Here is a 55,734-nt window from a genome sequence, read left to right on the forward strand (position 1 = left end):
GTGGTGGAAACAGGGGTCGTCATCAACAGCGCGATCAGCATCTGCGGCGCGGTACTGTCACGGAAATACACGCCATCGTGTTCGCCGTCATTGCCCCGCTCGCGGACCAACGCGGGGTCTAGCATCGAAATGGCACGATCATATCGATTGGTATCAAGCACGACGACGTCCATGGCAACGGCGTTTTCGTCGTAAGGGTTGGTCGGCTCGAGGCGCAGCTCGACCGCGTCGCCAGGCGCACAGGGCATGCACTCCATACGCCGGTTGATCTTACTCTAGTCCTCGTTCGGGAAGTCGATGCCGACTATGGAGGTGGTCAGGTCTTTCATGGTGGTGATGTAACGTTTTGCCCGGCGTGTCGTAAGGTCTATCCCATCCAAGCCTACCGACGACTCGACGGTAACGGAGTTGAAATGAACGATCCTAGAACATGGTTTCAGCCAAAGGTTGTTGGCATAGGATGGACGCCGCGAACGTGGGAGGGTTGGGCGCTCATTGCGGCCGTGATTGCTTTTGGAGCACTCGTCGGAAGACTGGACCCTTAAAGCAGCTCATTGCCCTGTGCAGATAGTTTGCCCGGCTCGGCCGCTGACGCATAGCCTTGCTCGATGATGAGTGATCGAGAAGTGTGGCTGAAGGCGTGGGCGGTCATCGAGACACATGGCCCGCGAGAATCCGCGCCCGTCGTTGCTATGCTGCTCGATATAATGGGTGATGATCCAGACTACTACGATTGGGCGCGCGTCGCTGCAGCTGTCGATGCGATCAACGAAGGGCCGTTGCAGTAGTGTGGCGTAACGAACGCCTAGGATTAGTTATAAGGTAGGCGGGCTGTTTAAAACTGCGCACACTGCTTTGTGAAAAGCATAGACCCCTTGGTCTTGCTCCTCGGGCCTGCAGCGATGAGATGCCACTTAGAAATATGACGCGGTCGCGAACGGAAAAAATGCCCGGCTCGGAAAGCCGGGCATTTTTTAACTTCAGCCGTTGTAAGGTTCACCATTGTCCTAGTCACCGACTTCTTTACACCCTGCGGGATGTGTCGATGACGAGAATGGTTATTCCTAGGATGATGACAATATTACCCGCGAATGGGCTTGCCGATTGGCCAGTAGCGCATTTGAACCCCCAAAGTTAAAAGTGCTCGTCTTTCGACAAGGGGATTTATGCATTAGAACTGTTTAGTAATTACAACTTCATGCGGTTAAAGTCGATTAACTGCAAATTTTTGCTGCCGATGCTGCCCGCGCGTTGCTGACTTCGGTATATGCGCCCGATCGACGCAGCTGCCGCACAATGCCGTTGAATGAGGCCGTCACACTCTGCCTCCGACCGATTTGGTTATCCCGCTGCGCGCCCTCCCAAGCATCACGACGGACCAGCGCTCGGGGCAGTGATGCCAGGCACAGCGCAGGGCTAGGCGGACCGCTGGCGTGTCTACGCGACCGTTAGCTGTCTCGCTGAGCGTGGCTCGGAGGCAAGGACCACCAGGCCTGTGCATCGGATGCTGCTGAGATCCAGAGAACGTCGCTATGCCCTTAAGATAAATCGCATAATCAATCTATAATATGATACGTTAGACCATTCAGGCACCTGTGGCTTGACGATAGGAGATGGATGGTCGTCGTACTGGATACTGAGTGCTTTACCGCGACGCCCTGGAAAAGCTGCGTTCGGCTTGAAGGAGCAGGAATCACGCTGACCCTTTCCCCCGCAGCGGCCATCAAACTCGCGGATTCGCTTATAGACGCGAGCGCTGTGGCTCTAGGGCAGGTGGAGATGAAAGAAGCTGGGCTGCGACTTAAGCCTGACTGATTGTGATCACACTTGAAAAATTCACCGTATGAACTGATTGTTTGAACCCCGCGCTTTAGCTTTGCACTGGTTGTATATAGTGCGAAGGTGTGCGTTGCGAAATACTAGAACCGGTAAACCACAACAGGTGCCGCGCCTCTGAAGTAGACTTGTGTAAGGTCCCGCTTTCTATTACGCTTTGACGAAGACGCTTATCGTTAGTTCATTATATTCGTGTTGATTGTCGTTAGGATACTGTAGACTTCTTGATCGACTTTGCTTCGTACATGATCTTATCCGCAATTCGGATGGCCTGCTCAAAGTCGCTTCCTGTGGCAGCGCCCAAGCTACACGTTGCACGCCACTGTGAGGTTTCCAGCGCAGCTATCAACGCCTGATGGATGCTGCGAGACTTTCGTTCACCCGCGGCCTCGTCTCGAACTGTTAAGCAAAACGCAAATTCATCACCTCCAAGGCGTGCAGTGATATCGTAAGGCCGAACGGACGCGCTGAGTGCATGGGCGACGATACGCAGCACCTCATCGCCTGCGGCATGTCCATACTGGTCGTTTACCGCCTTAAATCCATCCAAGTCTATCACGCCACACAATAGGATCCTGCGATCTCGAGCAGCCGAAGACTCCTGTCGCTTGCCCTCACGTTGAAAGGACCTTCGGTTGCCCAGCCCCGTGAGTGGATCCATCAACGCGTTCCTGCTCTCGTGGTCAAACGCTCGACGGAAGGCACTCACGAGGAGGATTATAAAGATCACTCCGAGGACAAGCATCGAGGCATTCCAAACAGCCGCTGCGGCAGTAATAGAGGTTGCCCTAGCTGACAGTTGATCGGCGAAGCCATTTAAATGTAGCGTTGTGACGATTGCCGAGGTGCCGGCTATGAGGCCAGCGATCCGTCCGAAGCACCAAGTCGTTAGACATAGTGGAACAAGGTAAGCTGAGTTCAACGAGTAGAGCGGGCCCGTCACCGCATCGAGGACAAAAAGCCCCGCCCAGATCGGCGCGATCCATGCGAGAGCGGACATAGGGCTTAAGCGTGCAGACTTTCGCATTACGCTTTCTAACAGCGTTGTTTCCGCGCTGCGGCGAGCCTTTAATGGAAAACTATCAAATCTAGCTGCTTTCCGTCGAGCCATGCGCGCGCCCATGTCAGCGGGTATTTTCCGTTCAGCGCCGGTCGCTCGATCCGTCATTGGGAATGTCCGAGTGCATCGACCTTCTGATCGAGTTGGAGGTAGCGACGGTTAAAGCCTGCTACGCTTTTGAGCAGGTCCCAGGCAGGAGACGAAATCAGGTGGCGGTCTTGCTCGAGAAGGCCATCCTTTATCAGACCCTTGATCGTTCTGTTGACGTGAACCGCTGTCAATCCGACAGCATCGCCAATCTGTTGCTGCGTCAAAGGCAACCTAAATGGCTGATTCTCTGCTAGCCGGCATGGATCGAGCCTACACGCAAGCTCGCAGAACAGATGCGCTATCCGCGCTCGGGCATTACGGCGTCCGATATTCACAATCCACTCGCGAGAAATTGACGCTTCGATCAGAGCGCTTGCCATTATCGCATTTGAAATGATCGGGCGCTCGCAGGTCAAGTTGCGGATTAACGTCTCGTCTACTGCGGCTACCATACAGTGCGCTGTCGCCTGCACGCTGCAATCATTATACGCGAATTGCATATGCTGGATGTTGATTATATCGCCCGGCAGTCGAAAGCCGACAATCTGGCGAAATCCATCACTCGTAACTTTATATGCAATAGCAAAACCTGAGACAAGAACCTCGAATTCCGTACACGTTGCGTCGTGCTTTATTATATGTCTACCGGGATTATATGAATATAACGAAAACGGGAGCGCAACTATGGCCGCACGATCATCGTCCGCTAAGGCTGAGTTTAAAGCAAACTTCTCAAGCATCGGCGAAAGTGGGCCACTAAAGGTCTGCAAAAAACTGTCCCAACAGAATGCGTGCAAGACGACGCGCACCTAAATTCGACGTCTTAATTTCGCGTCTCGTTGTACCTAGCACGTACTAACGGTCTATGAACGCAGTAAATGTGCCTCATAACGACACCATATCCTATAGGTAATTTCAGGCCGCGACGCAGGCCTCGAAGCGTCATTCTGAGGCCCTGTCATGGAGACGCTGCTTAACATCGTCACGACGACTGGGCGCTCCGCTGCTGTGCTGGACGCTATGCAGAACGTGTCTTGGCTCGCGGGGCGTGATGCCTTGCCTGGCGTGGGCAACCGCGCATAGTCCTAGGATATGACTACACCGTCAGTGCATCCCGATGTCATCAAGTTCCGCGATGACCGTAGTTCGCTACAGGCATACGAGCGAACCGATAAGAATGACGGCGATCCGATAGCGGACGCGCTGACGATCGAGATTAGGCGGCGTAAGCTCGGGCTATGATGAGCACTCGAGAAGTTTGGCTTAAGGCGATGACGATCGTCGAAGCACGCAGACTATTTGTATCAGAGCCGATGGTCGATACCTTGCTGCACATCGTGGGCCCCGACGCCGAGATCGGCGATTGGGCGCGTGTTGCTGCCGCTGTCGACACGATCAAGAACGGGCGGATGCATTAACCCGACCCGCGGAATGATCGTTCATATAACGCTGCTGTGACAAGTGTGTCATAACGAGAACTTGCCAGGGGCGGTGGGCCTTTGCAATGCGCCACGGGACGCGGTTAAATCCAGACATAACCAGATCTTAGCGACCCTGACGGACGATAGCCCCATGAACACCTATCGCCGCTCGATGGCCAATGCCGGCAACAATCCGCTTGATCGGCGGTGCTCAAACCGAACGGCTATGAATCATCCGGCCGTAGTTATAACGTCTCTCGGAGATAAGCATTCGGCAATCATTCAAAACGTGTCTACCCTGGGCTTCAAGATTCGCTCAGAATACGGGGTCACTGTCGGACGGTTTCTCTCAATCGATATACCGGGGCTCGCCACGTACTCGGGTTGGGTAGCTTGGTCTTATCGCGATCAATTCGGGCTTGACGTGGCCAACGCCATTCCGGAGCCAGTTATCAAACACATCATCGCGATGGCCGTACAGGCAGGCGAAGGTCCAGCCCCAGGCTTTACCTGATGATCGAACGGGCGTCGCCGCAGCGATGAATGCGACCGCCTCTAATCGGTGGCGTCAGAGCCCAAGGTGTATCCGCATAAAACGGGCGAACCGAGTAGAGACACCATAGCCAACCGAGGTCGCCAGGATAATAGCGATTGGGAGGCCCCAAACGATCGCGAGTACGCCATACAGAATCATCATGCGAGAATGATGGCAGAAATACTGATCGCGACTAGTTACAATTTCATTTTAGGGGGCGAGGGCGTCGCGAAACCAAACCAATGCCTACTACATCGTAACGTCGTGCGCGGGTTAGTGTCGGGAAGCCTGCAGGCAGCACAACCGCACTAGTTCGCAACCGGCGCCTTAATCGTCCAGTCGTTGAACCGACCGAAGCGCTCTACCTGCCCGCAGACAAGTCGCTGCGCCTTCGGTGAAACGCCCGGCTCTTTCGAACCGGGCGCCCTGATCACTTAATCGGCTTGTCGACGATCCAATAACGCATTTCCGGTCCCCTTCTGGGCTGATAGAAAACGCCGACCCTCTCGGCGTAACCAACGTTAAATGGTTAATATTTCATTAATACTAATTGCTAGCAGTGTATTGACGACCTTACGACGATCCGGTGTCCTCAAGAGGCAGGGTGAGTTGTTTACAAAAGCATTGTTCGTGCGTTTGCGCTGCGGCAGATGCCGGCCACGTTCGGTGCGGGAGTGCGGCAAGCGCCCGGAGACGGCGCGGCCTGGGCGGCTGCACAGTGGCCCGGCCGGCGCGTCAACAGTCGGATCAATGAACCTGACCGAAGCGCGCTACCTGCCCGGGGACGAGGCGCTGCTAGGGTCAGGACTCATTGGTCATAGCCAGAAGATGACGGTGGCCGCGAGCGCGACGGCAGAGAAGAAGACGGTTGGGCAGCGGTCGTAGCGAGTGGCGACGCGACGCCAATCCTTCAGACGGCCGAACATGATCTCGATGCGGCTGCGGCGCCGGTAGCGGCGCTTGTCGTATCTGACCGGCTCGTTGCGCGATCTGCGGCCCGGGATGCAGGGCTGGATGCCCTTGGCTTCCAGGGCGTCCCTGAACCAATCGGCGTCATAACCACGGTCGCCAAGCAGCCACTGCGCTTTCGGCAGATCGTCGAGCAAGGCTGCCGCGCCGGTGTAGTCGCTGACCTGCCCGGCGGTCATGAAGAAGCTCAACGGCCGCCCATCCGCATCGCTGACGGCATGCAGTTTGGTGTTCATGCCGCCTTTCGTGCGGCCGATCAGGCGGCCGAGATCCCCTTTTTTACCCGCAGACTTGATGCCGTGCGGTGTGCCTTCAGGTAGGTCGCGTCGATCATGACCGTTTTCGGTACGGCTTGCGCTGCCGCGAGCCCCTCCATCATGCGCAAGAAGACTCCCCTCTCGCCCCACCGCTTCCAGCGATTGTAGAGCGTCTTGTGCGGCCCATAGTCCTTCGGCGCATCACACCAGCGTAGCCCGTTGCGATTGACGAAAACGATGCCGCTGAGCACCCGCCGATCATCGACCCGAGGCTTGCCATGGCTCTTGGGAAAGAACGGTTGCAGACGCGCCATCTGCTCATCCGTCAGCCAGTACAGGTCGCTCATCCACGCTCTCCTCACGGAGCCTGAATCAGATCGCGCCTCTCACATCAATGGGTCCTGACCCTAGACTATTAGCGCCCCGACAGCCGTTCTACATAGCTCGAGACTAAGACGGGATTTGTTCAGGCTGACGCGCCAGCGACGGTCGATTTCGCCGTCTGAGTTCTTAACAAGATAATTTGCCGTTATGCATTGACCCGGACCGTGCCGCGAGAGCAACGACCGCCAGCAACTCGCATGAAGGACGCCCCCTTGACCGCCCAAATCGACGTGCTCATGTCAACCTATAATGCCGGCCGGTTCCTGCCCGAGACCCTGGCTAGCATTCAAGCACAGACGATCCGGGACATCCGGATCATCATCGTCGATGACGGCTCGACTGACAATTCACCGGAACTGCTCGCACAAGCCGCGCGACAGGATCCGCGCATCCACGTCATCACGCAGGCCAATGGTGGGATCGTCGCGGCACTCAATGCGGGGCTTGCGGCCTGCACCGCCCCTTTTATCGCCCGGCATGATGCCGACGACCTGTCGAACCCAGACCGGTTAGAGCGGCAGATCCGCTATCTCGAGGCAAACCCCGACTGTGTTGCGGTCGCGGGCGCGGCACGGCAAATCGACGCGGACGGGCGCTGGCTCGGCACGCTGACGCGGCTTCGCGATCTCGCGCGCGCTGATCCGTTCAGCATCCCTGCAACCGAGCCCTACCTGCTTCAGCCGATGTTGATGGTGCGTGCCGAAAGCTTTCACGCGGCCGGTGGCTATCGCCCTCTACTGATCGCGGAGGATTCTGATCTGTATTGGCGGCTTCAGGGCTTCGGTCGGCTGCACAATCTTACCGAACCGCTGGGCAGTTACCGAATGCATGACGGCAGCATTACGAGCCAGTCGGTCGTTGCCGGGCGCCGGGGGGCCTTGTGCGCGCAGCTCGTCGCAATCTCGGCGCAGCGTCGCACGCGAACCGTGCCGGATCTGGTGTTCGATCTCGCGCTGTACGACGCAATCAAGCAGGCGACGACGATGACGGACCTCTACACGGTGGGATGCGCGCAGCTATCCGCGGCGGAGCAGGACTGGCTTGCAGTTGCACTGTCCGCAAAACTCGTCGAGCTGTGCTTTTACAGACCGTTCGAGCCATCGGTCGAGGATTGCCGCTTTATCCGTGATGCACTGAACGCGCATGGCGACATCATGACGCCGGACAACCGCATAGCGCTGCAGGAATTGATAATTGGAACCGCCGTGCGCCTCGCCATCAAGGGGCTGATTGCAGAGGCGCTGGTGCTGGCGCCGGCGAAGCGCCTGCCGACCGTGATGGCACGAATCCTGTTCCGCGTCGCGCTCCCGAGCACGCTGCGGACCCGGGTTAAGACGCTCGTCGGGCGGTGACCCGGGACGATAGGCTGGCTAGGCGGACCGGCGTCGAGCCGCTAGGCCGCGCAGCTCGGTGATGATCGGGTGACGGTAGTAGAGAAGCGCGAGCGCCCAGAGCAGACCACCGGCCACGACCGACATCGCGACTTGCACGAACGGGGTCCGGGCATCCCATCCGTGCCACACCATCAGCAGGAGCGGCGGGCAGATCGCTGCGATGGTGACCACCGCGCTGCGTCTATAGATAGGGAGAAAGTCTCCGTCGTGGCTTCCTGTCATTCTCTTGATGTGCGGCAGATAGAGGAATACGGCGAACATGCCTTCGGCGACGCGGCCCACCATTGCGCCGGTGAGGCTGAACAGTGCGCCGGTCACGAACAGCGCAACCCCAACAGTCGCCCGGATAATTTCGAACCGTGCCTGTTTCGAGGTCTCCTTCGCGACCACAAAGAGCTCCCACGCCATCGTAACCGAAACCCACAGGATTCCGTTGAAGCACAGCACCGCCAGCGGAAGCGCAAGCGCGGTCCACTTCGCGCCGTAGAGGATGTAAACCATTGGTCCCGCCAGAACGGCCATGCCGGCGAAGGCCGGCCATAGAATCGCGGTCATGAATTCGAGCACCCGAAGGTAGCGTAACCGCAACGGTGCGCCGTCGCGTGCGATCTGGGCAAAGTCGGCGATTAGAACCCGCGCGAGAACGGTATGCACGTTATCCGACAGGATGCTGAAAAGGTTGTTCGCGCGGGAATAGAGACCGAGGGCCGACAGCCCGCTAAGATTGCCCAGCGCAAAATTCGATACTTGGTTTTGCATCTGTACGACGCCATTGATCATCAGCATCCGTGAGCCGAACTTGTAGATGTCGCGCCAGTGACGGGTGCCCAGGCGGAACTGGACGTGGCGCGGGGCGACGAGGCAGGTCGCAACTGAACCCATGACGGCCGTTATGACGCTGCCATAGGCGAGGCTCATGTAACTAAAGCCCGCGATCGCGAATAGGACTGTGCAGATCGTCCCCGTCAGAGAACTTATCAGGCGGATCGTTGAGATCGATTTAAAGTTTCCCTCTCGCTGGAGCAGTCCGGTTGGGACCAGCGACAGAGCATTGATCAGCGGCGTCCAGGCGATCCAGAACAGCACCGTCTGAACCCCGGGATCTTTGAACAGCGCCTGGCCTAGCAGGCCGAATGTGACAATGATCGCGCTGATAGCGATAGACAGCAGAATGTTGACACTAAAGACCGACGACAGGACATCGCGATCCACGACGTCGGCACGGATCAGATAGTTGCCAAGGCCAAGCGACTGAAACGCGGTGATCATGCCGACCGTTGCCAGCGCAATCGCGAACACGCCAAGCTCGTACGGGGTCAGGATCCGCGCCAGCACGACCGAGCTGCCAAACTGTATGACGAGCATCCCCGTCTGACCGATTGCCGCCCACAGGAATGAACGGCGAATGGAGCCGGGCGCCTGCCCCTTGTGATCAGATGCGACGTCCATAATTCAAGGCCCTTAAGCAAGCCCTATCCGGCAGCGAATAGGGCCCGGTATCCATGGTTTGGGGGGTGCCGACGCCCTGAAAGCCCATCAGGCTTGAAGCTCGGCTATATCGGTAGTGATTGATCGGCGCTCTGCCGGCGGCTCTACGCGTAATCGATGGTCGCAGGCTCGCAAGAATTCAAGTGCGGCGACCATCGGGGCAGGCCGCGCGGTCGCCAGATAGGCGGTTGCGCAAACGCGGTGGGGACATTCATGGTTAGGCCGGACAGATACGAGATGGGATCAAGCCCTTCGGTGCTGACAAACATTGGGATCACTGGACTGACCGAGGGCCACGCGTCCCAATAGCTTCGTTCCGGCACCGCCGCCAAGAAAAACGTCCGGCATCACCGCGTTGGCGGAAGTTTTTGATCTATTGCTGTCACCCTGGCGGAATCAGCCGGGGCGGCGTGCAGGCGTGCCGGTTGCTCTTGCTCTTGTCCTCATTCGGGACGTCGATGCCAACGATGGAGGCGGTCAGTCCGTTCACGAAGATAGTTTGCCCGAATCGATTGGCCACGCCTAGGTTGGAGATATGTCCGAGCCCCTGATTGCTTCACCCCTCCTAGCCGAACTGCAGCGGCTTCTGGCTGCGCAGGATGTGATCGCGCTCATGCCGACCCCGGGGATCGACACGTCGGTCGGATCGATGTGGGCGGACCCAATGTCGGCAGTCGCGATCGTCGACATGCAGCAGCAGATTGTCGAGCTGGTCGGCGGTGCAACGGATGAGGACCTGATCAAGGCCTATAGGGAAACCGACGGCGAACGAGAATGCCTGGATGCTGAAGCACTGCTCGCTGAGATCGAGCGACGTAACCTCGACAAGTGACCGTACGCAAGATCGTCGCGGATAAGACGAAGGACGTCGCCGTGTTCGAGCATGACCTCGGACCTGACGTGATCGTCCAGGTCCGCAGCGAGCGTGGCCGCGTACTGGAGATGCGAGCCGACGTGCTTCCCGACCGGGTGGTGGTCCACTTCAAGGACGGCACGACGGAGCCACTGAGCGTGGTCATAATTGGCTGATGGCGCGCGCTTGGCCGATGGAAGATCGAGAGATCTGGATACAGGCTGGCGTGATCCTTGCCGAACACGGCGAACATACCCCAGATTATATCGTCGATCAGATGGTCGCTGCTATCGGCGACCCTGTCGCCGTAAAGGATTGGCACCGTATCGCCGCTGCAGTCGACGTTATCAAAGGCACTTACGGACCTACTGCGAATTGCTGATCTCGGAATATGCGCCGGATCGGCGCAACTGGCGCACTATCCCGTTGAATGAGGCCGTCACGCTCTGGCTGCGGCCGATCTCGTTATCTTGCTACGCACCTTCCGAGAACATGACGAGTGGCCAGCGCTCCGGGCAGTGATGCCAGAGGCATCGCAGGGCTAAGCGCACCGCTGGCGTGTCGACGCGGCCATTAGCGGTATCGCTGAGGGTGCCCCTCAGAACCTGGACCGCCAGATCAACTGTGATTCGCGTTTGGCGATGCATTCGCCTATGGAACGTATAGGGAACAAAGTTGCAAGGATTTGATATGACGGGACGGTGCCGGCTCTGCACTAGCAACGATGAAGATGCGATTATAGAGCACGTCGCGGCGTACATGTGGGAGAGCCGCATGGAGCGGGTCGAGGACCGGACACCGTGGGGACAGGCTGGCGCTACCTGGCAAACGGCGTTTCGTGAGATGGCTGTCGCTGCCCGACAGGCACTCACGCTACCGGAACGATCGGAGCTCGATCACGCAATCTGACCGACGTAAGTCATCCCTGCCGAAGCTCAATCAGGGGCCGTTAAATACTTTTTAACCAAAACAATGTGAAAATTTGCTCTCGGCCGGAGTCCCGTCGATCGACATGTTTCTCCTGCAATTCGGTTCGAGGGACCTAATGCGGATTGTTATTTACATTAGCAGAGCCAAACACAGATTCACGGCGCGAGACTTGGCCGACCTTCGTGACCTTGCTGCCGCCAGAAACCGTTCTCTAAATATCACCGGTCTTCTACTATTTGACGGCACCCGCTTTGTACAGGCGTTGGAGGGAGACGCTGCCGCTGTGCAGCTCGTAATGGACCGGATTGCCAACGATTCACGTCATGACAATATCAGCTACTTCAAACCGATCGAGACGGATCATCGCCAATTTAATTGGTGGTCAACGGAATATCGAGACGAAAACGACCTTTGTGACGGAGGGGGGTTCCTCGATCGCGTGATGAAACACGTTGCCGACGTTAAATGTGACTCGATAAAGGCGGCTTTTATTGGATTTGCCGCCCTGTCGCTCCGTCGACGTTTAACAACTTAAAATCGAACCATGCGGTCCCTCGGTATCCGGACCATAGATCTGATCTGTGGCTGTGGACGGCATAAGGAGGTCGACGTCGACGCCTACCCGGGGACCGAGGTTGGCGCCAGCGACGCGGGACAGTTCCATGGTGGGGAGGGTGAGCAACATCTACGTAACCGCCTGCTGCTTAACGCTGGGCGTAGTGCTATGAACTTCCACTACAGCAAGGAAACGCAATGCTCTCTTGGCTTTTTCATGCACCGCGGCGAGCGGTGGAATGGTGGTTCCGTGAAAGCCCCGAAGCGGTGCGCGCGAAATCGACCCACCCCGCCGGCGGTAGATGCCACAACTGCGGAGCAGACTGCGACAGCGACCAGAAGGCGTGCGAGGATTGCTTCGGAAAAAGCGTCTGGTGAGGCCAGCGATGACCCGGTTCTTCCGGTGCGGGGAGTGCGGCAAGCGCCCGAAGACGGCGCGGCCTGGGCGGCTGCATCGCGGCGCGGCCGGCTCGACGACGACGATCCGATCAATTAACCTGCCCGAAGAGCGCTACCTTCCCGGGGATGAGGCACTAAGAAATTATTTGCGCAACCTGCATCACTCGTCACACATGGCAAATGTCTGTAAAGGCACGCGAATTTTGATGGAGCGAGGGCGTCGTGCCGATCTGGGCATTACTAGTGAGGGTGTATTTTTGGCCCGCAAGGTGGCTCAGCAGAGCGATGTTGAATAGTCGAACCGCCACGCTGTCACATCAATGCCGATGCGGTAATGCCAAGGATGCGGGCGAACTGCTTTGTGATGAGTGTAAAGCTTGGTGAACTTGGCGGATGGATAGGCCATTCCGACGAAAATGCGGGGCTTCCGGAAAAACAGTGCGATTGGCGGCAGAAACAGGCGGGCCTCGGCAGCTTTACCGGAGCCCGAACGGACGGCAATTCGATCACTGAACCCGACTGAAAAGCGCTACCCCCCAGGGGACGAGGCGTTGCTGGATTATTAGGGCCGACTAAATGCTGCGACGTTCGCGGGCAGCCCGCCCGCGGCTTCCAGCATAGCTGCGGCATCCCCGATCCGCTTGGTCAGCAGCAACCAGCCGGGGTCGGACGGTGCGCGGATCAGCTCGAACAGGTCAGCGCGCCACGCCGCGTCGATTAAATAATTGCGTCATCTGGCGGGCGTGATGTTTGCGCGCCGAATATGCGTATTCGCGGGTCGGCTAGGCCGAAGTCACATCACCGCGACAGGTGCGGGCATCTTGCGTGCTAGAAATTTCGTCGCGGCGCCTCGGATGATATTTTGGAGCGGCATCTCTAGGAAACGATAGGAGATCATTGCGGCCGCCAAGGCGCTCGCGAAGGCGATGACCATTTGTCCCGGCCACGATATGCCCGCAGCGTCAGCAACCCGGCGAGCAGAGTCCATAACGGGCTCATGCAGCAGGTATAGCGAAAAGCTAATCGCCCCGAGTTGCCGAACTGCCCAGTTGCCGAAAACGAAACGTGCAAATACGGTGTCGATAGAGAACGACAAGATCGAACATCCTACTACCAGCGCAATAGGAATATGCCCGTAAACCGCGCCGTCGTGCTGCCAGCTTTCCGAAAGCATCTCACGAAAATTCACTGGCGATAGTAGCAGGAAAACCACGGCCAATGTCGACGCGATTTGAACGAAGGACACCACAGCCTGACTCACGGCCCCTTCGACCATGCGCCGCCTAATAAGTGCGACAGCAATCCCAGTCAGGAAAATATGCAAATGGCTAAAAACCGTTATGCCTGGGAACACCGGCCGGGCCAAAAATATCAGAGCGGAAATGAACAGAACGGCGGGCAGGTATTTCACTGCTTTGCCGCTCGCAACCAGCCCCCATATTCCCACGAAGACAAAGTAGAACTGAAACTCTGGCGGGATAGACCAAAAGACATGCGAGCTACCGACAAATAGCAATTGCTTAACGGTCGCCATTGCCGACATGTAGTAAATGAAATCAGGGCCCGAGAACTGGGAGATGAAAAACGCTGCTATGACGACGATATAGTAGATCGGCACAACGCGAGCGATACGGGCGATAAGGTATCGCACGATCGCAGGCCTATCCATTGGTTTCCACAGGTAAAGATGGCCCATCAGAAAGCCACTAAGAACGAAAAATAAGAGAACCCCAGCGGGTCCTGAAAACTGTGGAGTCGTATCGGTCAAACCGACCCGTGCAAGATGGGATAGGACAACCAGGACTGCTGCGCAGCCGCGAATTCCATCAAGGGCGGGTATGTGTTTGCCAATCATGACGGAATGCCTGCCTCAGGCGAAAACCCGTGTCGAGTGAAGTATTTTTACAATTTCCTGACTTGGGACGATCTGCCGCCAAAGAGCTATAGCCGTGCAGCGGCAGTCTCAAGTTTTTAGTTTAAGGTTAACACACTTTTCTTTCGTTTATTTGCAGCATGTTAACTGTGTACCGATGAAAAACACCAGCATGATGGCCGGGAGGTGTAGGTGCTATCTGGTTGCAGGCCCGCCACCCTTTCGGCGTAGGCGGGGACCTAAAGTCCCAGAGGGGAAACGCCCGGCCCTTTCGAACCGGGCGCCTCAGTCACATCGCGTCGTAATAGCCCGCGTGCAGCTTCGCCAGGGTGGCGTTGAACGTGCCGCTATTGGCGTCAGCATCCTTCGCACGATCGCGGCCGTACTCGGTCTTACCCTTGGCGGAGAGCTTCTTATAGCGTGCGTTCTCGGTCTTGCTCATGGTGCTTCTTCCTACTGTGATGGTTCAAGTCGACAATGGTATAGAGGCCCGCGAAGCAGTCGGCTCCGAGGATCCCTATAAGCCTCCCGATGACTTGATTATCGGGGGATGCGTGAAACGAGAGGGTCGGCCTGCCGCTGCGGCGCCATAGCTTCCGGAATTTCGACAGAAGCGGGGCGAGCAGACGGGGTTGCTCGACGGATAGGAAGTTGATGTACCAGCCGCTCTCAGCGGCGTCCCACGCGATCTGCGCGACGGGCGTTGGCCCCTGCCATGCTATCAGGCAGGAGCCGGACTGGCGAAACTCGGCGCACCCGGTCATGGGCATCACCTCCTTTCATGCTGGACTATCGGCGACCCGTCAGCCGCTCGACATAACCCGAGGTGGGAGCCGTGAAGCGCGCGGCCTTGGGCGGGTCGATCTTGAAGATGTAGCTCTCGGGCCAGATGCGGCCGCCACCCCACCAGGTAATGCCGAGCAGGACGTCGCTGTTCGCGCGTAGGGCCGCGGTCGCCTCGGCACCGACGGCTATGCACGAGGCCTTCATGCCGTAGTGCGATGCGAACGCGCTCTCGGTGATGTAGGCCTTCAGACCACGCCGGCGCAGCTGCTCTGCGAACTCGACGAAGCCGCTGGTATTATCGACGCACTCGTTGCTCGTGCCGCTTGAACCCCTGTCGAAATAGCGGTGCCCGTTGATGAACGTGAGCCCCAGCGGATCCTTTAGGCCACCCCCGCGGACGATCGCGCAGCCCGCGCTCTCGCATGCCTTCTTCGGCCCCTCTTTCTTGTCGAAGCGGAAGGTCGCCGACCATTGCGGATATTCGAGCAGGATCGGGTGACGGATTCCGTTCGCGCGCAGGCCAGCGATGATCAGGTTGCTGTCACGCAGCCACTGGTCCCAGTCGTTCATCAGCACCGGGTCGTTGAAGCCTTTCGGCTCATTGACCAGGTCGAGCATCACCGAGCCGTCGTCGGGGAAGTTGCGCGCGAAGCTGGTCCAGAACGCGATCGACTTGGATGGCGCGTCCCAGCGATAGGTGTGGTTGTCAAGGATAACCGGCACTGCCTTGCTGCGCGCATAGGCCACGTGGACCTTGAGCTCGGCGATGCGCGCCGGGGTCATCCGGTCATCCTTGAACGGGTAGCGGATCAGGCCGAAACCGTGCTTCTCGATGTAGCCGCGCCAGTCTTCCGCCGATGGGCGGACCGCGTCGCCGCCGCTGGCCTCAGCGCCCGACAGGTTTGCGCCGAACAGCGGGTCGGCGTGTGCAGTCTGTGTCGGAGGCGTTGCTGGCCGAGCGGGTGCTGCGGCGGCCGCAACTGCCACCGGTGCCGCAGGTGCCGCGCAAGGTCGCGCGTCGACCGGGGCATAGACCCAACCCTTGCCCTGAACGTTCTCGACGAACCGGAGCCGGGTGGCGCCGATCGTCTCAAACCAGTTGCCGGCCGCGTTCGAGCGGTTGCGATCGTTCCAGCCCAGCCAGCCCTTTTCGCGCGAGCCATCGCGCAGCAGCTCGCGGCCCATCTGCTTCTTGAGGACGAGGGTGTCGCCCGCGCAGACCTTATACTGCGCGGGCGGGTTAGCACCGGTGACGGTGTGCACGGTCTGCGCTGCCGCCGGAGCGACAAGCAGCACAAGGGCGGCGCTGACGAGGTTGCGGATCATGCCTTGGTGATCGCATCGAGGTCGAACGTGCCATTCGCTACGACCAACTGCTGCGAAAGCGTATTGGCTTGATGCGTGCCGTCAGTCGTAAGATTGCCGGTGGTCGCTACACCAAACTGCGGAGACGGCGAAAGCCACCGCCCCGTGTTGTCGCCGTCCTCATACCACTTCGCCACTTCAATGAAGCGCGGAAGCGATCGAACCCAGTTGTTCAGAGTAACGCGATGAACGTCATTGGCGGGGACATTCTGTGTTGCGTATGAGCCATATGTACCGCTGACATTGCCGACGCCAACTGTCGAGTTCCATACGCGCGTCGGGTCGGGGAACATTGCCATAACCGTTTGCCGGTCAGCGATCATCTGATCGCCAGTGCGCGCGCCCGAATTTTTATCGTTGATGCCCCACTGAATGATGTGGTTTCTCGCATAACGCTTCGCGATTTCTAGGCGCTTGACACCGTTGCCCGCTACAAAATCCTGCATCTGGGAGCCTGAAATGGCGAGGTGGAGGATGCCGGTCAGCGGAGCACCGCTCTTGACCAAGATGGGGTAAATTTCACCGCCGCCCGGGTTCACGCCAAGGATGTTAGCGCCCCATGCCTTGCTGTCGCCGAAGATCGCCACAGTTCGGGGATTGGTGGTTGCATCGACGTCTTGCACGATAGCGATCGGAGCCCAGTACTGATTGCTGAACGTCTGTGCGATCGTGCCGCTCATCGTCTTGTCTGCGAGGGTGTCGTCGCCAAGCTCGGTGTTGCCTGCCACCGGGCCAGCTGCATAATTTGAAATAAGAATGCCGCCGGCACACTGCCGATAAATACGAACGTAATAGGCCGTTCCCTGCGGAATATTCAGGCCAATAGGATCGCTTTCGGTGCCTGCGTCGCCTGAGGCTTGGTTCAGGACCGTACCGCCGCTGAACGTGATTTGTGTAAACGTGCCCGATGGGTGTTCGATCGAGGCGGTTACAACAGCAGCACCTATGCCTTGATCGATCCCACCGCCACCTTGGTTGGTGTAGAAATTGGGAACGACGATCCGCCATTTGCCGGACACAAGGGCACTTGAGGAAGACGGCTCATAATGGCGGATATTCTGCCGGGTGTAGGCAGCGTTCATCCCGTTTGCCACAAAGGTGCGACGACCGACTTGAACCTTGCCCACAGCTGCAGCCGTATCGTCATTGCTGATCGTACCGGTTGACGTCACGGTGTTCAGGCCGGTCGCAACCACAGTGAGGGTGAACGTGTCGTCGGGCTCGACTGCCGTATCGCCCGCAACCAGCGCCGAAATGGTCTTGCTCGTCTCGCCGCCTGCGAACGTGCCGCTGCCGGCTGGGAACGCACCGCCGAAGTCTGCAGCATCGGCCGGGTTCGCGCCGCTTCCCGCCATGGACCAAGTGAACGGATAGGCAGCCGTGCTTCCGTCGCGGTTAAGCGTGAGGGTCCAGGAGAACAGGGTGGTTCCGCTGTTGCCTTCGGCCTTCGCTACTGCGGACGAGAGCGAGAGGGCCGGTGACGGAGCAGGAGCTGCGGCGGACACCGGGCGTGTCAGAACGGACGACGAAGCGGTGCCGCCCGAGCCTGTCGCGAACTCCTGATACGTCAGCGTGCCAGCGGAAGCGGGGGCTGCGGTCAGCCCGGTGCTGATGGTTGAACCGTTGAGCGCCCAGGCACGGGACGTGATCGTGCCGTTGGACACGGCGCCTGGCGTTGCGGTGTAGGTCGTATTCCCCGCCGTGCCAGTCGAAGGACTGACCGTCGGCTGCGAGGTGAAGGCTGGTGCTGCCGCCGCTGCGGTCGCGACGGTCACCTGCTGCACCGTGGACTGCGTGGTGCCACCCGATCCGGTTGCCGTCTCCTGATAGGTCAGGGTGCCAGACGATGCCGGGGCCGCGGTGATGCCGGTACTGATCACCGTTCCGTTGATGGTCCACGACCGCGCCGTGATCGACCCATTACTGACGTTGCCCGCGGTCGCCGTGAAGGTCGTGGTGCCTGCGGTGCCGGTGTTCGGGCTGATGCTCGGCTGCGAAGTGAAGGACGGCGCCGGCGTCGGGGTGACGGTCGCCGCGGTTACTGCCGCCACTTGAACCGTCGACGTCGTCGTACCGCCCGGGCCTGATGCCGTCTCTTGATAGGCGAGCGTACCAGACGACGCGGGCAGGGCTGTCACGCCGCTGCTGATGGCGGTACCGTTCAGCAGCCAGACACGGGACACTACAGAGCCGTTGCTGACGGTGCCCGGCGTCGCGGCGTACAGCGTTGAGCCTGCAGTGCCGCTGGTCGGAGTGATGCTAGGCTGCGTCGTGAATGCAGGCGCAGGAGTTACGACCGGTACCCCCGCCGCCTCAAGCGCTGCAATACGCTTGAGTAGCGAGTTAACCGTGTCGCGCCAGTCACGCGCGGACGTGTTGTTTGGGATATTCGTCAGCACGGCCATGCGTGGACACTCCTATTCAGGAAAGCGGGTTGGGCATTAATCAGGGAGGCGACGTGTCAGTGCGGCCAAGCGTCGACAGCGAGGCCGCGGCGCGCGTCACAGAGCGCGAGGTCGGCGCGCCCATCGCGCAGCGAGCCCTCGGCGTCCGCGCTGTTGGCGCTACCGTCCGGCTGCCGGCGCATCGGCGTTGCCGTGCAGGGCTTCTTCGCCTCGGCCGGTACTGGGGGGATCACCGGCGAATAGCTCAGCGTCGAGCGCGTCGATGCCGCGCACGCGGTCAGCAGGAAGGCAGGCAGCACGGCCAGCAGCAGTTTGCGCATAGGTCCTCACGGTGTCAGTGGATCGAAGGATGATGGGTTCGCGATTCGCGAGGCGGTCGGCGAAGGTCGTGAGCGCCGTGGTTTGCTGGACGGCGAACCGCGTTTCCTCCGCGGCGCTCAGCTGCTCGGCCTTCGCGATCTCCGCGCTCCACGCCGCCCGCTCGGCCTTCAGAGTTGCCGTGCGATCGGCGAGCGTCTCGCGGGTGAAGTGCAGCGCGGCGAGCAGACCGAGCATTGGTAGGGCCCACCGGAAACGTCGCAGCAGGGCAAAGCCCGCCGCCCAAGTCATGCTTCGTTCGACGAAAAGGGCACGCCCGCGATCGTCTTCATTTTCACAGCGCCACCGATAACGGGCACGCCGGCAGGCCAGCGCGAGGCGGTCAGACGCGACTTTGCAATGCGCGTGACCGAGACCGCATTGCCCTGATTTCCACCGAGCACATGATATGCGGACTCGTCTTCGCCGACATAAAAGCCGACATGCCCCCCGCCTGGACGATCGAAGACGAGGACCGCGCCGGGAGCGAGCCGGTCGGGCCGCAGTCGGCTACCCCAAGTCGCCCAGCTCTTCGCTCGCGCCGCGATCTTGACCGGCTCCACGCCGACGGCGACGAGGCATGCTGCGACGAAGCCGCCGCACCACGGCATCTCGTCGTCTTTCCAGATCACGCCGTTCCATTTGCGCGCCGAGTTGAGAAACGCGATCAGGGCATTGTTGTGCGTGCGACCGACTATTTCGTGGGTGCCAAGAAGCGACCGGGCATGGCAAAGCCACGCCGGCTCTAATGCCGTCGTCATGCTTAATTCCTTACAATGGTGAGGCGTTTTCGACTTTGGCGCTGTTCAGATTGCGCCAGAGGGTTCTTCAAAGCTCCGGCCGGCCCGCCTCGCGCTTTTCCCCTTGTCGCTGAGGCGGGCCGTTAACAAAATATTAACTGCAATTAGGCATTTTGCAGACGAGGCTTTGCCTCCCCGTGAAGGGTTCCCTGCTCGTCACGATGCCGCCCCAGCTACGACGGGCAGGGAGAACGGCCTGATATGGCTGTCCGCCACTTCAGGCCTCTTACATCCACTGATGCTTATTTTCTTTGATGTGAGGCGATCAGTCGAGGTGATCGTTCGTGCAGCGCCAGGGTCCACACCCACCGTGCCCTGGCCGGCCCGTCCTTGGCTGACCCTGGGGGCGGGCCGTTATCCCTGCTTGTCGAGTTCGCGCAGGGTGGCGGTCATGTCCGCCGGTATTACCGGCTTGCCCGGGAGAGCGGCGTCGAGCGCATCGATCGCGTTCTGCCCGCGACGCTTGAAGAAGGTGATGATGCCGGTGCCGATGGCGCCCAGCGCGCCGCCCGTGCCAAGCGCAGCGAATAGATCGACCTGTTGCTCCGCGATCCAGACTGCGGTGACCAACATCGCGATCCCGGTGATGATCATATCGAGCAGCCAGCGCTTTGGACCCGGCGTGTCGAGCGTGATGAACAGCCGGATCATGAGGCAGGCGAGAAGCCCGACGATCATCGAACCGGCCGGGAAGCTGTATCCCATGAATGACCAGATGACCGGTACCGATACGCCCGGTACCGCTGCGATAGCCCCCTCCCGCATTACCGCAGCCCGACGGCAGCGGTTGCCATCAGAAGGCTCACGACGAGGATGGCGATCGGCCGGCGTAGCTGCGGCCACCGTGACCACATATCGACGGGCAGGGGAGCCTTGCGCAGCTGGAACTCGAGCATCGGCTCGGCGAGGATATGCAGGGCCATCCACAGAAAGCCGCAGCCAACCGAGACGGGATCAAGCCATCGCTTGAGCTCGGCGACCCGCTCAATGGTATGGGCGTCGCCTGAGCTCCATGACCAGAGGCTGATCGCCTCTGCGCCGCCCCGGCTGGCGACCGCGCACCCGGCGAGGAAGATGACGAACCGATAGATCGAGACCGGATCGGTTGGATGATCGAACGCGCGCGCGGCCCATATCCGCCGCGCCTGCTTCCCGGCCATCATCAACCCGAGACACATGGCCGCGGTCATGACGAACAGGTTCCACGCCAGCAGGCCTGGGTTGTTCGCGAGGGAGGGAGGCGCCAGTGCGGCCGTCGACCGCATCGCCTCGCCAATGTAGTTGCTCGTGGCTGTCACGCTCATGCGTCATCCCTTCCCGCGACCGGGACGGCCGCGTTGCTCGCGTTCTTCATGGTAGGATCCCTCAGGGTTTGGGCGCGCAGCCCAGGAAGGCGGTTTCGACATTGCGCCGGCAGTGTTCTGGCGCCGCGCCGATGAGGACGAAGAGGCGGTCGATGATCGCTTCGAGGATAAGCCCCCAGCGATGCCCCTTGATTGCAGCGCGGCCGACGCGACTGGAAATCGTCTCGTCAGCCGAAGGGGTTGGCCCGCCCGCGACAACATAGATCGGCACGGCGATCAGGATGTAGACGAGTTGATCAACCGCAACGAGCAGCTGGCGCAGCCCGAGCCAGAAGCGCTCAGCCATTGAGGACGGACCAATCGACCTTGCCGGCAGCAACGATGGCGCCGAGGTTCGCAGCGCGGCCTACCGCGACCTTGGCTCCCATGCGCAGCCCCTCGATCGCGGCACCAATTGCCACCCATGCGTCGGCAAGATGGATGACCTCGGCCGCGAGGTCGGCGATCGTCACTCCGCGCGCGGCCGCCTCGGCAGACAGGAACGGCGTGGTGGTGTCGTTGTCGAGGGACCATGCGCGCGCTTCGGCTTCCTTGCGCTGATACGTCATGGCCTGCCCGGCGCCTGGCGTTAGAATGCGCTGGCGGATGAGTTCGGCTTCGGCGTCGATCTTTACGGCGCTTGCTTCACGTAGAGCGTCGAGATCGAGGGTGGGCGCACGCACGACTTGTGCCGGCACCATGACCATGCCCATGCCTTCAGAGAATTGCTGCTGCGCGGCAGATCCCACTGACCCGCCGCCACGCCAAAGCTCCTCGCCTGACGCAAGGTCATAGATGATCCAATGTTCCATGATGAACCTCCGGGACTAGCGCTTGAACTCAGTCACCGCGATTGCGGCACTGGTATAGGTCCACGTCGTGTTTGTGGTGGTGACGAAGAAGCGAAGGAAAAACTGCACGGCTGTCCCCGCCGGAAATTGGATGATCTGGAAGAAGCCGACAGGAACCGCTGTATTTGATGGCGAGAATGCCACTTCGCGGGAGAGAGCCAGCTCAGTTCCGTTGTATGCCGCAAATAGCTGCGCTCGCATGTTGCCGGAGCCAGCAGTCCGAGTGCCGTCGGCCTGTACGTCGACCTTCATCGTGCCGCCGGTGCTGGTGATATAAACCCGCCCAGTTTCACCCGTGTCTTCAGGGCTTACGCCGCCGCTCATGCCGGCGATCGCGACTGTGTTGGTGATATTGTTCGGCGCGACCTTGCTCGTGGTGATCGTACCATCGACGAAAAGATTGCCGGCAATCCGGCCGTTGCCGACGAGCTCCCATGCACCCCCGTATTGGTCGGCAAACAGGCTGAGCTGGGCATATCCATTGCCGGCATCGGCGTTTAGCCTGACATAGGCTCGCGCCTTGCCCGCAAGGTCAACCAGCGTGCCGGCTTGCTGCTGCACCGTGGCAGCTGTGCCGTTGTAATCGCTGCGCAGGTTCGTCACGCTCTGCGTCACGGCGCCAATCTTGGGATCGACGACCGCCGTCACTCGCTCGTCGATCTTTGCCGTCAGATCGCCACCGGAACCGGACACCTGCGCTTCGAGGTTGCTGACACGCCGCGCCGTGGCGAACCTGCCGTCGGTGACCGCGGTTTCGACGGTCGAAAGCCGGCCGCTGGCTTCGTTAAGCGATGCCGTAATCGTGTCGCTGCGCTGTCCTAGCGCCGTGTCTCGATCGACCGATGTACGCTCGACCCGACCGATCTCGGCGCGCACTGCGCTGTCGGTGGCCACTAGGCTGGCCCCGACACTGTCGACCCGGATGCCGAGCGCGCGATCACCCTCACTAATTGCGCTGACCGTTTGATCGACGCGAGCGTTTGTCGTGGCGTCCCGGCTGACATAGTCGGCGGTAACCGTATCGATCCGCCGCCCGATCGCGCTGTCGGCGTCGGTCAGAGTTGTGATGCTCGTTGCAACGCGAGCAGCCGTGGCGGTCTGTACCGCCCGCGCGCTACCTGCCGACCAATCATTCCACGCATTTTGTCCCTGACGAGCGCCACCGATGTACGGTCGCCAGAACCAAGCGTAGCTGTCGCCCTGACCCTCATAGGTATCATTCTTCCGCATTAGCAACCGCGCTGCCACTGCACGCAAAGGCGCCTGAACAGCGATCACGCCTGACCGCTTGAACAGGTTTGGATCGTTTGCGAACCTCTCGGTGGAGGTATTGCGGTTGCCGTTGACGAACTCGAAAATGACACCGTCCGATCCGACCCAGCCGAGAAAAGCTTGGGTGTCAGCACGGTGTGAGGCGAACATGGCAGAGAATTGAACGAACGATCCGCCGACGATCGCTACCGGATCGGATATCCAATCAGCATACGCGTCGGCACCGCCAGCCCGCCCCGCCTGATAGATCGAAAGTACGTTCTCGCCGACTGGATGGTACGAAGGGCCAGCGGCGTTTACGCCGTAATTTGGCCGAGGCATGCCCAGGTTTTCGCCCCACCCGTCTGTGGTGACGAAGTCGGTGTTGCTGATCAGGTTTCCGCCACCGGGGGCGAAGCTGCTCTGCACCTCTGAGATGCGCTGCCCGATCGCTTGGTCGGCATCCGCAAAGGCGCGCGCCGTGTCGGTGATCCGGGTGTTGGTGGCTGTATTAACAGACCGGTAGTCAGCGGTGACCGTGTCGATCCGCTCACCAAGGGCCTTGTCCGCAGCGGATAAGGCGGTGACCTGAGTCGTAATGCGCGTGTTGGTTGCGCTGTCGCGGCCAGTATAATCGGTCACGACGATTTCGATGCTCTGCCCAAGCGCGGTGTCGCGGGCTGACGATGCCAGCTCGACGCGGCTGATCTCGGTGCGGGCAGCAGCGTCGTTGGTGATCACGTCCGCCACGATGGAATCGACACGCTTGCCGATAGCCTCGTCAGCAGCGGACAGCGCAGAGACTGAGTCTGTGATCCGCGTGCTGGTCGCCGAGTCTGCTTCTTTGAATTCTGTGGTGACGGTGTCAATCCGCTCACCCAACGCCCTGTCAGCAGCGGACAAGGCGGTGATCGTGGTCGTAATCCGCGTGTTGGTGGTGCTGTCCCGGCTGGTATAATCGGTGATGACGCTTTCGATGGTCCGCGCGATTGCACGGACATCGTCGGTGCGGACTAGCCGCTCCGTCTCGATCAGCGCGCGGACCTCACCGTCGTTCTTGTTGGTGACGACGGTCAGGCTGTCGATGCGGCGTTCGAGCAGCTCGTCCTTGCCCTGCGCCCGGTTCGCTTCGGCGTTGAGGTCGGTCATTGCCGCATCGATCCGGGTATTTGCCCGGCTGACAGCCAGATCGGCCGCGACGCGTGCCGCTCCGAGTTTGCTATCGGCGCTCGCCAATGACCCATCGAGAGCGATCCCGGCGGAGAGCAGCTTGGCATTCAGGTCGGCGAGCGCCGCATCTGCCTTCGCCCCGGCTGTCTTGATCAGGGCATTGGCCGCCGCGACCGCGCTGTTGATCGCGGGGATCGTGATGTTCTCGAGAATATCCGAGCGCTGCTTTACCGAGGCCGCGTCAGCAATGACCTGCGTCGCCGGCACCCCAGCAACGGCGCCAGTGTCCTTCGACGTGTTCTCACCGGTGTTGTCAGCGTTCTCGGTCGGCTTCGTGCCGCTGACATTCTCCCAAGGGATCGTTAGTGGTGCCGGGGTCTTCGCTTCGCTGAAGCCCTCAATTGAAAGCGTCAGCTTGCTCAGCGTCTCGCCAACCTCGACGCTGAAGTCCTTGAAGAAGCCGTAGACGATAAGGCTGTCGACACCGGCGTCGCCGAGCCACAGCGACGGCACCGCGCGAACGGCTGCGATCCGCCCAACGACCTGGTCGACCGCATCGGTCCGGATCAGCGCCTTGCCCGCCATCCGCTTCGCCCAGGCGCGCGGGACGATCATGGTCTCGCCGAACTCGTCCGTCTCGCGCCGGCTATAGTCGGTGATGCCCGACGTCGCCGAACCCTCGGTGATGCCGAGCGGCCGCAATATGCCGAGCAGCAAGGTGCCGACGAATACGGTGCCATCGCCACCGCGGCTGTCCTGCCACTCGGTGGTGTCGCTCACGGCCTCGGCATCGGCCCAGCTTGGCGGTTCCGCCGTGGCGGTGCCAGCAACCGTGTCCTGCCAAGTTACCGAATCGTCCCACGCGAACCCATCGTCCCAGACCACGCGCGTCGCGGCCTTGCCGAACGGTGTCAGCGTTACCGTGATGCTGGCCCCGGCCGCCAGCGACAGATCGAGGAACAGCGCAGCGCCGGATCCGCCCGTCGGCGCAACGGTGCGGTCATATCCGGGCGCCTGGACGCGGACGGTCGCAGCGTTGCAATCGAGGATCGCAAGGCCAGACGCCGCGGGGCCGGGGCGCAGCGTAACCACGATCGGTGCTTCGTCGGTGGTGACGGATCCGAGCGCCTGATCAAACATCGCCCAGCGGTTCGTCGGTCCGACGTCGAGCCATGCCCCCGTCGTCGTCGCCGGGTCATGGCCGACGTTCCGCTCTAGCAGGCTTTCCCAGACGCGGTGCGTCGAACGCCGGATGACGCGCTGCCCCAAGGCGTAGCCGCCAGCTGCCGTCCATTCGATGGCGTCATCCTCGGCGACGCTGCTCGACGTCAGGACGGCGTCTGTGATCGCGATCGGCTGTAGCAGCTGAAGGCTGGATGCCTGACCAACTGGGGCCGGATCAGAGCCGTCGTCCGTAAACGCCCCTTCGCCGGTCATCCCCTCGACCGTCAGCGTGCAATAGCTGAGCGGCGCGGTCGCGTGATCGACCTCGAATTCCTTGTAGAACCCGCGGACGGATAGGCTGCCGAAGCGATCGTCGGCGATCCACGTCGCCGAGGTAGCACGAAGCTCCGCGAGCTGGCGCTGGATAGTGTCGACGTCGTCGAATGGTACGGCGAGACGCACGGTCATGCGACGCGCGAAACCGCGCTGCACAACAGTGGTGACCCCGAACTCGTCGGTAACCCGGCGACTGTAGTCGATGACGCCGATCGTCGGCGCCGTCTCGACGGTTCCGAGCTCAATTGCGCCTGCGGCGGTGACGACCTTCATCGGGCGGCGCTCGCACTGCCGACGCTGATGGCCTGGCCAGCGTGGTCGGCCGTGATCTCGTCCAGCCTCTGGTTGGTCCCCCGCGTGTTACGCGCGATCTCAGCCTGAGTGGAATTGCTGTCTCGGCGAAGCCCCGCCAGCTCTTCCCGAAGCGCTGCGATCTCGCCTGCGAAATCATCGTTGGCCGGGGCCGGTGCCTTGCCGGTAACGGCGTCCGCGGCCGTGATCATCGTGTCGATCGAAGTGGCGGCGCTGCCCGACGCGGCGGTGCCGCCCGCCAGCGCGCTAACGACGCCATAGGCAGCCTGACGGCTGGCGTCATTCATCGCCTGCACGCGGTCGAGCTCCTGTCGGCTGGTCATCTGCTCGGCGGTCGGCGCGGTGGTGCCGTTGCCGAGCGCGCTGATCACGCCATAGGTCGCCTCGAGGCTGGCGGCGGTCATGGCGCGCACGCGTTCCAGTTCCTGCCGGCTGGTCGCCTGTTCCCCAGCTGCGGTGAGCAGCGCCTGGCTGAGCGCCGGCAAACTCTTCGCCGCATCTTGATCACCGCTGCGCGCGGCGCTGGTCGCCGTGTTGAACTGCCCCTGCAGGGCGGCAAAGCCATTGCCATTGCCCGCGTCGGTCAACCCGCGAATGCGCTTCACCTCGTCCATGAGGCCGTCACCGACCGAGGTCCAAGCGTCGCGTAGCGCCTCGGCAGCCTTGGCCGCTTCCTGGGCATCCTGGATCGCCCAGATCTGCTGCTGCAAGGCGCGGTTGCTGACGTCGAGCTTGGCAAGGTCGAGGGCACGGAGCGTCGCGGTGTCGCCCTTCAATTCGAGCAGCTTGCGCTCGAGGTCCTGGCGTTCGGCTGCAATATCTGCCGCGCTCCGGGCGCCCTCCATCGCGGACTGCAGGTCGGCGAATGCCGGCGCCAGCTTGAGCAGCGTGCCATAAGCCGACTGCCCCGCGGCGGTGTTAAGATCCTGCGCCTCGACGAGCTCGCGGAAACCAGCGAGGCTTGCCGGCATCGCCATGCCGAGGCTGTCGAACACCTTGGCGAACTGCGCCGTCTTGGCGGCGGCCTGCTCTTCCTTGCTGTAAAACGCCTCGAAATAAGCGCTCGCGGCGCTGGTCAGGTCGCTGACGCTGTCGAACTGGTCGGCCAGTGCAAGCTTGGCGTCGATGCTGAAACCGCGAGTGGCAGTGCCGAGCAGATCCAGCGCAGTGCCGACCGCTTCGACCGTCGACGCGACGCGGACTAGCGTCTCGAAAGCGCCTTCTCCTACTTTCTGAAAGCGCTCGAGACCCGGGATTGCAGTCGCCGCCATCTTGTCAGCGGCAGCACCAAACACCGCGGTCAGCTTCTCCTGGATCTGCTCGCCGGTGAGGTCCTTGAGATCGATCTTCCCGATGCTGACGACGAAGCTGTTGAGGCGGGCCTGCACGTCACCGGTGGCGATGCCGAGCGGTCCCGCGGACGCGGCGATCGCGTCGTTGAACTGCTTGAGGATCAGCGTGAACTGGTTTTCAAGGCCAGCGTCCGCGCCGGTATATTTCGTCGAGTAGGACGTGCCGGTGCTGATCCCGAGGAACTTCTTCTTCTTCTCGACGTCCGAATAATAGGACGCATCGAAGCCGCCGCCCAAGACGCTGCCGAGCTGCTGATCCTTGCCGTAGAGGCCGCTGCCCACGACCGTCGTCTTCGACCCGAACAGCGAACCGATCAGGCTGCCGACGGCGCCGATGATGCTGCCGACCACCGGGATCTTGCTAAACAGCCCACCGCCGGTCACGATGCCGGACAACAGCTTGCCAGTGCTGTCGGAAGCGAAGCCTTCCTTCACGCCAGCCGAAGCGTTGACGTCGCCAGCACGAACGACCAGCGCCGCGACGTTGCCGATCTGGCTGTCGATCGACTTGAGGGATGCCGCCATCTGGCGCGCGTAGGTGTTGGTCAAGGTATCGACCTCCTTCAACGCATCCATCGATCGCTTGAGGCTTTCCGACTGCGCGCTGGTATCCCCGAGCACGGTACCGGTGCCGTCGTTCGCCTTGGCGAGCGTGTTCTTGCCGCCACCGCCACCGAAAAAGCCGGTGAAGATGCCGAGCGACGCAAGCGCAGCGGCCATCACAGCCATGCCGGCGAGATTGAACGGGAATGGCGAGGATGACGCAGTCTTCGCCATCGCAGCGGTACCGTCCGCTGCGGCGCGCATCCCGGCATTCACGACGCTGGTCGCGGTGAAGGCGGTGTCGGTCGCGACGCCGGTTGCGGCAGCGACGGTGCGCGCCGTCGTGACGCCGCCGATCAGGCCAAGCTGCACCGCGGCGTTCTTTACCGCCATCGCGAATTCTATCGCGCGGAAGACCTTCTCGGCAGTAGCCATGGCCTTGTAGCCAGCGGTACCTTCCTTGAAAAAGCCCTTCGCTGCGGCTGCCATATCACCATAAGCGGCGGACTGCGCCGAGGCGGTACGCATCGCGAATAGCTGGCTCTCGCGGGCGATGCGGTTTTGATCGGTGCCCGCTTCCTTGATGGCAGCATCGTGAGCCTGCTGCAGACTCGCCTGGTCCGCATAGTAGGAGGTCATGATCGTCGTGGCATCGCCGATCGCCGTACCGACGCTGCCGAAAGCATCCGCCATGCCCTGCGCGGCACGCTGCGCAGTCTGGTCGATCGTGTCGAACAGGTCGGCAGTGGCGCTGAGCGACGCGTTGAGCGCGTCGCTGGCGTTAGTGACGGCCTGATGCCCCTTCGCGATCTCGACCTGCTGGGCGATGTACGCGGCGCGGCGAGTGGGGTCGGTAAACCGGGCCTCAGCTTCCTGCGTCGCCTTGAGCGTCGCCAAGCCGATCTCGCGCTCGTTATTGGTCGCACCGACCAGCCGAAGCTCTTCGGCCAGCGTGGCAAGCTGCTTCCGGCCATCGATCATGTCGGTGTTGAACCGGCCGACCTCTTCCGTGTCCTTAAGCGCCTTTCGTGCGGCCTGCTGATCCTCGAGCGCCTTCGTTGCGCGCGCGGCTGCATCGGTAAGCCCAAGCTGCTGCGCGGCCTGAACCGCGGCGAGCAGCGGCAAGTCGGCGATCTGGGCGGCGATGAGGTCATTGGCGCGTTCGGCCGGCACGAGACCAGCTGCCACGGCCGCGTTGACCTGCTGCTGCGCAGTGATCTGGTCGCGCATGCCCGCCGTGGACTTGGCTGCATCGGAAACACGTTGCGCAATTGCAAGCTGTACTTGGCGCGATACCGCTGCGGTAATATCGGCCTGCTGCTTGATCGCCTTGCTTTCGGCCTTCACACGAGCCTCGGCGATCAGCGCTGCGGCACCCGACACGCCGTAGGCTTTCGCCAGGTCGTAGAGGTTGCGGATCTGTGCCTCGATCGCCTCGGCGTCGCGTACTAGCCCTTCCGCATGACGGTCGACCTTCGGCTTGGGCGGCGCTTTTGGCGTCCGGTTGGCCTTGATCTCGTTGGCCTTCTTAAGCAGCCGCTCTTGCGACTTGCTGACGATGTTTTCGGCAGCCGTGGCGAAGAACGTGTTCGTCCCGTTGACGACCTGCCCGGCGCCCTGCGCGTAACCCTTGCCGAACGCCTTGCCCAGGCTGCTACCGGCGCTGGTCACGGCCGTGGCGGCATCGCTCTGGCCCATGGCCTTCAGGATGGGGCCGGCGAAGTCGCTGATTGCCCCGCCGATCGACTTTAGCCAGCCGGCGACGCGGTTGTAGATGGCGTTGAAGATCTGCGAGATGCCGTTGCCTGCCCACTGGGCCGCAGCGACGACGGGGGCGAAGAACTGCGCAACGGCCGCGGCCGCTGCCGACACATTCGCCGTCACCGACGTCGAGATGCTGCTCCACAGCTCGACGATTGCCGCATAGGTGCCGGTGAACGTGCCATAGATCGACGCCAGGAAGCCCTGCACCTGCTGTGCGTCGTTCGGTGAGAACAGATAGTCCATAAGCGATTTGCCCGACCCGCCCAGGTCGAGCCCGTCGGTGATGGTCTTCCAGACGCCGGCAACCATGTCGCCGGTCGTGATCGACTGATCGCCGAGCTTCTTCATCTCCTTGGACGTCAGCCCGAGGCCGTCGGCGAACTTCTTCATGCCCGCGTCTTCGTTGATCTGCTCCTTCCACCGGTAGAGCGCGACGCCGGCGACGGACGCGACCGCAATCGCGGGGAGGAACGCGACGGCGAGTCCGCCCATCTCGGCTGCGAAGCCCTTCACGCCGCCCTCGGCCATCTGCGCGACCTGAAAAATCTGGCCCGCTTGGCTGGCGAAGATCTGGAACGGCGCCGCGCCCATCGCCGCCATAGTGGCGACGTCGTTGAGCTGGAACGACAGCTGCGTCAGGGTGCCCTTGCCCTTGCGAGCGACGCGGTCCATGTCGTCTTGCGCCTGCGCGCTTTGGCGCAGGCGACCAGTCAGCACTTCCTGCTGGCGCGCATATTCAGCCGGCGCGGTTGCCCCGGCGTGATAGAGTCGCGTCGATTCCGCGATCTCGGCATTGAGCTTCTTGGTCGCCGCGTAAAGGGGGTCAGTCGACATGCGTAGCTGCTCGGCCGCGGCTGCATCGGCAGCCTGGGCATCATGCGACGCACGCACGGCCGACGCCAGCTGACCATGCTCGCGCGCCAACTGCTCAGCGGCCAGCCCCTCGAGGCGCATGGCGGCCGCATTGGCTTCACGCTGTGTGATCTCTGCCGCTGCCTGCTGCTCGTTATAGTCGCGCATGCCTTGCTTCGCGCGGGCTTCGAACATCGCGCTGGCGAGCGCAGCCTGACGGCGGGCCTGCGCATCAAGCGCAGCAGCCGCGGCAAGGCTCGCTGTCTCTTCCTCGCGCAGCGCCACGGCACCAGCCTTCACGCGGGCCTCGAACATCTGGTGAGCATAGGCAGCTTGCCGCAGGGCCTCCGCTTGAGCATCTGCAGCTGCCGCAGCCTGGTTGGTCGCCGTGACCAAGGCTAGCTCTTCGCTGCGGATCCGCCCGGCAAGCTCGGTCAGGCCAAGCTGTTGCGCTTCGAACGCTCTGAATTCGGCCGTAGCACTACGGACCTCCTCGCGAGTTTTGCCAAACACGCTGTTTTGACGCTCGAGCTGGCGCGCCATTGCCTCACCGGCCTTCTCGACGCGGGCGAACTCGCGCGCTGAGTTGGCACCCTCGCGGGTTGCCGCGGCGCCGAAATTGGCGACTGCGCTGGTGGCGCCGGCAAGCTTGATCCCACCCGCAGCCGCCTCGATGCGCGCGGAGTTGCGGATGAAGTCTTGCGTCTCGGAGCTGAACATCTGGCCGAAGCGCAGCAGCTCGGCGAACGCACCTTCGGTATTGAGGATGAAACCAACCTCTAGGGCGGCCGCGCCGTCGTCATCAAACATCGCGGCCTCCTTTCGAGGGTCAGCCCAGCACGGCGCGGAGCTTGGCTTCTTCGATCTCGCGCTCGCGCGGGGTCACCTCTGTTCGCCACGGGGGCGGGCAGGTTTCGACGTCGGCCTTGTGGCTTTCGGCGAGGTAGGCAGCAGAGAGGCGGCGGATTAGCCGCGCTTCCCATGGCTCAAGGTCAACGGCGGTACGTTCGCACCACGCGTTGATCTCGATCCACGATAGCGGCACGGCGCCCATGCCGGCCGCTTGGGTCAGGCCGATTTCGATCAGCCGGTCGGTGATATGCGGCGCAGGGTTGGGCGGCATAGGCGGCACGATCTTGTCGCGCTTCATCTTCTCGATCCGGCTTAGCCGGGGAGCAGGCGAGTCTTCTACGAACTTGGCTCGCCGTGATCGAGGGTCCGGCTTTGGCGTGGCCTGAAGCCACGCCATATGCCGAATATAGAGGGTCAGGCCGCTTTCGAGGCGGCCTTGAAGTTTCCCCAGTCGGCGACAAACTTCGTCACCTGACGAGTGATGTAGCCGATGCCCTGATCGGCGTATGCGGCGCGGAACATGTCCTGCCCGCTGAGACTGGCCCCCTCGGGCTGATAGTCGAAGTTCTCGAACGACACAGTGATCGCGGCGAGGTCTTCGGCCGTCTCGGCGATGCGCTCTTCCTGGGTCGCCGCGGTGATCTTGCCATCATTGTCCTGCATGCGCTTCAGCGCGCGCGCGGACTGGCGGGATTCGACGGCGCCATAAGCGCGGCTGCCGGGGCCGTGAAGATGGATGCGGACGGGGAGCTTGCCTGCTTCGTCGGCGTAGAGCGGCTCGCCGGTGGGGCCCTTGACGTGCAGGGCGGCGGTGGCAGCGACGGCGAGCGAGGCGATATTGAGCAGCTTGGTCATGAAATAGTCCTTCGCGGGAGGATGGTGCGCCAACCCGGCTCGCGACCCGCGACGACGGGCCGAGCTGGCGCATAAGGACCGGCGTCGCGGGCGCCGGGTAGGGAAGGGGTCAGGTGGTCGGCGCAGCGACCTTGACGATCTTGGTGCAGATCTCGATCGTCGGAGCGCCGGTCAGCATGCTGTCGGCACCGTCGGCGGTCTCCGGCATGCCGAAGTTGCGGCCACCGAAGTAGCGCTTGGCACCGTCCGGATAGGTCACGCGGAAGGAATAGAGCTTCTGGCTCTCGTCATCGGCCGACGTCTGCATGATCGCCTGGCCGGCGTCGGAGCTGTCGAGCGCCATCGACGGCTGCAGCGCGCCATAGTCGGCCGAGCCCTTGAACTTCTGCTTGGCACCCTTGAGCGGCTGGAATTCGACCTTGGCGAAGCTGGCGCCGATCGAACCGAGCTTTTCGACCTGGCCGACGTCGGTGAAGGTCAGGGCGGCGTAACCGGTGGCGTCGGCAGTCGCCGGCGACGTAACGGAGATCGCAAGCGACGAGCATGCGGCGGTCTGTGAACCCATGGTGATGATCCTCGTGATTTAATACCGGCAGGGCCGGCGGGGTGGCGCCCGCCGGGCGGCGGGCACGCGGGTTAGGCGGCGGTCTTGGCCTTCGGGTCAGCGGCACTGTCGACGGCCTCGACCAGCCCAGCGGCTGCAAAGTTGACGAACTCGCCCTCGGTGAAATCGTGCGCCTTGCCGGCGTCGAAGTGCCGCTCGGTGCCGGCGTCGGTGAAATCACGGGTTGCCTTTGCGCGGATCGTCTTGGGCTTGGTGTCGGACATGGTAGGTTCCTTTTCTCTCACGCTGCCGCGTCGAAGCTGACGCGGAAGTCTTGGGTCTGCTCGAAGCTGTTCGCCGGACCGCCGACATCAGGGCCGGTGCCAGCGGTGAGGATCGAGACACAAAAACAGCCCGAAAGATCGCCGATCACGTCCCGGCAGCATCGCCGGATGAGCTTGATTGCGGCCTTCTGATCTCGATAGTTCGCCGCCCGCACCGCCACGGACACGCGCTCGACGGAACGGACGAGCGGCTCCCGCTTCAGGCGCTGCCGATCGACCAAGGTCACGCTGCGGATCAGAATGGCGGGCAGCACCACGTTATCGGGAAGCTTGCCGGCCTTGATGCTTGCTGGATCCACCAGCTCGGTCAGCGGCTCGTATGCGCGCAGCAGGTCACCGACGATCTCGACACCGCTCATTCGTCGGTCCCTTCCGGTTCGTCGCTGCCGATGATGCCGCCGCGGGTGACGCGGGCATTGACGTAGGTCTGCATCGCGGCACGAGCGGCTGCGGCGCTGAGATCAAGCGAGGGGCGCATGAACGGGTTGGCTTTGGCGCCAGGGTGGTGGACGGTCTTGCCGACAAAGCTGCCGCCAATTCGCAACGACCCGCCGCCGGTCTCATTGATGCGGCGGACACTTTTGCCCTCTCGTTGGCTGTCGTCGACCGTGATAAAATGCGGGTCTGTGCCGTACTCTGCCCAGGTTGCTAGTGACCGCGGCCACTGGCCTTTGACGCTGACCTTGACCACAATCCGGCCGGGTTCGCTCCTCGTGCTCAGCGCCAAAGCCTCGGTTATTTCCTCGGCTGGTGAACGGCTCTTCGTCTCATCGAGCAACACCTTGCCGCCGGCCCGCGCCACACCGCGAAGCAGCTTGGCCTCAATCTGCGTCGGAAGGGTCGCAAGGAAGCGCTGCACCTCTGCCTGGCCTTTCACGGTCGGCATCAGGCCGAATTGCCCGCTGAGGTGTAATCCTCGACCATGAACTCGACTTCGTCCCGAACGCCGACTTCAGCTGGCCCAGCGATGATCTGCATCACGCGCGGGAATGGCTTGGTCATGACGAAGCGCATGCTCGGCGTGACATCGGTACGGAACCGCATGCGAACTTTGGCCGGACGCGTTGCCACGTTGATGCCGTCCGCCAGACGTTCTGCACGGCTCGGAAGGACATCGACCACGCTGGCGGCGATTGGCGAGCCAACAGCTTCCCAGCTGCCAGACCCGGCGCCGATCAGAGAGCTATCCGTGACCGGGCGTTCGATCTGGATCCGGCGATTGTATCGGCTGGCCTTGCCCTTACCGACCGTCACAGGCTGCGTGCCCGAAGTCTGCCGCACAGCCGCCGTGCAGACGCTTCGGCTTTTTGAAACACCTCGCCGCCTTCGCGATCGGAGTCGTACGCGCTGATCAGGATTAGCATGGCGCGACGGAAGTTGCCCGGAGCGGCGTCACCCGCCTCATACCCCGCACGGATTGTCACAGTGAAAGCCTGCTGAGCGTCGCAGAATGAATAGAACGGTCCAGCCGGCGGTAATACGCGGGCAGGTCGGGAACTGAGATCGAGCCGCGCGCCTACGATCGCAACGGGTGCTCCAGCAGCGTCGACGTAAGCAACGCCGGGAACAGCGGACGCGTTGATCGGCCACGCTCGAAGCCTAACCGCCCCGAAGCCGCAGAACGACTCGGTTACGTCACGCGCCACAAGAATGTGACCGGTATATTCCTCAACCCACGCTGCGGCGTCGTCGATGAACTGGACGAGGTCAGCATCCTGGGATTCGTCGTTCTCATCCAGTTGGATCTGGCGGCGGGCGTCCTGCAAGGTCACGGGAATAGCCATGAGGCACCTCGATTCACTGGAAAGCGTGGCGCCGGACAAAGGAGTCCAGCGCCACCCTAAATCAGGCCTTTGCAGCGACCTGGAGATTGCGCTCGACGGCCTCGTGACCTTCGAGCGTTGGGTCGTTGAAGTCGATGCGGTTCTGCTCGACCGTGGTGCCGGCACGGGGATCGTTGTCGACGGCCGGATGGTCCATATCAACGTCGGGTACGATCTGCTGCGGTGCGCCAGCGGTGTCGATATCGGTTGCCGGGGCAATGCCGTTGCTGGCGTTCTTGGCGGTCTTCGTGTCCATAGGTCTTCTCCTGGTTCGCCGAAACCGTGGGTCTTGCCGCGCGGCTTCGAAGAACCGGGCCAGCGCTAGGCCGGCCCGGCGGGTAGTTATGCGTTCACAGCGATCTTGAGCGCCCGCATCGGCTCAGGGTTGTGCACCCCGCCGCCCACGCGCTTGGTCGTGTAGAAGTGCACGAACGGCTTGTTCGAATACGGATCGCGCAACACGCGGATGCCGATCCGATCGACGACCAGGTAGGTGGCCTCCATGTCGCCGTAGAGTGCGGCAACATTCCCGGCGCCCGCGGTCGGCATGTCTGGCATTTCGACGATCGGCGCACCGTTCAGCGTCTGCGGCTGGCCGAGAGCATATGACGGCTGCCACAGGAAGTTGCCCTGACCGTCCTTCAGCTTACGCGCAGCGCCGAGGCTCTGGCGATTGATGTACAGCTTGGCGTTCCCGGCGAACTCGCTGGGGAGGTCGTACATCAGATCGACAAAGCCATCGCCGGTCAGCTTTCCTGCGTCGCCGCTGTTGACGGCCTTGATCGCACCGTATGGATGACGAGCCGCATTTGCGGCACCCGTGACGTAGGTGAGGATGCCGTAGGGCTTGTTCGCCCCGTCGCCGGACAGGAACCCGATGCCCTCCTGGCGGGAGAATTCGGTATCGACTTCCTGACCCAGCCACTCCTCAAGGTCGATCGCGGCGTCGTCCAGCAGCTGCTGGGAAATTGCCGGATTGGCGTAGAGTTCGCCCGGCACGAAGTCGAGCACGCCGATCTGCGGGGTCGTGGTCGCAGGGCGGCTTGCCGTTTCACCGACCCAACCCGATCCGACGTTGCGGTCAGAGAAGTACTTCTTGAACCCGGCGACGCTGATCGTGATGACACGGCTTTCCGCACGCATCGGGCTGATCTTCTTCAACTTTTCGCCGATCGTGCGATCCCATTCGATCGGCGCCAGATAGCCGCCGTCGGTGTCGGTGCCCTTCTGCATTGCCGCCCGCACCTCGGCCGAGGCGTTATCGCCCCGGCGCATGTGCGCCTTGAACGCCTTGGTATAGTCCGGATCGGCCTTGATATCGCCGATGATCGCGCCGTCACCCAGCTTCGCGGCCGCGTTGATCCTTGCCTGATCATCGACAGCAGTCTGCAGCTCCGTGAGGGTGGCGTTGATGGCGTCGAGCTTGTCCTTGGTCAGGACGTCCGTCTTGCCGGCCTTGATCTCTTCGATCTCGCGAGCATGCGTCGTCTTGAACTCGTCGAATGCGCCATTCAGCGCACGGATGAGCGTGGCGGGATCGGACCCGTCAGCGCGAACCGTGCCCGCGATCGCGCGCGGCATAGCGGGCAGGGTAGGAGCCGTAAGCCGCAGCTTCGGTTCCGGCTTGGTGCTTGCTGCCGCCGCGAGGGTGCGGAACGGGTGGGCGAGCACCGTCGCCACCGCCACGAGGGCGGCCATGTTCATTCTCTTCATGGTGGAGCTCCTAGCTCTTGATGGTGGTGAGCAGACCCGCCAGCAGGCCGGTCAACTCGGTCTCGCCGCCAGCGCCTGGCGTGTCGGCTACAGGGGCAGCGCCTGGCGTGCCCTTGATCTTGGTGATGTGATCGCGCGCTTGAGATCTCGTATCGCCGCCGGCGACGAGCTTCAGTTCAAGCGCGGTGATCGCGGTACGCTCGCGGTCGGAGGCCTTCGCCTGCTCGTCTCGCGTCGTCTTGTCGGCCGTTAGAAGCGTATCCGCGAAGCCCCGCTCGATCGCGACGGACCCAGACATGTACGTCTCATCGTCCATCCACTTCGCGCATTCGGCCGCGGTCCGCCCGCTGCGCTGCGCGTAAACGTCGGCCATCGCTTGATCGAATGGTGCCAGATACGTCGCGGTCTCGGCCATGTCATGGCGATTGCCGACAGCTACGACCCAGCAATTGTGGATCATGAGGAACGACGCCGCACCGATTTCGACCGTGTCACCTGCCATTGCGATGACCGACGCAGCCGACGCGGCCATGCCCATGATCTTGATCGTCACCGGCTGGTCATGTTCGCGCAGGACGTTGTAGATCGCGATCCCCTCGAACATGTCACCGCCTGGCGAATTGATCTGAATCTCAACGGGGCGGTCACCGATTGCACGCAACTGAGCCGTCACCGTTTTTGCGGTGATGCCCCCGCCAGACCAATAATCTTCGCCGATGGCGCCGAACATGGTGATGACATTGTCACCGCTCTCGACCGCGCGAATGCCTGCTGCATCGGCAGACCACTTTTCCAAAATGTTTGGTCGCGCCAATGCTGATACCGATCGATCGGCAGGCATGGGGAGGGCGCTAGGGCGATCCTTGCCGTTCACGCTCGATATGGCACGCGGCATCGGTGTGCCTGGGGTGGCGATCACCGGCTTGCCCGGCAGAGGGCGGCCATTGAGGGTCAGTACCGCACGCGGCTTGCCCGGCGCTTTATGCTCGTCGGTCATGGTTGCTCCTAAGCGTCTGCTAAAGTTGCTGCGGCAGTAGTGCCGTTGCGAGGCAGCTCGTCGCCCCCTGCGATCGGGTTGCGGTCGAAGCTGTCGCGAGCCTCATTGGGGGTAAGGAAAGCCGCATTCGGACCGAGCGCCGCCTTAAAAAACTCGGCCTGGTCTTTGAGCGAGCCTCGTAAAAGCGCCCCGTCATTGTACTTGGCGTACATCGTGTCCTGTTCGGCCGGCGTGAGCAGGCAGAACCACACGGCCTCCTCCCAAATGACGAACCATTGGAGGAGGCAGTACGTCACGAAAAACAGCCCCAGCTGTTCGATGCCGCTGCCCCAGCTGGTCTCATCGAACATCAGCAGCGGGCGCGGCGTGCCGGTAAACCGCGATATCTCTTCCGCCTCCTGCTGGCGAAGCGCAACGAGCTCGTTGTCCTTCGCCGTGCCGGACAGCACCTTTGCCTTCAGGCCCTCCTCGAGTATCAGCCAATCCTCTTCGGCGTCTGCTCCTGAGAAGTTCTCGCGAAGGCTGTCGCGCAGATTGTCGATCGCTTCGGCTCCGAGCGTCTGATCGGTCTCAAGCGCGCCGCGCGCCATCGTGCCCTTGTCAAGCAATCGACCAGCAGCCTGAAGCGCGCGATGCGACAGGCCTAGCGTGTCGGCAGCGACGTCCAGCAGGGAAACGCCAGTCAGGCCGTCCAGAGAAATAGGGCCGCGGAAGTGAAAGACGTCTTCCTTGGCAAGCGTCACGGCGCCACCCGATTTGGGCTGGTACCGAAAGCTCAGCTCAAAGGTCGCTGAAAGCTGCGGCTTTACTGATCGCCGGGGGAGGGGGACAATTTGACGTACCGCGCCCCTCGATCGGACGATCAGCGCGAATGCATTGCCGTCGAGCAAGGCGCAAAGCTGCATGTAGCTCTTGAACTGAGTGGCGGATTGAAAGTCGTTTGGCTTGCGATGCAATACCCTGAACAAGGGGTGGTCCCGCGCCTTTTCAATCTTCCCGTCCGCAGCTCTGCGCATGAGGTGAAGCGGCAGCATGCCTATCGAGCCGGAGATTAGCGACATGGCCCGAAAGAAGGTGCTGTTGCGCAGCGCGGCACGTTCATTGACCGCGATCCCTGCAACCCCGGTTCGACCGCCGTCGCCGCGCATCATCTCATGAAGGGTCGGGTCTGCAAAATCGTAGGCTTGGTAGGCCATGATCGGCCCGCCATGGCTCTGCCCAGTTGCCGCCTTGGCTGTGGCAATCGCGCGCGAAGGCGATAAGGACCTTCGCCCGCCAGCCTGGCGTCGATAATCATCAGGCGACATAGACGTACACCCTCCTGTTAGACGCGGATGATGCCGCGCGAGGCGTACACCGACTTCTTCTTCGTCTTCAGGCTGGAGACGGCAGCGCCGATCGCCATCGTGGTCGTGACCATGCCGTCGATACGCCCGCGTGATTTCTTCTTGTTGAACATGCGGTTGCCTTGACCGTCGGGGTCGATCGCGGCGTTTGCCGCGCAACTGTATGTGACCGGCGAGTTATCGATGATGACCCGCTGCGCGAGAATCGCGTCTTCGGTCTTTGTGATCGAGTGCGGCATGCAAAGCTGCCGGTCTTCGAACATGACGCGCGTGCCCTGGGCATGCGCCACGATCTTAAGCCCGCGTCCCGTCGGTTTATCCGGGCCGCCGTACAACCAGACTTCAAGCCCGACCTCTGCACATGCGTCCATGAAGCTCGAAATGAAGGCCGGGTCGGCAACCATCTCGAGCACCTTGTGCTCGGCGTAGAGCTTGGACACCTGCATCGCGACGAAAGTGTAATCGATCGTCGCACCCGGCGTGGCGACCAGGAACCCATCCTCGACCCACTCGACGTACGGGGCGTGATCGCGCTCACCCTTCTCCTTAAGGTGGCCAGCGGTGGTACCCGCCGCTGTCCAATACCAGCTTTTCACCGCCAGGGGCTCGTCGCCGATCGGCTCCCAAGCTGCGCTGACTGCCGTCAGATCGTTCTTCTGCGAGAGATCGAGCGCCAGCCGGCAGAACCGGTTGCGCATGGCGGTGTCATCGACCGGACCCTGCACGGCGGCCCACTTTTCCTCGTCGATCCAGAAGTCCGCCGATGCGGTATCAACCCCGAAATACAGTCGCAGGACGCTCGACTTGGTCGACGGCCGCAGCAGCGCGGAGGCAACCGTCTCGCGAATATTCTCGATCGGGAAGGTCTCGCCGAGCGCCGGCAACGACTTCTGCCAAACCTTCTCGTTCTCGAACACCGTCTCGCGATCGGCCTTGTCGATCCGCGCGACGAACGCGAACGCTGTGTCGTCGCGCGCCTCACCCTTGGCAATCTGCTGGTACATGTCCGAGTAGGACGTGCCGACATGCTGCGACGTGGCGGGCGTGTTCGTGCCCATGAGCATCAGCGCGTGACCGGCGACCTTGTCGATGCCGCGCTTCCACGTCTGCAACACGTTTTCGTCGGTAAGCTCATGGATCTCGTCGCCCGCGACATAGTTCGGTCGCGGACCGGAAAGGCTTTCGCCGCTGGCGATCGGCTGAAAGAACGACCCGCTGTCGGGATGCTCGATCTTCCAGGCGTTCTCCAATTCGCCGCGGATGACGACCTCGCCGAGGCCTTCCAGGCTTTCGCCTTCGTCATGCTCCGGTATCGTCGCGCGGCACATGGCCGCGGCGTCGCGGAACAGGACATTGGCGGTCTTTTTGTCCTCGCCGATGGCATAGCACTGGGCGCGCTGAATATCGCACCAGCCCATGATGTAGACGCCGATTGCACCCATCAGTGGCGACTTGGCCTGGCCTTTGCCGGTTTCCAGCCAGCCTGACCGAAACCGCCAGCGGTCGGTCGCAGTGCGCCAGCCGAACAGCGAGCCCATGACGAACGTGTGCCACTCGAGCGGGTAGAACGGCTGGCCCGCAGATGGCCCGTCGGTGACCTGGAAAACTGACGGCAGGAAGTCGAGGGCATGGCCCGCAGCATCTGGTCGCCAGTAAATGCCGCGCCGCTCACCGTCGCGCATGTCGCGCAGGTGACGCTCGGCTGCGTGTCGGACAAGCTCTCCAGCCGTAAACAGCTTCCCGTCGACCGCGGCCTTCGCCCATGCCGTCGTCGGATCAGGATCGGAAAGGAACCGGTTAGCCACGCTGTTTTAGGAACCGTGCGGAGCCAGTCGTGCGCGCTTGCTTCTTGACCACCTTGGCGCCCGCGCCGCGCTCACGCGGCGAGATGCAAAGCTCCTTCTCCAGCGCTTGCGCCTGGCTCGCGGCGTTCGACATCGTCGTCCACCATGGATTGTAAGTCGGGACGCCAGTCTTCTTGGCCTTGATCACCGGGCCAGATTTGATCACCTCCTTCGCGGATTGATCGAACGTGACGTATGCGACGACCAAGCGGATGACCGCGTGCGAGTTGGCGACTGCCAGTTTCTCGGCGCCGCGCATCTCGCTGATAATGCTCTTCCAGTAGGACGATGCTGCCTCGCGGTCTGCGGCCCGGCCGAAGATGCTGCGCCAGTTCGGCTCTGGCGGAACGCCGTCGCCCCCAGCAATTTCGATGACCTCGGCCATATGGCCTCCCGCGGTGGACCGGTCGAAACCCTCCCCCCTCAAAAATTACTTGCAGTGCGCACGCCCCACGTGGTCGGTACGGGGGGCGCCGGCCCTCAGACTTTTGACCCCGGGGGTGGGTGCCTCAGCCGGCGCGGTTCCACGGGTGCGACGCGCTGGTCGGCCGTCCCGAGCGATCCACGCCACCCACAGGCCGCGCCGTAGCTCCCTTGTCAGCGAGCGTCTTGGCGTCTGAGCATGGCCTGCACAGCAGCTGATAATTGCTGCGATCGCCGGTGCCGCCACGCGACAGCGGGACGATGTGGTCGGCGATCGTCCCACGTGTCTCGATACCTTTGGCCTTGCACTCGCCCTCGCAAGTGATGACCGTAGCGAGCAAATGAGCCCGCATCTTATCATGCGCCGTGCCATAGCCGCGCTGATGGCGGCTGACCTTAGACCAGCCCATCAGCGCCCGCGAACTGCGGTCCGCAGATCGATCGCTGCCTGCTCAGCCCGGTCGATCAGACGCTCGCTGCGACCGTGGTGCCGCGACTCTGCTCGCATATCTTCGGCGATGAGCAGCACGCGCATGCCAATAGCCTCGACAAGGTCAGCGGTAGCGGGTCGGAAGGTTGTCGCCATGCCATCTCCCGTCGCTGAGACATTCAGCAACTTTGCTCTGATTAATAATGACGCAGCTCGACGCTTTAGGCCTTCCCAGCAAGATGTCGCGGGCAGTAAAGCTATAAGGGTCGCTGGATCAGACTTGACGACGCTCTAAGTAAGGTACCCAATCCAAGAGCGACCCGACTCGAGGTCGGACATTGGAGAGTTAAGATGCCAGGCGCCAATGAGTGGAAAGTAGATAGGCCATCTGAACGTGGCCGAAGCGAATGTTACAGCGATCACGGCTCGGCTCAATCGCCGTGGCCTGACGATCATGTCGCGGATGATGACCGCGGCTTATTCCACAGCGTCAGCGATAAGACAGCCGCCTATTCAGACCACGGATCCACTACAAGGTCTCGATGAGACCGCCACTCAGGGGATTGGAGAGCCAGTCCCCTGAGTATTGATATCCGCGACGAGAGCATGCGACTGTTGCCATATCATAGGACAGTCGCTCAGAGCTCGCTCCTGCGTGAGGGGATGGAGTTGGCTAGCCAACGCTCTTTCGGAAATTCTGCCCCAGTTACTCTACATCCTCGATAGGCCGATCGCTGCGCCCCTGATGCCGCGACTCGCTCGACATTTTATCGGCGATACGCAGCACGATCATGCCGATAGCCTCTACATGGTCAGCGGTGGTGAAGCTGAAGGCGCCTCGCGCTGCGCCTCCCATTCCGCATCACATCTCACGCTCAATTACTTGGCGCCGTCAAATCACCGAGATTCTGCGCGCAAGCGCGCCTGTGCGCCCTGTGCCCTCGCAGCGCAGGCTTTGAAAATTCCCAGCGCGGCGGTTCCAGCGACAGCCGGTTGAGACTTGAGGGCTGCAGCAACAGTTGCGGGAACCCGCCCATCCAGCCGCCCCATATAGAACGCCGCCGTCAAATTCGCGACCTTCCGCGTTGGCTCGTTCTCGGCCTGCTCGCCGACGGCACTGGTTACAACCAGGCACCGGACATCGTCGTTCACCGTCTGCGCGTGCGCCGGAGCGGCAACTAAGATGGATGCTAGAACCAGACTGACGACGTTCTTCATATAAAGTTCCTGAGCGTAGTGGGCCATCAAGCATAGGCCACATCAACGCACAAAGTAACGTCGCGTCTGACCATACCGTAAGACAATCGCTCGGTGCATAGCTCCAGAGTGAGAGGACGAAGGTGGCTAGCCAACGCGCTCTCGAGGGTTCTGCGCCGGTTGCTCGACATCCTCGATAAGTGGATCGCTGCGACCATGATGGCGCGATGAACTGCGCACATTTCTGGAGATCCGAAGTAGGCGCATGCCGATCTGCTTGACATGGTCAGCTGTGGTGAGCCGCAATTGCGGTGCCGCCATCGTCAACCTCCGTGGGCCTTGCAGCCACTAGCTTCTGTGCTAGCTCGTCGCAGTCTATCGGGCAAAAGCCTCGACCCTTAGAGCGCCCAAAGCGTTTGGGCCGATAGCCATTCGCGTGCCATAAACTCAGCACCTGCTCGACTGGAACGCCGAGCCGAGCCGCTGCTTCGCTCGCCGATAAAGCGCTCTTCGTGAGAGGCTCAGACGGCGAGAACGAACCGAACATAGTCCACCCGGCCGCCGCGGAGTTGAGCGCCTTGTTAAGGGCGGGTCGCAGACGACGAATATATCGCGCTTCGGCCGCCAGCAGCTTGTCTGGAGCGAAAGGAATAAAAGAGACGGCGTCAAAGTCTTTGACCCCTTCACCGATGTGATCAGCGACCCGTCGTCTGACGTTGACCGCTTGGCCAACATAAACGACGACACCTTCCCGATAGAGGAAGTACACACCGCTTCGGTTAAAATCTGCAAGGCCTTGGATAAGAGCGAAGAGGCCTATCTCGCCAGTCACCCCAATCCCCATAGCTTCGCACTTCCCACCCGCGTATCGGTTGGGGGCAACGGGGAGTATACCTCTGCGCTCGTTGCAGCTGCTCAAGCAGCGTCTGCCCGTTTCTGTACCGCATCTGTTCCCAGTAGCCAAGCCCCAATCTTTAGATTGATGCCCGCGAACGCGACGATCACAAATTTGCCATCCCCATCTTGGACAACCTCGCCGAACAGGCCCGCTGCTGCGCCTTCGGTAACTCGCACTCGCTGCCCCACGGCAAACGCTTGGCGCTGCCCCTGCTTCGCCGCGCGCTTGCACCGGTCTTCGATCCTGCGCGCACCGGCGACTTCCGCGTCGCTGATCAGCGGTATGCCGCCAAGGTGCCGAAAAACTGAGAACCCAGGGTGGTCGCTGAAAGGCAGGGAGGCCAGCCGCAGTAGTTCATCACGGTGAATTGCGCGTGCGAACACGAACGTGGGCATTATCGGCGCCGCGTACTCCACCCGCTCGCGCGTCCGCCCGCGGCGGCGTGTCAGCGTCTGCACTGGGCTCCATACGTCGAAGCCGGCCGCCTCAAGAGAGGCGACCAGCGGCAGCGTGCGCGACGCTCCTGTTCGAAGGATGCACCAATCGTTTCCCCGCCCCATCGTCTCAACCCTCGCTCTTATAGCTATGTGTCATGCTGCCATCTGCTCGTCATAGGACTCGCCGGGATCTATGCCGAAGAGGCGGATGTAATCAGCCCGGGTCGGCTTGCGGCTGGGCGCGCCGGAGGCGCCTGGCACTGATACCGGCCGCGATGCGTCGCGAACCGGGCCCGCACCGCGGCCTATCTTGAAGCGCATGATTAACTCGGCCGCCTCTGCCGGCGTGCACCGGTCAGGCTCGGGCAGCGCGGGCGTTTGAACGCCGACAGCCGGCGCGGCCAGCCGCCGGCGACGAGCCCAAGCTTGGCTGATCTCAGCCATGATGGCAGGAACAACCTTCGACGGGTGGTCAGCCTTCTGCATCGCTGCTTCAGCACCGCGCTGAAGCAGGCCAATCGGGATGCCGTCGAGCGCGATCCGGGCAGCTTCGAACCAGGTGTCTTGGCTGTCCTCGTCCATGCCCACTGGCGCGACGAGCTGGAGGCATGGGAGCAGCGTCGTGATGAACGCGTTATCAGACGCCGGCTCCAAGTCCCGATAGTCCGCGGCGCGCCTTAAATCGCTCGGCAGCATCGACCGTGCGACCGTGACCGCTCCGCGACTGCCCGTTTCCGCCCACACGTCCGTTGCCTGATCGTTGTCCATCTCGGTTATCCTGTTCGATTATCCAGTTGCTCCACGCCTTCTGCCAGTCGGCTTTCCGGCCCAGCCCGTCCTTGTCGGCGGCGTTCGCAGCCCAATTCCGGAAGCTTTCGAGTCCACGCAGGCTCCAATTCTTGCCCCGTCGATCGACGATTGCTCGAGCAACAGTGTCGTCTGCGAACCGAACCGGCGCCCAATCTTCTGGAAGACGGAACGGCTTGATCTTCACGGCCTGCACCCGCCCGCGCCTCGAAGGAGGCGAAGCCTCCGGAGAGGTTATGGTTCTTGATGGTTTGTCCGAAGCGGCTTCGGGGGTCAGCGCTGTTCGCTTCGGGGGTGAAGCGGCTTCGGGGTGAAGCGGCTTCGGGGGTGAAACGGCTTCGGGGGTTGGGTGCACGATGTACCGACATCCGCGCCCTGCGATTTCCTGCCGGCTCATGTGGCCGCTAGCTACGAGGGATTTGATGGCAGCCTGGACGGTGCGGTCGCTCTTGCTGCACTTAGCAGCCAATGTCGCCATCGAGGGCCAGCAGAGGCCTTCATCGTTGGCGCAGTCGGCCAACGCGAGAAGGACGATCTTCTCGCTGTCGGGCAGTGTCACGCTCCACACCGCGGTCATGATCCGGACGCTCATCGGCGGTTCTGCTCGGCGATGGCGCGCAAGGCGCTCAGTTCGGCGCTGATCGACTCCAAGCCGCGCGCGACGCGGATCAGCTGCCAAACCACGTACAGCGTGACGAAAATCACGAAGAGCTTATCGGTGTTGTCCATTACGCGAGGGCTTCCGCACGCAGCTTGGCGGCATGCTCGGTCATTAAAGCGGCGCGCGCGTCGAGCGCGTCAGCCGCCGCACGGAGATCGTCACACGAGATCCCGCGCTCGGCGCCGGTCTTCGCGCGCAGGCTGCGGGGTTCGATGTTCATCGCCTCCGCGAGCGCCGCGGCGCTGCCCAGCAGGACGCCAGCCTTCATCAGGCCGGCCATCCGCGGCACCGACAACATGTGCGACGTGTAAGCCGCTTTTGCAGCTCGCTTAGTTGCCAGGCGCTTTGCCGCGTCGGTCGCTTCCTGTTGGCGGCGCGCATCTCCGCGCACGCGCATGACAGCGTCGAGATCTTCGACAGTCGAGAGGTGAGACGGTTTATCGGCGCAGGTAAGGGTATCGGCCCGCATGTCAGAGCATCCCCGCCGAAACGCCGCCGAGTGTCAGTGAGGGATCGGAGCGACGATAGTCGAACCGCTCGACGAGGCCCGCGCCGCGTTTCATGCGGTCGAACTGCTCGGCGAGATAAGGATCATCGCCGTCACGCTCGGCAATGGCGAGCACAGTCAATCTTCGAGCCAGTGCGGCATTGCCGCCGGTCTCCAACATTTTCTCACGGTATAGGACATAGTTCTTCCGGCCCTTGGGAAGCCAAGTGGCGCGCGCGTCCGCGACCGGGCCATGGACGCGGCCCAGCTTTTTGATCCCGGGCAATTCCTCCCCGCGCGATGCGAGCTCGGCGCGGAACACGTCTCGCAGCCTATAGGCGCTGCTCGAGCCAATGTTCGCCATCAGTGCCGCTCGCTTCACCGGCACCTGATCCAACAGGAGCGCCCGAAAGCGCTCGATGTCGGCGTCGGGGACGCGCGCGGCTTGGTCTACCAACTTCACGCGGCGGCCGTTGGCGTCACATCCGGCCAGCAACTCGCCTTTGCGTTTCAAGCGCGCCACCAGCTTCAATCGGATGCGGACGCAAACCGTCTTAGATACGCCAGTCAGGACCGAGACCTTGGTGCTGCCCAGGCCGGTCAGAAGGTGTGCCTCGACCTCTTTGCGCTGGGCATTCGTGATCCGCAGGCCGCTATACGCTTCGCCGTGATTCGGGAGCGGCAACGGGCGCTTGCCGCGCAGCTTGAGGTCGGCGCTGTACGCGCGGCGCTCGTTGCTCACCGTCCCGGCGCTGACCGCGAGGCGGATCTGAATGTCCACGTGCTTCATGCCCTTGCGGAGAAGCTCGCGCAGCCGATCGCGGCCGACCGTCGTCAGGTAGCCATTGTCGTCGCGCTCAGCCGGGCGATGGCCACGCTTGGCGCAAAGGGCGGCATAGACAGCGTTCTGCACCGTCGGCGCGCTCATGCCGATCTCGCGCGCCACTGCCTCCATCGACAGGCCGTCAACATCGAATAGATGAACCGCGCGATCCAGCAGGGAGCCGTGAAGCGCCATCTGCTTTGCGCGGTGTGGGGCCTTACGCGCGGAAGTCATGACGACAGCGGGTGCGGCAGACCGCAGAGAACCGTCCGCAGAACCGGGCTCAACCGGCACTGCGCTATTGAGCGCGTCCATAGTCATCTCCGTTGCGGGGTTTTCCGCGTGTTATTCGTCAGTTATTCGTCGACCGCGTCCGACAGCTGGGCGATGACAGCGCGGGCGCGCGTCTTCAGCTTGGCTGCCTCGACGTGATCAATCTTGCCGTCTGACCGTGCGACGCAGACCTCGGCGACGAGGCCCGATGCAGCCGCAGCGATACCGTCCCAGCAGGCTTCCGAATGCTCGATCGGCGTGAAGCGCGCGTCGCCCGGCTCGGTCAGCATGTTCATCGCCTCGCGGGGCAGGAACTTGCGGAGGATCAGCGCCGTCGACAGTGGCATTGCCGTGCCGTTTGCATAGCTCTTCAGCGTGCTCGTCGGAATGCCGGAAGCAGCAGCAAGGGCCGAACGCGGCATCGGCGTACCGTCTCCCACGAACATCGAGAACATGAGAATCTGTCGCTCGGCGACTTCTTGCGCCAGCCGGCTGTCAGCGGACATGATTGCGCTCCTGAGTTTGCGTACCAAGCTGGGTATGGACACCGAGACCCTGATCACCGCCCCGAAGGCCGTTCGCCTCGCCGTTGCGCGCGCGCTGCTCGAGCATCGCAACCTCGTGACGACAGCAGAGGTCGATGCCCCAGAGCAGCACGCGCGAGGCGATCGTGATGAGGACCGTCATGGCGACGATGGACCAGTAATCCGTCACCGGACGTTCCCTTCGGCGTCGCGGATGACTCTGCCGTATGCCGCCGCGTCCTTGCCCGAGAGCAGCGACTGGATGAAACGGTGACGCTGCCAGACCGCATGAGCGTGGCCCAAGGCGAAGCACGCGAGGCACGCGACGCAGATCATGACGAGGGTCATGCAGCTTTCCGATCTCTGGAGGGACAAACCGGCGCTTGGCAGGACCGAACCGCAATTGCGGCTCGGCAACCACAGGCCGTGCAGTGCGTGACGTCGAGGACCGGTGCCTCGATGTACAAGGGATCGGAGGCGGCGTGGAAACCGAACCGCTGCTCACCGATCGCGATGATCGCAGTAGCGGCGCCAGCGACGCGGGACGGCTCCATGGATGGGAGGGTGAGCAGCACCTATGCCGCTTTCTTCTGGCTGACGGCGTGGTCATACGCTGCCGTCAGGTCGCTCTGCCGCCAAGCCGGCACGCGGTTGTGCGTCTTCCAGTGCTGAACGGTCGTCGGCGCGATGCCGAGCACAGCTGCGGTTTTGCGAACCCCGCCGATCGTCGCAATGATCTGGTCAACGTTTTCCATGACCTATCAAGTACGGTATCCGTACATGATTGGCAAGGGGATTGTGCGACTTTCCGGCTGGCGCGTATCACGTGGGCCGCCCATCAACTAAAAATGGACACGTCCGAAAAGATCCTGGCGGCCCTGCGCGAGCGCAATGTTACGCATGCTCGGATCGCGTCGGTCCTCAACGTAACCACGAACAATGCAACCCGGCTCTACAATCCGGACCCGAAAACCGGGAAAACGCGGAAGCTGAGTTTCGACGAGGGTATGGCCTTAATCACCGCGTTCGACTTGGATAACCAAGACGAGGATCGCCCGATTGAGCCGATGAGCCTACCAGTCGCAAGGTTGGCGGTTCAGTATATTGCTCAGCAGCTTGGCGTGCGAATCGATCCCGATGATGAGCGAGTCGAAGACCTCGCTCTAGACATTCGAGCATATTCTGAGTTCGCCGCATCTTCTCAGATTGGCGAAAATCTTGACCGAGCGGAGGGCTGGCTTGATGGTCGTCGATCGCGCCTGCCAGCTCGCACTTAAGTTGCAACGTCAGCAGCAGATCGCGCTCAGTCGCCGATAGGCGACGCTCATTTTCGTGCGCCAATCTCATCGCGAGCGATAGCCTGGCGGAAAGCATGCGCCTTCTGAATTAATGCCGCTCAACGGTAAGATTTGGGATTCGCGCGCCATGTTCTCATTGTGTTCTGCTGGGCGGCGTGTGTCGATAGGAAATTTCTTAGCCCGGCATTTTATCGAGTCGGCAGGAGTGTACGGAAAACGTTTGACATAGTTATACGGTAACCGTACATGTCGACTATCAGGCCAGCCCGGCCCGGTAGGAGACCAACGTGGCCGAGCAGGCTTCTACAGATTGGATCGAGTGCGATGGGACAGGGTGCCCTGTCTTGGATCTTGCACGTGTTCAGGTGCAGTTCCGGTTCGATCGTGACCGCCGCACCGCGGAGCGCGCGAACCCCGCCGACGGCCATCCTGCTTACATTTACCGCGACTGCTGGACGCATCAGGGCGCCCTGTCCGACATCGTTGCGTGCCGGGTCGTCGCGTGATGCGCGTCGACATCCGCCCGCGCCATCGCAACAGCGGCAAGGCTGACGCCGAGCGTCGCTTCCCGACGCATGTTCAGTGGCTCCGCGGCCGCCCGTGCCTGATCGCAGGCACCGATTGCGACGGCCGCATGGAGGCCGCGCATGTCGATCATGCAGGAGGGAAGGGCACCAGCCTGAAGGTCGCCGATTATAAGGCGGTCCCGCTGTGCCAGCATCACCACGCCGAGTTGCACCGCGGCGCAAAGACGTTCGAGGCCGCCCACAAGATCGACCTCGTCGCCGCTGCCCGCGCCTATGCCGCCAAGTCGCCACATCGCGGTCGCTGGGCTGATATCGAAGGCGCGCCGCGATGACCGGCCGCACGATCGCTTCGCACGATCCGGATCTCGCCCAGACGATCACGGACATGGCTGCGGCCTGCCATCGGCTTGCCCTGGCCGAGGAGCGGATCCATCTCGCGCATCGCGCCGATAACGCCCCGCAGTTGGTACCCCACGCGGTCGCGCACGCCGGGGCCATCCGCGACACGATCGCCACGCGCGCGTCGCGTCTGAACGTCAACCCGTTCGGTCTGCGCCTCATCATCGAGGAGCACGAGCGGCTGCGGATCAAGCAGGGCAGGCGTCCGACCATGGAGCAGCTCGAGCGCGCAGTCGAAGCCGCGGCCGATCAGCTCGCCCGGCGCGCGCAGGCTGACGAAGCCCACCAATATGAAGCCGAGCTCCATGCCCGGCGATCGCGCCAAATGGCTGACGCCAGCGTCAACGCCGTCGAATATCTCAGAGCCAGCGCATGACCTATGCCCCACGCCCCCGCCCGATGGGCGAGATCCTCGGCCGCCAGCCTGCGCGGATCCTCGTCACTCCGTCGAAGACGCCGAGCGCGTGGTATGGCGCGATCCGCGGCGCGGTGAAGACCGGGTTCGGCGATCACAGCATCACCGGGGGCGCGCGGTTCACCGAGCAGCAGAACGAGGCGCTGATCAGCCGCGGCATGGATATCCTGACCGCGGAAGCTATGACGGTGCAGCGCAACGCGGGCGACCATGAGATCTGCAACGGCACCGGGCTCCCCGGGGTCTACAAGTTCGAGTGCCCGGTGCTGTCGCGCCGCGCCGATGGCCGGGTCCGCGTTATCGCCCCCAGCGGTGTCGAGAAGCTCGTCGAGGCAGACGGCTGGACCAGCCCGCGCCGCTCGCGCCGCAGGTTCGCGGCGTGAGCTATCTCGACCCCGCTGGCGCCGTAGCGCGCGCGCCGCTGCCCCCAATTCCCGATCTGATAGGCGTCGTCTCCGCGGAGATCCTGATCGACCTGATGATCGCCATCCTCACCCTCGGAGATCGCCCGTGAACTGGACCAACATCATGCACGGTGCCGGCTGGATGAGCCTCTTGGCCATCGCGATCATCGCGGCCGTCATCCTTTTCGAAGACCTGTACTGCCGCTGGCCCCAGATCATGACCGCTCTGCGCGGCAACGATCGGCCCGGGTTCGTGCCCCTCTCCCCGACTGCCTCGGTCCGCCCCCTCCGGACGTCCGTTCCTTCGTTGCGCGCTGTCGAGGCTGGCGCGCAGCCAACCAATCTGGCGGCCCACCGTGGCTGATGTAGCCGACATGGCGAACGACGTGGCCCAGGCCGCGTTCGACTGCAGCATCCGCGCCCGCGCCCCGATCCCGATCCGCGTCGCCGGTGAAAGCCAAGAATGTGGCGAGCGGGCAGCACACACGGGCAGCGGGGGCCGGAATCACGACGAACGTACCGCGAAGTCTGTTGCAGGCCGCCGTACCGTCACGCCGTTTCGACAAAATCGCGGCATGATACTGCCGCGGAGATACTCAGCCGGGAATGCCCCAGTTGGCATCCTCGTTAGCGGCCTTAGCTGTTCGAACCAGATGCTCGACGTAGTTTTGGAAAACTGGAACTGTAAACGTGACGAGCGTCGGTTCGCCCTGCGGCTCCTTGAACGTCAGGACGACAAACCGGCTGCCTTCCTCGTCAAGTACGAGTCCGGCCTCCATCGCACCAGTGCCGCTGGGAGTGATGATCGTCGATGCCATGGTAGTGCCTCTCTGGTCGTCCAAGGAGCGGCTCTAGCGCAGCGGAACCGCCGCGTCAGCGTACGTCGAGCGTTACGCTGCGTCCGCGGCCGTTCGCGACGCACCTCGGTCATTGGCAGCAATAGCTGTTTTAGTCACGGATACGACACGAGCTGCAACGCCTCGCGCCTTCGTCCTGCGATATTCCAGATACAGTGCAATCAAAGAAAACATGGCGACCTCGAGACGGGTCTTGCTGGATGGCAGGACAGGCTCGGCACATGTGACGGCTCGCTAGGCACTTCAAATGCGTTTAATCAAATCGCCGTTGCGCCAATCGAAAACGCACATTGTCACCCCACCACGGGAATGTCGTCAATCAGGGCGGCGAGCGAACCGTCTTTAAAGGTGTGCGGTCGCACAATTCTATCAGGAAGGGAGATTTTTAGATGGCGCCGGTCAATCGGCTTCATAGCCCGAACCTTTTGGGCCATTAATAGCAACGACCCCTCGAACAAAAGCTCGTTTCCTTCGTCGTCTTTTTGCGCTGCTGGCATCCGCACCAATGTTGCGGCCTCGGTCCACGGGAAGTCCATCTATTGTATTCCTAAAAACGTCCCGCGCCCGGTCATCATACCACTCCGGCGCCACTATGCCATTGATCTTGTGAAGGATCGAAGACGGCATATTGCGCCGATAAACCCTCAGCACCGTAGCACCCTGCGCCTCGGCGCGTGCAGTTGACATGGTGCACTTATCGCCCCGGAGGGCGGGCCTCGTTCATCCCTCCCAACAACCCTCGCCGCTGGGTCCCGCAACCGCTGGTCTCGCCGTGAAAGCTCACTTCACAGATCAGGAAGGACAGAACCGATGAGCGCAGCTCCGTATTGGCCGCGCATGCTCAAGCGGGCGAACGCTGCGAAATACTGCGAGCTCACGCCGCAGCAGTTCGACGCGGAGGTGTTCGCCGGCCGGCTGCCGGGGTCGGTCGCGATGTCCGGCGGGCCGCGTTGGGATCGCGCCGCACTCGACGCGAGCCTCGACGACATCTCGGGTGGGGTCAACGACTGGCGGAAGGATCAGCCGGGCCTTGCCGCATGACTTGCCCAAATATGTAAAGCGGGTGCGGTCGAAGGGCCGGGAGTACCTGTATTTCGACACCGGCAAGGTGGTCGACGGCAAGCGGCTGATGACGCGCCTGCCGCCGCTCCGGTCAATGGAGTTCGGAGGAAGCTATGCGGCGCTGATGGGCCACCGCAATCGGAAGACGAAGTCGACCCTCGTAACGGTCCCGGTTCTCGTCGACATGTACCAGCGCGGGGCCGCCTACGGCGCCTTGGCGCCGTCGTCGCGCAAGCTGTACGACATCTATCTTCGCCGCCTGGAGCGGGCGCTGCCGACCGCCCCGGTCAACGCGATCACCCGCGGCGACATGCGGACGGTGCTGGACAAGATGGCCGCAACGCCGGGCGCGGCAAACGCATTCCTCAGGACGAGCGGCGCGCTGTTCGCCTGGGCCGTCGATCGCGAGCACATCGCGAAGAACCCGTGCGACGGAATTACGATGATGGATGGCGGGGAACACGAGCCTTGGCCGCAGCATGTGCTGCGCGCGGTTCTCGCCGCTGAAGACCCCACGGTGCGCCTGCTCGCGCATCTGCTCTACTACACCGCGCAGCGCCTCGGCGACGTGCTTAGAATGACCTGGTCGGATGTTGCTACCGATCGCGTCGAGGTCCGCCAAGACAAGACGAAGAAGCGGCTAAGCATCCCGGTCCATAGCGCGCTGAGCGCGGAGCTTGCGAAGCACGAGCGGGTGGAGGGCGCGATATGCCGGACGCCGCGCGGCGCGCCGCTGCGGGACGACAACGCCCGCAAGATGCTTAAGGCTTTCTCGGCCGCTGCCGGCGCTCCCAGCGTACCGCACGGCCTGCGCAAAAACGCCGTGATCGCGCTGCTCGAGGCCGGGTGCTCAACCGCCGAGACCGCATCGGTCAGCGGCCAATCGCTGAAGATGGTCGAGCATTACGCCCGGCAGCGCAACCAATCGACGCTCGCCGATGCCGCCCTTGCGCGGTGGGAGAGCAAACCGTGAACGTACAAACAGTGGAAAACTCTGCTCGCGACTCGCGCAATTCCGCCAACTCGGGTTATTTGTCAATTAACCCGACAAGATCGAGGGCCTCGAGCAAGGCACGATGCGCGGCCTCGATCCGAGCGACGAGCGCCGCGTCGCCGATCGCATTCGCGTCGATCGTCTCGGGCCAATGCTCGGTGATGAGGCCGGCGATACGGTCGAGGCTGGCGTGATCGACGAGGAAGCGGGGATCAACCGTCCGGGGGTCGGCGACGACGCGCAGGCGCAGGCAGGCGGGGCCGCCGCCATTGGCCATCGATTCGCGGACGTCGACGATTTCGAGCGCGCGGATCGATCCGTTGCCCGCGACATGCTCGCCCAGCCAGCGCCAGACCGGTGCGTTGCTCCGCGCTTCCTCGGGCAGGATCAGCGTCATGCCCGCGGCGCGCGAGACGAGCTGCGCGTTGAACAGATAGGAGCTGACTGCATCTTCGAGGCTGACGCGGGCGCTGGGCACCTCGACGATCTCGACCGAGGGCATCAGCCGTCGCAAATCCTCATAGAAGCGGTCAGCGTCGGCAAAGGCCTGCTCATGCGTGAACAGCACGGTTTCGTTGGCGACGGCGACCACGTCGTTGTGGAACGCGCCTGCCGCGATCGCCGCATCCGACTGGCGCACGAAAAGGGTCCGCGCGGGGTCGAGCCCGTGCCGGCGCGCGATCGCCTCGCTGGCCTCGCGGTGCTGGCGCGCGGGAAATGGGCCGCCGGCTTCGCCATAGACGAAGATCTCGACGCCCGGTGCGCCGTGGGCTTCGCACAGTCGCATGTGGTTGGCCGCGCCCTCGTCGCCGAACGGTAGCGGGACGGGCGGGTGTACCGCGAAGGCCGGGTTGGCGAAGGCGATACGCAGCTGTGCGAGCGTCGCGGGCCATTCGTGGCTGCGGTGCGGCATCGTGCCGAGGTTCGCGACGCTCAGGTGGCAGCGCCCGTCCGCGGTATCAGGGGCGGGCGATACGGTCGCGGCATTGGCCGCCCACATCGCCGAGGCCGACATCGCCTGCGCCTGCAGATGCATGGGTGCGTCCGCATACCGGGTCGCGAGCGCATCGAGCCAGCGATGATCGGGGCGGGGGTGGGGGAGGAGGATCCCCTGCACCAGCCCGAGGTCGAGGTTCGCGCGCATCTTCGCGATCCCCTGCAGCGCGGCGGCGCGGGGCCGTGCGACAGCACCCGCATTACGGGTCGCGGCCAGGTTGCCTGGGCTGAGCCCTGCGTAATTGTGACTGGGACCGATCAGGCCGTCGAAGTTGATCTCGACCAGGTTGGCGCCGCGCATCAGAGGCGCGCCACGTGGAGGACGGATGCGCCTTCGCTGACGTCCAGCGCCGCTGCGCAGCCTCGCGAGAGGGCGATGCCATCGGCCACCGGGCGGATATCGCCGAACGCACACCGGAAATCCGCCAGCGTACCCGTCGCGACCAGCGCTTCGGTCGTGACGTCGCTGGCGGGCAGGGTGTCCGCGATCGTCACGACCTGGGCCGTGCGCGCATCCGCGATCGACCGGACCTTGTCGGTGCGCGCGGTCATCGTCGGCCCGCCGTCGAAGATGTCGACATAGTTTTCAAACGCGAACCCCTCATTCTCGAGCATCCGCATCGCCGCCCGGCCGGAGGGGTGCGGCAGGCCGATCGCGGCACGCGCGGTCTCGGACAGCATCGCGGTGTAGATCGGATGCTTCGGCATCAGATCGGCGATGAACTGATGCCCATTGATCGCATTGAACTGATCGGCGTCCTGGAAATTCATCCCGAAGAACCGCCCCGCCAGACCGTCCCAGAACGGCG

Annotated in this window: 62 protein-coding genes and 1 pseudogene (1 of these 63 running past the window's edge); 16 read left to right on the forward strand and 47 right to left on the reverse strand. The window is 62.3% G+C overall.

Annotated elements, in window-relative coordinates:
* Positions 1-2,041: 2,041 nt before the first annotated feature.
* Together SOM18_RS01870 and SOM18_RS01875 are read right to left on the reverse strand one after the other, a co-directional pair.
* Complete coding sequence (locus tag SOM18_RS01870; RefSeq protein WP_192008824.1) at positions 2,042-3,004, reverse strand: GGDEF domain-containing protein; 963 nt, start codon at positions 3,002-3,004, stop codon at positions 2,042-2,044.
* On the reverse strand, positions 3,001-3,756 hold the full coding sequence (locus tag SOM18_RS01875; protein ID WP_320481196.1) for a Crp/Fnr family transcriptional regulator: 756 nt from the start codon (positions 3,754-3,756) through the stop codon (positions 3,001-3,003). Before SOM18_RS01875 ends, SOM18_RS01870 begins: the two co-directional genes overlap by 4 nt.
* A gap of 501 nt (positions 3,757-4,257) precedes the next feature.
* Here SOM18_RS01875 and SOM18_RS01880 point away from each other — a divergent pair.
* On the forward strand, positions 4,258-4,404 hold the full coding sequence (locus tag SOM18_RS01880; RefSeq protein WP_192008863.1) for a hypothetical protein: 147 nt from the start codon (positions 4,258-4,260) through the stop codon (positions 4,402-4,404).
* A 154-nt stretch (positions 4,405-4,558) separates the two neighbouring features.
* Complete coding sequence (locus tag SOM18_RS01885; RefSeq protein ID WP_192008864.1) at positions 4,559-4,921, forward strand: hypothetical protein; 363 nt, start codon at positions 4,559-4,561, stop codon at positions 4,919-4,921.
* Positions 4,922-5,757: 836 nt separating this feature from the next.
* Here the strand turns inward: SOM18_RS01885 and SOM18_RS01890 are convergent.
* A protein-coding gene (locus tag SOM18_RS01890; RefSeq protein ID WP_151991842.1) for an IS5 family transposase occupies positions 5,758-6,515 on the reverse strand; the annotation gives its coding sequence in 2 pieces (ribosomal slippage) (positions 5,758-6,194 and positions 6,194-6,515; 759 coding nt in all).
* A 249-nt stretch (positions 6,516-6,764) separates the two neighbouring features.
* On the opposite strand from SOM18_RS01890, the gene SOM18_RS01895 reads away from it, so the two are divergent.
* The gene (locus SOM18_RS01895; protein WP_197975279.1) at positions 6,765-7,904 is read left to right on the forward strand and encodes a glycosyltransferase family 2 protein; all 1,140 of its coding nucleotides are present in this window, start codon (positions 6,765-6,767) and stop codon (positions 7,902-7,904) included.
* An 18-nt stretch (positions 7,905-7,922) separates the two neighbouring features.
* Here SOM18_RS01895 and SOM18_RS01900 read toward each other — a convergent pair whose 3' ends face one another.
* Positions 7,923-9,395, reverse strand: a complete 1,473-nt coding sequence (locus SOM18_RS01900) for a lipopolysaccharide biosynthesis protein (protein WP_192008867.1) — start codon at positions 9,393-9,395, stop codon at positions 7,923-7,925.
* A 574-nt stretch (positions 9,396-9,969) separates the two neighbouring features.
* On the opposite strand from SOM18_RS01900, the gene SOM18_RS01905 reads away from it, so the two are divergent.
* The 4 genes from SOM18_RS01905 to SOM18_RS01920 all read left to right on the forward strand — a co-directional run bounded on the left by SOM18_RS01905 (position 9,970) and on the right by SOM18_RS01920 (position 12,467).
* Positions 9,970-10,266 carry a hypothetical protein gene (locus SOM18_RS01905; RefSeq protein WP_192008869.1) on the forward strand — a complete coding sequence of 99 codons (297 nt, stop codon included), beginning with the start codon at positions 9,970-9,972 and terminating at the stop codon, positions 10,264-10,266.
* Complete coding sequence (locus SOM18_RS01910) at positions 10,263-10,463, forward strand: hypothetical protein (protein WP_192008870.1); 201 nt, start codon at positions 10,263-10,265, stop codon at positions 10,461-10,463. The genes SOM18_RS01905 and SOM18_RS01910 overlap by 4 nt, the downstream gene beginning before the upstream one ends.
* A gap of 869 nt (positions 10,464-11,332) precedes the next feature.
* Positions 11,333-11,752: a BLUF domain-containing protein gene (locus SOM18_RS01915; protein ID WP_274602547.1), complete on the forward strand. Its 420-nt coding sequence runs from the start codon at positions 11,333-11,335 to the stop codon at positions 11,750-11,752.
* 406 nt (positions 11,753-12,158) lie between these two features.
* Positions 12,159-12,467, forward strand: a complete 309-nt coding sequence (locus tag SOM18_RS01920; protein ID WP_192008874.1) for a hypothetical protein — start codon at positions 12,159-12,161, stop codon at positions 12,465-12,467.
* Between the two features lie 497 nt (positions 12,468-12,964).
* Here SOM18_RS01920 and SOM18_RS01925 read toward each other — a convergent pair whose 3' ends face one another.
* From SOM18_RS01925 to SOM18_RS02110, 39 genes and pseudogenes are all read right to left on the reverse strand, one after another.
* Positions 12,965-14,026 carry an acyltransferase gene (locus SOM18_RS01925; protein WP_320481197.1) on the reverse strand — a complete coding sequence of 354 codons (1,062 nt, stop codon included), beginning with the start codon at positions 14,024-14,026 and terminating at the stop codon, positions 12,965-12,967.
* 307 nt (positions 14,027-14,333) lie between these two features.
* Complete coding sequence (locus SOM18_RS01930; protein WP_320481198.1) at positions 14,334-14,486, reverse strand: hypothetical protein; 153 nt, start codon at positions 14,484-14,486, stop codon at positions 14,334-14,336.
* Between the two features lie 347 nt (positions 14,487-14,833).
* Positions 14,834-16,156 (reverse strand): cellulase family glycosylhydrolase, encoded by a 1,323-nt coding sequence (locus SOM18_RS01935; RefSeq protein WP_192008876.1) that lies wholly within the window; start codon positions 16,154-16,156, stop codon positions 14,834-14,836.
* Positions 16,153-18,600 (reverse strand): hypothetical protein, encoded by a 2,448-nt coding sequence (locus SOM18_RS01940; protein ID WP_320481199.1) that lies wholly within the window; start codon positions 18,598-18,600, stop codon positions 16,153-16,155. The genes SOM18_RS01935 and SOM18_RS01940 overlap by 4 nt, the downstream gene beginning before the upstream one ends.
* Positions 18,601-18,759: 159 nt before the next feature.
* Positions 18,760-19,155 carry a hypothetical protein gene (locus tag SOM18_RS01945; protein ID WP_320481200.1) on the reverse strand — a complete coding sequence of 132 codons (396 nt, stop codon included), beginning with the start codon at positions 19,153-19,155 and terminating at the stop codon, positions 18,760-18,762.
* Positions 19,156-19,205: 50 nt separating this feature from the next.
* Entirely contained in the window at positions 19,206-19,718 is a 513-nt protein-coding gene (locus SOM18_RS01950; RefSeq protein WP_192008879.1) for a TIGR02594 family protein, read from the reverse strand.
* Between the two features lie 393 nt (positions 19,719-20,111).
* Positions 20,112-20,522: a hypothetical protein gene (locus SOM18_RS01955; RefSeq protein ID WP_192008880.1), complete on the reverse strand. Its 411-nt coding sequence runs from the start codon at positions 20,520-20,522 to the stop codon at positions 20,112-20,114.
* Positions 20,522-21,061, reverse strand: a complete 540-nt coding sequence (locus tag SOM18_RS01960) for a hypothetical protein (RefSeq protein ID WP_320481201.1) — start codon at positions 21,059-21,061, stop codon at positions 20,522-20,524. Before SOM18_RS01960 ends, SOM18_RS01955 begins: the two co-directional genes overlap by 1 nt.
* 61 nt (positions 21,062-21,122) lie before the next feature.
* Entirely contained in the window at positions 21,123-21,407 is a 285-nt protein-coding gene (locus SOM18_RS01965) for a hypothetical protein (RefSeq protein ID WP_031441156.1), read from the reverse strand.
* Positions 21,400-21,912, reverse strand: a complete 513-nt coding sequence (locus SOM18_RS01970) for a hypothetical protein (protein WP_192008883.1) — start codon at positions 21,910-21,912, stop codon at positions 21,400-21,402. The genes SOM18_RS01965 and SOM18_RS01970 overlap by 8 nt, the downstream gene beginning before the upstream one ends.
* Before the next feature lie 15 nt (positions 21,913-21,927).
* A complete protein-coding gene (locus SOM18_RS01975; RefSeq protein WP_320481202.1) occupies positions 21,928-26,145 on the reverse strand; it encodes a hypothetical protein in 4,218 nt (1,405 codons plus the stop codon).
* On the reverse strand, positions 26,142-31,505 hold the full coding sequence (locus SOM18_RS01980; protein WP_320481203.1) for a hypothetical protein: 5,364 nt from the start codon (positions 31,503-31,505) through the stop codon (positions 26,142-26,144). The genes SOM18_RS01975 and SOM18_RS01980 overlap by 4 nt, the downstream gene beginning before the upstream one ends.
* Before the next feature lie 19 nt (positions 31,506-31,524).
* Positions 31,525-31,845 carry a phage tail assembly chaperone gene (locus tag SOM18_RS01985; protein WP_320481204.1) on the reverse strand — a complete coding sequence of 107 codons (321 nt, stop codon included), beginning with the start codon at positions 31,843-31,845 and terminating at the stop codon, positions 31,525-31,527.
* A 116-nt stretch (positions 31,846-31,961) separates the two neighbouring features.
* The gene (locus tag SOM18_RS01990; protein ID WP_320481205.1) at positions 31,962-32,402 is read right to left on the reverse strand and encodes a hypothetical protein; all 441 of its coding nucleotides are present in this window, start codon (positions 32,400-32,402) and stop codon (positions 31,962-31,964) included.
* Between the two features lie 109 nt (positions 32,403-32,511).
* Complete coding sequence (locus SOM18_RS01995; protein WP_320481206.1) at positions 32,512-32,967, reverse strand: hypothetical protein; 456 nt, start codon at positions 32,965-32,967, stop codon at positions 32,512-32,514.
* Between the two features lie 71 nt (positions 32,968-33,038).
* Positions 33,039-33,230, reverse strand: a complete 192-nt coding sequence (locus tag SOM18_RS02000) for a hypothetical protein (protein ID WP_320481207.1) — start codon at positions 33,228-33,230, stop codon at positions 33,039-33,041.
* Positions 33,231-33,247: 17 nt separating this feature from the next.
* A complete protein-coding gene (locus SOM18_RS02005; RefSeq protein ID WP_320481208.1) occupies positions 33,248-33,649 on the reverse strand; it encodes a hypothetical protein in 402 nt (133 codons plus the stop codon).
* Positions 33,646-34,176 carry an HK97 gp10 family phage protein gene (locus tag SOM18_RS02010; protein ID WP_320481209.1) on the reverse strand — a complete coding sequence of 177 codons (531 nt, stop codon included), beginning with the start codon at positions 34,174-34,176 and terminating at the stop codon, positions 33,646-33,648. Before SOM18_RS02010 ends, SOM18_RS02005 begins: the two co-directional genes overlap by 4 nt.
* A complete protein-coding gene (locus tag SOM18_RS02015; RefSeq protein ID WP_320481210.1) occupies positions 34,176-34,544 on the reverse strand; it encodes a head-tail adaptor protein in 369 nt (122 codons plus the stop codon). Before SOM18_RS02015 ends, SOM18_RS02010 begins: the two co-directional genes overlap by 1 nt.
* Positions 34,541-35,074 carry a phage gp6-like head-tail connector protein gene (locus tag SOM18_RS02020; RefSeq protein WP_320481211.1) on the reverse strand — a complete coding sequence of 178 codons (534 nt, stop codon included), beginning with the start codon at positions 35,072-35,074 and terminating at the stop codon, positions 34,541-34,543. The genes SOM18_RS02015 and SOM18_RS02020 overlap by 4 nt, the downstream gene beginning before the upstream one ends.
* Before the next feature lie 61 nt (positions 35,075-35,135).
* Positions 35,136-35,369, reverse strand: coding sequence for a hypothetical protein (locus SOM18_RS02025; protein ID WP_056681174.1), 234 nt, complete (start codon positions 35,367-35,369; stop codon positions 35,136-35,138).
* 86 nt (positions 35,370-35,455) lie between these two features.
* Positions 35,456-36,811, reverse strand: a complete 1,356-nt coding sequence (locus tag SOM18_RS02030) for a phage major capsid protein (RefSeq protein ID WP_249403369.1) — start codon at positions 36,809-36,811, stop codon at positions 35,456-35,458.
* 25 nt (positions 36,812-36,836) lie between these two features.
* A complete protein-coding gene (locus SOM18_RS02035) occupies positions 36,837-37,823 on the reverse strand; it encodes a head maturation protease, ClpP-related (RefSeq protein ID WP_197975281.1) in 987 nt (328 codons plus the stop codon).
* 8 nt (positions 37,824-37,831) lie between these two features.
* The gene (locus SOM18_RS02040; RefSeq protein WP_320481212.1) at positions 37,832-39,019 is read right to left on the reverse strand and encodes a phage portal protein; all 1,188 of its coding nucleotides are present in this window, start codon (positions 39,017-39,019) and stop codon (positions 37,832-37,834) included.
* A 128-nt stretch (positions 39,020-39,147) separates the two neighbouring features.
* Positions 39,148-40,851 (reverse strand): terminase large subunit, encoded by a 1,704-nt coding sequence (locus SOM18_RS02045; RefSeq protein ID WP_320481213.1) that lies wholly within the window; start codon positions 40,849-40,851, stop codon positions 39,148-39,150.
* Positions 40,852-40,966: 115 nt separating this feature from the next.
* A complete protein-coding gene (locus SOM18_RS02050; protein ID WP_192008890.1) occupies positions 40,967-41,398 on the reverse strand; it encodes a P27 family phage terminase small subunit in 432 nt (143 codons plus the stop codon).
* A 124-nt stretch (positions 41,399-41,522) separates the two neighbouring features.
* Complete coding sequence (locus SOM18_RS02055) at positions 41,523-41,846, reverse strand: HNH endonuclease (RefSeq protein ID WP_320481214.1); 324 nt, start codon at positions 41,844-41,846, stop codon at positions 41,523-41,525.
* Complete coding sequence (locus SOM18_RS02060) at positions 41,846-41,971, reverse strand: hypothetical protein (RefSeq protein ID WP_320481215.1); 126 nt, start codon at positions 41,969-41,971, stop codon at positions 41,846-41,848. Before SOM18_RS02060 ends, SOM18_RS02055 begins: the two co-directional genes overlap by 1 nt.
* 792 nt (positions 41,972-42,763) lie before the next feature.
* Complete coding sequence (locus tag SOM18_RS02065) at positions 42,764-43,084, reverse strand: hypothetical protein (RefSeq protein ID WP_128082055.1); 321 nt, start codon at positions 43,082-43,084, stop codon at positions 42,764-42,766.
* A 265-nt stretch (positions 43,085-43,349) separates the two neighbouring features.
* Positions 43,350-43,895, reverse strand: a complete 546-nt coding sequence (locus SOM18_RS02070; protein ID WP_192097209.1) for a GIY-YIG nuclease family protein — start codon at positions 43,893-43,895, stop codon at positions 43,350-43,352.
* An 83-nt stretch (positions 43,896-43,978) separates the two neighbouring features.
* A complete protein-coding gene (gene nusG, locus SOM18_RS02075; protein WP_320481216.1) occupies positions 43,979-44,521 on the reverse strand; it encodes a hypothetical protein in 543 nt (180 codons plus the stop codon).
* A 30-nt stretch (positions 44,522-44,551) separates the two neighbouring features.
* Positions 44,552-45,166, reverse strand: a complete 615-nt coding sequence (locus SOM18_RS02080) for a hypothetical protein (protein WP_320481217.1) — start codon at positions 45,164-45,166, stop codon at positions 44,552-44,554.
* 448 nt (positions 45,167-45,614) lie between these two features.
* Positions 45,615-45,797 (reverse strand): annotated as a pseudogene (locus SOM18_RS19375) (helix-turn-helix domain-containing protein); the annotation flags it as partial.
* Positions 45,794-45,934 (reverse strand): hypothetical protein, encoded by a 141-nt coding sequence (locus tag SOM18_RS02085; RefSeq protein WP_320481218.1) that lies wholly within the window; start codon positions 45,932-45,934, stop codon positions 45,794-45,796. The pseudogene SOM18_RS19375 and the gene SOM18_RS02085, both read right to left, overlap by 4 nt.
* Positions 45,934-46,335 carry a hypothetical protein gene (locus SOM18_RS02090; RefSeq protein WP_320481219.1) on the reverse strand — a complete coding sequence of 134 codons (402 nt, stop codon included), beginning with the start codon at positions 46,333-46,335 and terminating at the stop codon, positions 45,934-45,936. Before SOM18_RS02090 ends, SOM18_RS02085 begins: the two co-directional genes overlap by 1 nt.
* A 1-nt stretch (position 46,336) precedes the next feature.
* Positions 46,337-47,491, reverse strand: a complete 1,155-nt coding sequence (locus tag SOM18_RS02095; protein ID WP_320481220.1) for a hypothetical protein — start codon at positions 47,489-47,491, stop codon at positions 46,337-46,339.
* A gap of 41 nt (positions 47,492-47,532) precedes the next feature.
* Entirely contained in the window at positions 47,533-47,955 is a 423-nt protein-coding gene (locus SOM18_RS02100) for a hypothetical protein (RefSeq protein ID WP_320481221.1), read from the reverse strand.
* Positions 47,945-48,163 (reverse strand): hypothetical protein, encoded by a 219-nt coding sequence (locus tag SOM18_RS02105; protein ID WP_320481222.1) that lies wholly within the window; start codon positions 48,161-48,163, stop codon positions 47,945-47,947. The genes SOM18_RS02100 and SOM18_RS02105 overlap by 11 nt, the downstream gene beginning before the upstream one ends.
* A complete protein-coding gene (locus SOM18_RS02110) occupies positions 48,160-48,321 on the reverse strand; it encodes a hypothetical protein (RefSeq protein WP_320481223.1) in 162 nt (53 codons plus the stop codon). Before SOM18_RS02110 ends, SOM18_RS02105 begins: the two co-directional genes overlap by 4 nt.
* A 134-nt stretch (positions 48,322-48,455) precedes the next feature.
* On the opposite strand from SOM18_RS02110, the gene SOM18_RS19455 reads away from it, so the two are divergent.
* The 7 genes from SOM18_RS19455 to SOM18_RS02145 all read left to right on the forward strand — a co-directional run bounded on the left by SOM18_RS19455 (position 48,456) and on the right by SOM18_RS02145 (position 51,380).
* Complete coding sequence (locus SOM18_RS19455; protein ID WP_320481224.1) at positions 48,456-49,250, forward strand: hypothetical protein; 795 nt, start codon at positions 48,456-48,458, stop codon at positions 49,248-49,250.
* Positions 49,251-49,558: 308 nt separating this feature from the next.
* Complete coding sequence (locus tag SOM18_RS02120; protein ID WP_320481225.1) at positions 49,559-49,777, forward strand: hypothetical protein; 219 nt, start codon at positions 49,559-49,561, stop codon at positions 49,775-49,777.
* Complete coding sequence (locus SOM18_RS02125; protein WP_320481226.1) at positions 49,774-50,130, forward strand: hypothetical protein; 357 nt, start codon at positions 49,774-49,776, stop codon at positions 50,128-50,130. The genes SOM18_RS02120 and SOM18_RS02125 overlap by 4 nt, the downstream gene beginning before the upstream one ends.
* Positions 50,127-50,573 carry a hypothetical protein gene (locus SOM18_RS02130; protein ID WP_320481227.1) on the forward strand — a complete coding sequence of 149 codons (447 nt, stop codon included), beginning with the start codon at positions 50,127-50,129 and terminating at the stop codon, positions 50,571-50,573. Before SOM18_RS02125 ends, SOM18_RS02130 begins: the two co-directional genes overlap by 4 nt.
* Entirely contained in the window at positions 50,570-50,995 is a 426-nt protein-coding gene (locus SOM18_RS02135) for a hypothetical protein (protein WP_320481228.1), read from the forward strand. Before SOM18_RS02130 ends, SOM18_RS02135 begins: the two co-directional genes overlap by 4 nt.
* On the forward strand, positions 50,992-51,126 hold the full coding sequence (locus SOM18_RS02140; protein WP_320481229.1) for a hypothetical protein: 135 nt from the start codon (positions 50,992-50,994) through the stop codon (positions 51,124-51,126). Before SOM18_RS02135 ends, SOM18_RS02140 begins: the two co-directional genes overlap by 4 nt.
* Positions 51,123-51,380 carry a hypothetical protein gene (locus SOM18_RS02145; RefSeq protein WP_320481231.1) on the forward strand — a complete coding sequence of 86 codons (258 nt, stop codon included), beginning with the start codon at positions 51,123-51,125 and terminating at the stop codon, positions 51,378-51,380. Before SOM18_RS02140 ends, SOM18_RS02145 begins: the two co-directional genes overlap by 4 nt.
* Positions 51,381-51,612: 232 nt before the next feature.
* Here SOM18_RS02145 and SOM18_RS02150 read toward each other — a convergent pair whose 3' ends face one another.
* A complete protein-coding gene (locus SOM18_RS02150) occupies positions 51,613-51,834 on the reverse strand; it encodes a hypothetical protein (RefSeq protein WP_320481232.1) in 222 nt (73 codons plus the stop codon).
* Positions 51,835-52,166: 332 nt separating this feature from the next.
* Positions 52,167-52,409: a hypothetical protein gene (locus SOM18_RS02155; RefSeq protein ID WP_107933619.1), complete on the reverse strand. Its 243-nt coding sequence runs from the start codon at positions 52,407-52,409 to the stop codon at positions 52,167-52,169.
* 274 nt (positions 52,410-52,683) lie between these two features.
* Here SOM18_RS02155 and SOM18_RS02160 point away from each other — a divergent pair, with 274 nt between their 5' ends.
* Both SOM18_RS02160 and SOM18_RS02165 read left to right on the forward strand, forming a co-directional pair.
* A complete protein-coding gene (locus SOM18_RS02160) occupies positions 52,684-52,914 on the forward strand; it encodes a hypothetical protein (protein WP_320481233.1) in 231 nt (76 codons plus the stop codon).
* On the forward strand, positions 52,904-53,908 hold the full coding sequence (locus SOM18_RS02165; RefSeq protein ID WP_320481234.1) for a site-specific integrase: 1,005 nt from the start codon (positions 52,904-52,906) through the stop codon (positions 53,906-53,908). The genes SOM18_RS02160 and SOM18_RS02165 overlap by 11 nt, the downstream gene beginning before the upstream one ends.
* A 55-nt stretch (positions 53,909-53,963) precedes the next feature.
* Here the strand turns inward: SOM18_RS02165 and SOM18_RS02170 are convergent, their stop codons facing one another.
* On the reverse strand, positions 53,964-55,226 hold the full coding sequence (locus SOM18_RS02170) for an N-succinylarginine dihydrolase (protein ID WP_192008908.1): 1,263 nt from the start codon (positions 55,224-55,226) through the stop codon (positions 53,964-53,966).
* Positions 55,226-55,734: the 3' portion of an arginine N-succinyltransferase gene (locus SOM18_RS02175; protein WP_031441203.1), read on the reverse strand. It continues 535 nt past the right edge of the window; 509 of the gene's 1,044 nt are visible here — the last part of the coding sequence; the start codon falls outside the window, past its right edge; its stop codon occupies positions 55,226-55,228. The genes SOM18_RS02170 and SOM18_RS02175 overlap by 1 nt, the downstream gene beginning before the upstream one ends.

This window comes from Sphingomonas sp. CFBP9019 (assembly GCF_034045155.1).
Taxonomy (GTDB): Bacteria; Pseudomonadota; Alphaproteobacteria; order Sphingomonadales; family Sphingomonadaceae; genus Sphingomonas; species Sphingomonas aerolata.

Bases quoted from the DNA above. Each gene is read 5' to 3' on its own strand.
- SOM18_RS02030 (WP_249403369.1), bottom strand. From the start codon at position 36,811: ATGGCCGCCCTCGTGGCGGTGGCGACGGTGCTCGCCCACCCGTTCCGC.
- SOM18_RS02045 (WP_320481213.1), bottom strand. From the start codon at position 40,851: ATGCGCGACGGTGAGCGGCGCGGCATTTACTGGCGACCAGATGCTGCG.
- SOM18_RS01930 (WP_320481198.1), bottom strand. From the start codon at position 14,486: ATGAGCAAGACCGAGAACGCACGCTATAAGAAGCTCTCCGCCAAGGGT.
- SOM18_RS02130 (WP_320481227.1), top strand. From the start codon at position 50,127: ATGACCGGCCGCACGATCGCTTCGCACGATCCGGATCTCGCCCAGACG.
- SOM18_RS02095 (WP_320481220.1), bottom strand. From the start codon at position 47,491: ATGGACGCGCTCAATAGCGCAGTGCCGGTTGAGCCCGGTTCTGCGGAC.
- SOM18_RS02005 (WP_320481208.1), bottom strand. From the start codon at position 33,649: ATGAGCGGTGTCGAGATCGTCGGTGACCTGCTGCGCGCATACGAGCCG.
- SOM18_RS01995 (WP_320481206.1), bottom strand. From the start codon at position 32,967: ATGGGTTCACAGACCGCCGCATGCTCGTCGCTTGCGATCTCCGTTACG.
- SOM18_RS02025 (WP_056681174.1), bottom strand. From the start codon at position 35,369: ATGGACACGAAGACCGCCAAGAACGCCAGCAACGGCATTGCCCCGGCA.
- SOM18_RS02055 (WP_320481214.1), bottom strand. From the start codon at position 41,846: ATGGGCTGGTCTAAGGTCAGCCGCCATCAGCGCGGCTATGGCACGGCG.
- SOM18_RS02170 (WP_192008908.1), bottom strand. From the start codon at position 55,226: ATGCGCGGCGCCAACCTGGTCGAGATCAACTTCGACGGCCTGATCGGT.
- SOM18_RS02065 (WP_128082055.1), bottom strand. From the start codon at position 43,084: ATGAAGAACGTCGTCAGTCTGGTTCTAGCATCCATCTTAGTTGCCGCT.
- SOM18_RS01990 (WP_320481205.1), bottom strand. From the start codon at position 32,402: ATGACCAAGCTGCTCAATATCGCCTCGCTCGCCGTCGCTGCCACCGCC.
- SOM18_RS02090 (WP_320481219.1), bottom strand. From the start codon at position 46,335: ATGCGGGCCGATACCCTTACCTGCGCCGATAAACCGTCTCACCTCTCG.
- SOM18_RS02050 (WP_192008890.1), bottom strand. From the start codon at position 41,398: ATGGCCGAGGTCATCGAAATTGCTGGGGGCGACGGCGTTCCGCCAGAG.
- SOM18_RS02080 (WP_320481217.1), bottom strand. From the start codon at position 45,166: ATGGACAACGATCAGGCAACGGACGTGTGGGCGGAAACGGGCAGTCGC.
- SOM18_RS01985 (WP_320481204.1), bottom strand. From the start codon at position 31,845: ATGAAGCGCGACAAGATCGTGCCGCCTATGCCGCCCAACCCTGCGCCG.
- SOM18_RS01920 (WP_192008874.1), top strand. From the start codon at position 12,159: ATGACCCGGTTCTTCCGGTGCGGGGAGTGCGGCAAGCGCCCGAAGACG.
- SOM18_RS01940 (WP_320481199.1), bottom strand. From the start codon at position 18,600: ATGGCCGTGCTGACGAATATCCCAAACAACACGTCCGCGCGTGACTGG.
- SOM18_RS01935 (WP_192008876.1), bottom strand. From the start codon at position 16,156: ATGATCCGCAACCTCGTCAGCGCCGCCCTTGTGCTGCTTGTCGCTCCG.
- SOM18_RS01960 (WP_320481201.1), bottom strand. From the start codon at position 21,061: ATGAGCGTGACAGCCACGAGCAACTACATTGGCGAGGCGATGCGGTCG.
- SOM18_RS01975 (WP_320481202.1), bottom strand. From the start codon at position 26,145: ATGAAGGTCGTCACCGCCGCAGGCGCAATTGAGCTCGGAACCGTCGAG.
- SOM18_RS02010 (WP_320481209.1), bottom strand. From the start codon at position 34,176: ATGCCGACCGTGAAAGGCCAGGCAGAGGTGCAGCGCTTCCTTGCGACC.
- nusG (WP_320481216.1), bottom strand. From the start codon at position 44,521: ATGGGGCGGGGAAACGATTGGTGCATCCTTCGAACAGGAGCGTCGCGC.
- SOM18_RS01965 (WP_031441156.1), bottom strand. From the start codon at position 21,407: ATGGCTGAGCGCTTCTGGCTCGGGCTGCGCCAGCTGCTCGTTGCGGTT.
- SOM18_RS01950 (WP_192008879.1), bottom strand. From the start codon at position 19,718: ATGACGACGGCATTAGAGCCGGCGTGGCTTTGCCATGCCCGGTCGCTT.
- SOM18_RS01880 (WP_192008863.1), top strand. From the start codon at position 4,258: ATGACGATCGTCGAAGCACGCAGACTATTTGTATCAGAGCCGATGGTC.
- SOM18_RS01915 (WP_274602547.1), top strand. From the start codon at position 11,333: ATGCGGATTGTTATTTACATTAGCAGAGCCAAACACAGATTCACGGCG.
- SOM18_RS02085 (WP_320481218.1), bottom strand. From the start codon at position 45,934: ATGGACAACACCGATAAGCTCTTCGTGATTTTCGTCACGCTGTACGTG.
- SOM18_RS01885 (WP_192008864.1), top strand. From the start codon at position 4,559: ATGAACACCTATCGCCGCTCGATGGCCAATGCCGGCAACAATCCGCTT.
- SOM18_RS02040 (WP_320481212.1), bottom strand. From the start codon at position 39,019: ATGGCCTACCAAGCCTACGATTTTGCAGACCCGACCCTTCATGAGATG.
- SOM18_RS01925 (WP_320481197.1), bottom strand. From the start codon at position 14,026: ATGATTGGCAAACACATACCCGCCCTTGATGGAATTCGCGGCTGCGCA.
- SOM18_RS02160 (WP_320481233.1), top strand. From the start codon at position 52,684: ATGAGCGCAGCTCCGTATTGGCCGCGCATGCTCAAGCGGGCGAACGCT.
- SOM18_RS01905 (WP_192008869.1), top strand. From the start codon at position 9,970: ATGTCCGAGCCCCTGATTGCTTCACCCCTCCTAGCCGAACTGCAGCGG.
- SOM18_RS01945 (WP_320481200.1), bottom strand. From the start codon at position 19,155: ATGCTCGGTCTGCTCGCCGCGCTGCACTTCACCCGCGAGACGCTCGCC.
- SOM18_RS02110 (WP_320481223.1), bottom strand. From the start codon at position 48,321: ATGACCCTCGTCATGATCTGCGTCGCGTGCCTCGCGTGCTTCGCCTTG.
- SOM18_RS02100 (WP_320481221.1), bottom strand. From the start codon at position 47,955: ATGTCCGCTGACAGCCGGCTGGCGCAAGAAGTCGCCGAGCGACAGATT.
- SOM18_RS02035 (WP_197975281.1), bottom strand. From the start codon at position 37,823: ATGACCGACGAGCATAAAGCGCCGGGCAAGCCGCGTGCGGTACTGACC.
- SOM18_RS02060 (WP_320481215.1), bottom strand. From the start codon at position 41,971: ATGCGCGTGCTGCTCATCGCCGAAGATATGCGAGCAGAGTCGCGGCAC.
- SOM18_RS01900 (WP_192008867.1), bottom strand. From the start codon at position 9,395: ATGGACGTCGCATCTGATCACAAGGGGCAGGCGCCCGGCTCCATTCGC.
- SOM18_RS02020 (WP_320481211.1), bottom strand. From the start codon at position 35,074: ATGGCTATTCCCGTGACCTTGCAGGACGCCCGCCGCCAGATCCAACTG.
- SOM18_RS02000 (WP_320481207.1), bottom strand. From the start codon at position 33,230: ATGTCCGACACCAAGCCCAAGACGATCCGCGCAAAGGCAACCCGTGAT.
- SOM18_RS02155 (WP_107933619.1), bottom strand. From the start codon at position 52,409: ATGGACTTCCCGTGGACCGAGGCCGCAACATTGGTGCGGATGCCAGCA.
- SOM18_RS02150 (WP_320481232.1), bottom strand. From the start codon at position 51,834: ATGGCATCGACGATCATCACTCCCAGCGGCACTGGTGCGATGGAGGCC.
- SOM18_RS01980 (WP_320481203.1), bottom strand. From the start codon at position 31,505: ATGTTTGATGACGACGGCGCGGCCGCCCTAGAGGTTGGTTTCATCCTC.
- SOM18_RS01870 (WP_192008824.1), bottom strand. From the start codon at position 3,004: ATGACGGATCGAGCGACCGGCGCTGAACGGAAAATACCCGCTGACATG.
- SOM18_RS01955 (WP_192008880.1), bottom strand. From the start codon at position 20,522: ATGCGGGAGGGGGCTATCGCAGCGGTACCGGGCGTATCGGTACCGGTC.
- SOM18_RS01970 (WP_192008883.1), bottom strand. From the start codon at position 21,912: ATGGAACATTGGATCATCTATGACCTTGCGTCAGGCGAGGAGCTTTGG.
- SOM18_RS02135 (WP_320481228.1), top strand. From the start codon at position 50,570: ATGACCTATGCCCCACGCCCCCGCCCGATGGGCGAGATCCTCGGCCGC.